Genomic DNA, 56,504 nt, shown 5'->3' on the forward strand with positions numbered 1-56,504 from the left:
GTGGAGGCGTCGTCGATCACGATGATGCGATGAGGCGCCAGGGTCTGCGCGGCCATCGAGGAGAGCGAATCCGCCGCCCCGGCGGCGTTGTTCCGGGTGACCATCAGGACGGACACCCGCGAGACGTGCTCGGTGGCCGCCACTGCCCGGCGGCTCGCGAGCCGCTGCGATGCGGCGGCGAGATAGCGGCGCATCGCGGCGTCCAGGATCGTGTGCTGTGGCGGCAGGCTTTCCAGCGCACGCGGACCTGCCCTTTCCAGTTCGCGCCGTCTCGGGACATCGGCCACCAGCGCGCGCACCCGATCGACGAGCTCTTCCTTCGCGCAGCCCTCGACGGCATCCCTGAGCACAGCCGGTATCTCCGAATGGGGGTACAGCTCCGACACCACCGCCTTGCGATGGCGAAGCAGTATCGACAGGCGCGGCAGCTCAGCGGTGGCCGTGCTGTCGTCCTTGCGCATGTTCAGGCCGACCTTGGCTCGTGGCAGTAGGGCATCGCGCTGCGCGGGCGTCCACGGCTTGCCGAAGGGATGGACCACGCGCAGTCCGGCGGCCTTCAGCGCTTCCAGCACCTGCAGGCGCCGGGGCGTCGTCTCGCCGAAGAAGATGACATCGATGTCCTGTTGCGCGTCGTCCAGCACCTGCGCCTCTGGCACCACCGGCGTGGCCAGGGGCTCGAAGCTCAGCGGCACGTAGTCGGACCTGAAGATGCCCAGCGCCTGTTGATGCGCCATGTTCTCCAGGCTGTATTCCCACACGTAGGCGCGTTCGAGCAGGCGCCGGTAGCCGGGCATGCGCTCCAGCAGCTCGGGCAACGCAGGCTCGAAGTTGACGACGATGGCGTTGGGCGGCAGGTCTTCGTCGGATGGCAGCGAGAGCCCCATCGCGAAGAAGAACAGGTTGATGTCGGCGTTATCCACGCTCGGCACCGCCTCGACGCTGGTGGTGTAGCCGAGCCGCTCGCACGCGAGGCGGAAGCTCTGCATCACCTCCGCGACGTTCTCGTTACCCAGCGAGCAGAAGCGAAGGTGCGGTCGGTAAGGGAAATCTTCAGGCCAGCCGACGACGCCGGCACCGGTCACAGCCGCCCTTCTTCCACCGCATGGCAAGCCACCTGCACGCCCCCGATGCTCGACAGCTTCGGCCGCTCCGCCGAGCAGCGCGCGTTCGCATGCGGGCAGCGCGGATGAAAGGCGCAGCCCGCGGGCGGGTTCAGCGGGTTCGGCACCTCGCCCTGCACCGGGGTGCGGGCGCGGCCGGTCTGCTTCATCTGCGGGATGGCGTCCAGCAGCATGCGGGTGTACGGGTGACGCGGCGTCGAGAACAGGTCCCGCTTGTCCGCCACCTCGACCAGCCGTCCCAGGTACATCACGCCGACCTGGTCGGCCACGTGGCGCACCACGGCGAGGTTGTGCGAGATGAAGAGGTAGGTCAGGCCCTGCTCGCGCTGCAGGTCCTTCATGATGTTGAGCACCTGCGCCTGCACGCTCACGTCGAGCGCGGAGGTGGGCTCGTCGCACACCAGGAACTCGGGTTGCGTGGCGAGCGCGCGCGCGATGGAGATGCGCTGGCGCTGGCCGCCCGAGAACTGGTGCGGGTACTTGCTCATGTCCAGCGGCGAGAGGCCTACCGACTTCAGCAGCTCGCCCACGCGCTCGCGCAGCGCGGCCTTGTCGCTCAGGATGTCGTGCTCTCGCAGCGGCTCGCCGATGATGTCTTCCACGATCCAGCGCGGGTTGAGACTCGCGTAGGGGTCCTGGAAGATCATCTGGATCCGGCGGCGCAGCTTGCGGCCTTCGGCGGTCTTGAAGGCGGCGTGCGCGTCCTGCCCGTCGAACTTCAGGCCGCCGCGCGTGGGCGCGTAGAGCCCCACCAGCAGGCGCGCCACGGTGCTCTTGCCGCAGCCCGACTCGCCCACCAGCGCCAGCGTCTTGCCGCGCTCGATGGAGAAGCTCACGCCGTCGACCGCATGCAGCAGGACGCGCGGCTTGCGTTCGAGCACGCGGTTGAGCCAGGGCGGAGAGACGTCGAAGGTACGCGCGAGGTCGTGGGCGACGACGAGCGGTTCGCTCGCCACGGTGCTTGCTGCGGCGCTCATCGCGTCACCTCCACGATGCTCTCCGCCGCCTCGGGCGTGGCGCGCTCGCCGGCCGCCATCGCGTCGTGGTGCTTCGCGGCGATCTCGGCCTGGCCCGCATGCGGATCGGCCGCATCGTGCAGCCAGCAGGCGGCGCGCGTGGCGCCGGCATGCATGAGCTCGGGCCGTTCGACCAGGCAGCGCGCGAAGGTGCGCGGGCAGCGCGGGTTGTAGGCGCAGCCGGTGGGAATGGCATTGAGCCGCGGCATCGCGCCATCGATCTGGTTGAGCCGCTCGCGGTCGCTGGTCATGTCGGGAATCGAGGCCATCAGTCCCGAGGTGTAGGGATGCGCGGGCTGGTGGATGACTTCGTGCACCGGGCCGATCTCGGCGATGCGGCCCGCATACATCACGGCCACGCGGTCGCAGGTCTCGGCGATCACGCCCATGTCGTGCGTGATCAGCATCACCGCCGCGCCACGTTCCTTGCAGACCTGCTTGAGCAACTGGATGATCTGCGCCTGGATCGACACGTCGAGCGCCGTGGTCGGCTCGTCGGCCACGATGAGCTTGGGCTCGGCCGCGAGCGCGAGCGCGATCACCACGCGCTGGCGCATGCCGCCGGAGAACTGGTGCGGGAAGTGATCGATGCGCTGCTCGGCGGCCGGGATGCCGGTGTCCTGCAGCAGGCCGATGGCGCGCTTGCGCGCCTCGGCCTCGTTCACCGGCAGGTGCGCGCGAATGGTTTCCACCAGCTGGCGGCCCACGGTGTAGAGCGGGTTCAGCGAGGTCAGCGGATCCTGGAAGATCGCGCCGATCTTGCGGCCGCGAATGGGGCGCATCGCCTCGAAGCCGAGGTTGTCGATGCGCTGGCCCTCAAGCAGTATCTCGCCGCCGGCCACCCGGCCCGGCGGCTCCAGCAGGCCGATGATGGCCGCGCCGGTGAGCGACTTGCCGGCGCCCGATTCGCCCACCACGCCGAGGATTTCTCCGGGTGCGATGTCGAAGGAAATGCGGTCGAGCGCGCGCAGCGTGCCGCGGCGATGGGGAAATTCGACGACGAGGTCTTTGACTTGCAACAGGCTCATGACGCTACCTCTTTCATCGCAGCCGGGGGTTCAGCGCGTCGCGCAGCCAGTCGCCCAGCAGGTTCACGCTGAGCGCGATAAGCACCAGCATCAGGCCCGGGAACACCGTGATCCACCATTCGCCCGAGAACAGGTACTGGTTGCCGATGCTGATGAGCGTGCCCAGCGAAGGCGAAGTGGGCGGCACGCCGACGCCGAGGAACGACAGCGTGGCCTCGGTGATGATCGCCGTCGCCACCTGGATCGTGGCCAGCACCATCACAGGCCCCATCACGTTGGGCAGCACGTGGCGCAGCATGATGCGCAGCGGCGCCACGCCGGTGACGCGCGCGGCCTGCACGTATTCCTTGTTGCGCTCCACCAGCGTGGAGCCGCGCACCGTGCGCGCGTACTGCACCCAGCCGGTCAGCGAGATGGAGATGATCAGCACGCCGAAGGCGAGCGACTCGTGCGCACCCGGAAAGAGCGCACGGCCGACGCCCGCGATGAGCAGCGCGACCAGGATGGGCGGGAACGACAGCATCACGTCGCACACGCGCATGAGGAAGGAGTCGAGCCAGCCGCCGAAGAAGCCGGCGAGCAGCCCCAGCACCACGCCGACGGCCACCGACAGCACCACCGAAACGAGGCCGACGATCAGCGAGATGCGCGCGCCGTAGATCACGGCCGAGAGGATGTCGCGGCCCTGGTCGTCGGTACCCAATAGATATTTGGAAGAGCCTTCGGCGCTCCATGCCGGCGGCAGGCGCGCGTCACCGAGTTCGAGGGTCGCGAGGTCGAAGGGGTTGTGCGGCGAGACCCATCCTGCGAACACCGCGCAGAACACGCAGACGAGCGCGATCACCGCCGCAGCCATGGCCACGGGCGATGTACGGAAGCTGTAGCCGACATCGCTGTCGAGCCAACGGGCAAGTGTTTTTTTCATCGCCGGGCCGCCCCAAGAGGAAAAGCGGCCCTCCCGGGGGGCAGCGGACCTTGCGCAGCAAGGGGAGCGTGGGGGTTATTTTTCATCGTGAGGCAAAAGGAATGGGCCCGCAAGAAGCGGGCCCATGGTCAGGCCGCCCTGGTCAGTCCGCAGGCGGCCGGCTGGATCAGGGCTTGATGCTCATCCACTTGAAGTACATGAAGTTGTCGGCCAGTTGCACCAGCTCGACCTTCTTGCTCACGCCCCAGGCCAGCGACTGCTGATGCAGCGGCAGGTGGCCGATGTCGTCGGCGTGGATCTTGAACGCCTCCTTGATCATCTCGTTGCGCTTGGTCTTGTCGGTTTCCGACTGGATCTTCTTGGTCAGCTCGTCGAGCTTGGGGTTGCAATACGCGCCCAGGTTGAACTGGCCGGTGCCCTTGTCGTCGGGGCAGGCGGTGAGCGAGCTCAGCGCGTTGTGCGCGTCATAGGTGGTCGGGGTCCAGCCCAGCATGTAGAAGCTGGTGTCGCGGCGCAGCACCTTCGGGAAGTAGGTGCCCTTGGTCTCGGCCACGAGGTTGATCTTGACGCCGATCTTCGCGAGGTTGGAGGCCACGCTCTGGCAGACCTGGCCGTCGTTCACGTAGCGGTCGTTCGGGCAGTTCAGCGACACCTCGAAGCCGTTGGGGTAGCCAGCCTCGGTCAGCAGCTTCTTGGCGGCTTCGACGTCGAAGGGCAGGCGCTTGTCCTGCTCGGCGCTCCAGCCGTTGATGCCGGGGCCGACCAGCAGGCCGGTGGGACGCGAGGCGCCGCGCATCACGGTGCGCTGGATGCCGGCGATGTCGATGGCCTGGTAGAAGGCCTGGCGCACGCGCTTGTCCTTGAACGGGTTCTTGCCCTTGATGTTCGAGTACTGCAGCTCGTCGCGCTTCTGGTCCATGCCCAGGAAGATGGTGCGCAGCTCGGGGCCGGTGATGACGCGGGCGTTGGGCGCGGCGTTGATGCGGGCGATGTCCTGCACCGGCACGGGCTCCATCACGTCGACTTCGCCGGAGACCAGCGCGGCCACGCGGGTGGCGGGGTTGGCGATGGGCGTGAAGACGATCTCCTGCGCGTTGCCTTCGATCTTGCCCCAGTAGGTGCCGTTGCGCGTGAACACGGTGCGCACGTTCGGCTGGCGCTCGCGCACGCGGAACGGGCCGGTGCCGTTGGCCTTGAAAGAAGCCGTGTTCTCGATGCCCTTGCGGCGGTCGACGGGCTTGGTGGCCTGGTTCTCCTCGCACCATTTCTTGCTCATGATCATCGTCAGCGAGATCACGTCGGGCAGGATCGGGAAGGGGCCGTTGGTCTCGATCTCGACGGCGAGGTCGCCGACCTTGCGCACGGCCTTGATGTCGCTGAGCGTGGCGCGCAGGTCGGAGCCGTCGCCCTGGGCGCGCGCGAAGCTGAAGACCACGTCGTCGGCGGTGAACGGCGTGCCGTCATGGAACACCACGCCCTTGCGCAGTTCGAAGCGCCAGACGTTGGGCGAGGTCTGCTTCCAGCTGGTGGCCAGCAGCGGCGCCAGGGTCAGGTCCTTGTTGCGTCCCACGAGGGTTTCATAGACGTTGGCGGTGACGCTCAGCTGCAGCGACTCGTTGAGCGAGTGCGGGTCCAGCGATAGCGCGTCCCCCTGGTTCGCGATGCGGATGGTCTGCGCGCCGGCGACCATGCTGACGGCGCTCAGGGCGCACAAAACGGCGGCCGCGGCCACATTCTTCTTGATGAAACTCATGGGAACACTCCTCGGGTTGGAATCGAACAAATCACGTCGCCGCGGTGGCGGCTGCTTTCCCTGGCTGCGCACCGCGGGTAGCGGCAAGCGGCATGCCCTGCTCGATCAGGCCGGCATGCAGCGCGGCCCCGAGCGGCAGGATCTCGTCGTTGAAGTCGTAGCGGCTGTTGTGCAGGTAGGCGCCGTTGCGCACGTCCTGGCCGATGCGCAGGTAGGCGCCGGCCTTCTTCTGCAGCATGAAGGAGAAGTCTTCGGCGCCCATGCTGGGCTCCATGCTGCGCTCGACATTGCGCGCGCCGACCAGCGACTCGGCCACGTCGGCCGCGAACATGGCCTCGGGCGAAGTATTGATGGTGGCCGGGTAGATGCGCTCGTACTTGACGCTGGCGGTCGCGCCGAAGCCGGAGGCGATGGCCGAGCACAGCTCGTTCAGGCGCTGCTCGACCTGCGCCTGCACGCGCGAGCTGAAGGTGCGCACGGTGCCGACCAGCGTGGCCTCGCCGGGCACCACGCTCATCGCGCCGAGGTCGCCGGCCTGCATCGCGCAGATGCTGATGACCGCGGCGTCGATGGGGCGCACGTTGCGCGAGATGATGGACTGGGCCGCAGTGATGATGTGGGCCGCGACGATCACAGGGTCGATGGTCTGGTAGGCATGCGCACCATGGCCGCCCTTGCCCTTGATCTCGATGGTGATGCGGTCGGCCGCGGCCATCATCGCGCCGCGGTTGATGCCGACGGTGCCGGCCGGCATGGCGGGCCAGTTGTGCATCGCGTAGACGGCGTCGACCGGGAAGCGGTCGAACAGGCCGTCCTCGATCATCACGCGCGCGCCGGCGAAGCCTTCCTCGCCGGGTTGGAAGATGAGCACCGCGGTGCCGTCGAAGTCGCGCGTCTCGGCGAGGTAGCGCGCGGCGCCGACCAGCATCGCGGTGTGGCCGTCGTGGCCGCAGCCGTGCATCAGGCCGTCGCAGGCTGAGCGCCAGGCGAAGTCGTTGTCCTCGCGCATGGGCAGCGCATCCATGTCGGCGCGCAGGCCGATCATGCGGCCGCTGGCCGTCGAGCGGCCGCGGATGATGCCGACCACGCCGGTCTTGCCGATGCCTTCGTGGATCTCGTCGACGCCGCAGGCGCGCAGGGCCTCGCGCACGCGGCCGGAGGTGTAGACCTCCTCGAAGCCGAGCTCGGGGTGGGCGTGCAGGTCGCGGCGGAAGGCGGTGATCTCGGGGTAGTAGCTGGCGATGTGCGCGAACGCGCGGCCGGAAGCCTTGAGGCGCGGAGCCACAGCTGCTGTCGTCGTCATCTCAGTGGCCTCCCGCCTTGCCGACGCGCAGGCGCGGATCGACCACGAAATACAGCAGGTCGACCACGAGGTTGATCACCACGAAGATCAGCGCGATGAGGCACAGGTAGGCGGCCATCACCGGGATGTCGGCGAAGGTCACGGCCTGGATGAAGAGCAGGCCCATGCCGGGCCACTGGAACACCGACTCGGTGATGATCGCGAAGGCGATGAGGCCACCGAGCTGCAAGCCGGTGATGGTCATCACGGGCACCAGCGTGTTCTTGAGCGCATGGCCGAAATGGATCGCGCGGTTCGACAGGCCGCGTGCGCGCGCGAACTTGATGTAGTCGGTGCGCAGCACCTCCAGCATCTCGGCGCGCACCAGCCGCATGATCAGCGTGAGCTGGAAGATCGCCAGCGTCACCGCTGGCAACACGATGTGCTGCCAGCCGTCGGCGCTGAAGAGGCCGCTGGTCCACCAGCCGAACTTCACGGTGTCGCCCCGGCCGAAGCTCGGGAACCAGCCCAGCGTGACCGCGAAGACGAGGATCAGCAGGATGCCGATGAGGAAGGTCGGCAGCGACACGCCGAGCAGCGACACGGTCATGAATACCTGGCTCATGAAGGTGCCCCGGCGCAGCGCGGTGTACACGCCCATCGGAATGCCGATGAAGAGCGCCAGCACGGCGGCCACGAGCGCGAGCTCGAGCGTGGCCGGGAAGCGTTCGCCGATCAGGCGCGAGACTTTGGCGCCCTGGCGCAGGCTCAGGCCGAACTCGCCCTGGGCAGCATTCACGAGAAAGTGCCAGAACTGCACGAAGAAGGGTTGGTCGAGCCCCAATGCGGCGCGCAGTTCGCGGATCTGCTCGGGCTTGGCGTCCTGTCCCAGAAGGAACACGACGGGGTCGCCGACGTATTGGAAAAGAAGGAAGGCGATGAACGCGACCGCGATCATCACGATCACGGCCTGGATCAGGCGGCGCAGTACAAAGGCGATCATTCAGCAAGCAAAGTGAACGGGCATGCTAGCAGTGCAAGGTGCGTGCCCGCACGGTGATTCCCCGGGGGTGCGGCTTGTGGTTTTACCAAGGGTGCCCGGACGAAAAAAAGCCACTCGACTTTCGTCGAGTGGCTTTTGACTTTTCAATCGAAGCTGGCTTGCGCCAGCGTCAGATTAGAAAGCGTGACGGATACCGAAGTCGTAGCCGGTGGAGCTCTTCGGGGTGAAGGCGCCAGCTGCGTTGTTGTAGAAGGCCGGGCCGCCAACCGTCAGGCCAGCACCGTTCTTGTTGCTGACGCGAGCGATCGTTGCGTACAGAGCCGTGCGCTTCGACAGGTTGTGCACGTAGCCCAGAGCGATCTTGTTGGCCTTGGGATCAGGCGTGTTCACAGCGAACAGCGTGGCAGGCGTGTTCGTGTCGTACTTGACGTGCGACCACGAAGCGCGGATCAGGCCAGCGCCGACCGGCACGGTCACGCCGAGCAGGTAGCCGGTCAGATCGATGTCAGGACGGCCGCCCAGGAGAGGCGTCACTTCGTAGTCGATCTTGTTCTTGGCCTTCGACAGTTCACCGAACAGCTTCACGGGACCGAAGTCATACGAAGCGCCCAGGTTCAGGGTGTTGACCTTGGTGGTCGTGCCAGCGTAGTAGTTGTCGCCAACCGTGCTGCTGCCGTAAGCCAGTGCAACGTCCAGAGGACCGTTTGCGTAGCCGAAGCGGCCGCCGATGTAACGGCCTTGACGCTGGCTGTTGGCAACGTCAGGCGTGAAGATGCCCGAGTTGTACTTGGTCTTCTCGGCGAAGCCGTACTGGAACTGGCCATAGAAGCCACCCAGGTTCGGCGGCAGGAAGTAGCCGACGGTGTTGCTGGCGCGAACGTAGTTGCTCGAACCAACGTTAGCGAACGAGCCAACGGAGGCTGCGGGCGTACCGAAGCCGCCGAAGCCGGTGTTTGCCGTCGAGATCAGGTTGGTACCAACGCCGTTGGTGCCGAACGGGTCGAACACGGTGTCGTTCCAGAACGTCGGGGTGTAGTCACGACCCAGACGGATTTCACCGAAACCACCCGACAGGCTCACGGTCGAACGACGAGCGAACGTTGCAACACCTTGGCTGCCGTCGTCGTTGTTGATCGGGGCTTCGAGCCAGAAGCTGGCTGCCAGGCCACCACCCAGGTCTTCCGTACCACGGAAGCCCAGACGGCTGGAGTTGTAAGCCGAGTTAGCCAGTTCACGACGGCTGGTCTTGACCGAACCTTGGTTCAGGTAGACGGGAATGCCGAAAGCGTTGGGGAAAACGGTCGCGCGGTTGTCGCGCGCGGTGTTCGAGTAGCCGCTGATCGACGCGTCGACCACACCAAACAGCGTGACGGACGACTGAGCCGAGGCAACACCGGCAACAGCCAGGGCAGCCAGAGCAACTAGAGATTTTTTCATTGCAAGTTTCTCCAAGGTTAAACATAGGGCTCCGGTGCGAAGGGCTCACCGTGACTGGCACTTTTGTGCTCCCACCGGACCCCGGGCCAACCTCCTTTTGGGAAGTTGATGCTATTGCACCAGAGCCGCTGCGGCAGGGCAAAACAAATCGCCCGAAATCTTGGATGGCCCGCGCGTTTCGTTGCACGCTTGCAACAAAGAACTTAGGCCCCTCAAAACACCACGATGTGAAAATCATGAGGACCAGACAGGGGCATTTCGCATGTGCGTTCAAATAGGCACATGACGTTCATGATCGACCCCGTTCTGACCGCAGCAGACGCCGCTTTGCGTACGCTTTTTGCCCGCCCCCATGCTACAAGGGCGACCCCGGCCTCATCGCAGGCACAAGGAGAAATGAGCGAGGCAGAACGCCGGGAGGCCGGCGCGCTGATGCGGGTGAACCATGTCGGCGAGGTTTGTGCACAGGCTCTTTACACGGCCCAGGCGGCTGTGGCGCGTGATCCGGCATTGCGCGCGCACTTCATCGAGGCGGCGCATGAAGAAACCGATCATCTGGCATGGACCCGGCAGCGGCTGGACGAACTGGGCGCACGCCCCTCGATCCTGAATCCGCTCTGGTACGCGGGAGCGTTCAGCCTGGGCATTGTTGCGGGCCGCCTCGGCGATCCCCTGAGCCTGGGATTCGTCGCGGAAACCGAGCGTCAGGTGGAAGCCCACCTGGACAGCCACCTCGATCGCCTCCCGTCAGGCGACAGCGCATCCAGGGCAGTGGTGGAGCAGATGAAGATCGACGAAGCTCGCCACGCCTCGCAGGCTGTCGATGCGGGCGCGGCAGAGCTTCCGGCACCGGCCAAGGCGCTGATGCGCGTGGCTTCCCGCGTGATGACCACGCTGGCGCACCGCATCTAGACCGCTCCGGGCTCAGGTTTCGATCAGGTCGAAACTTGTTGTGATCTCGGCCGTTTTCGCCAGCATGATGCTGGCGGAGCAATAGGTGTCGTGGCTCAGCGCGATCGCCCGCTCCACGGCGGAGGCCGGAATTCCCTTGCCCGCCACGGTGAAATGCATATGGATCTTGGTGAAGACCTTGGGATCCTGCTCGGCGCGCTCGCTGGTCAGCTTGACGCTGCAGCGCTCGACGCGGTGCCGCCCGCGCTTCAGGATCAGCACCACGTCATAGGCGGTGCAGCCGCCGGTGCCGGCCAGAACGGTCTCCATCGGCCGTGCCGCCAGGTTCTGGCCACCGTTCTCGGGCTTCGCGGCGTCGGGGGCGCCATCCATCATCAGGACGTGGCCGCTGCCCGTCTCGGCAACGAAGCCCATGGCCGATCGCATGCCGGCGTCGCCGGTCCAACTTACTGTGCATTCCATGGTTTTCGGGTTTCCAGGTCTGGGATGCCGGGCAAAATGCACGCCAGCATCCATTTATGTGTGGGAAAAGCGTCACTCGCTTGTTGCAACGCAACAAACAGTCGATATACTTTATTTCATTGCGCAAACGTATGCGCACCCAGTTGTCTCCTCCACCCTTCCAATTGGTGGATTTAGCCCCGAGCTGCAAAGCTCGGGGCTTTTTCTTGCCCGAACCACCCCGCCGGCCCCGTCACCACTCTAGTTTTCGCTCGAAAAGGGCAGTTGCTCTGGCTGCCCTGGCTGTTGCCGGTGTTGCCTCGGCTCAGTCGTCCGTCACGCTGTTTGGTGTGGTCGACGCGTCGATCAGCGGTTACTCGTCCAGTTCGCGTGACCTGAAGCCCACCGTTCTGGCCAACAGCTTCGGCGCTCCCACCTACACGAACCGGGGCAGCGTCAAGGTCAGCCGTACGGCCCTGGCCCACTCGGGCTACAACACCAGCCGGCTGGGTTTCCGCGGAACGGAAGACCTGGGCGGCGGACTTGCCGCCAGCTTCTGGCTCGAAGCCCCGATCACCAATGACGACGGCGCCTCCGGCGTTTCGACCTTCGCCCGTCGCTCGACCGTGAGCCTGTCGGGTGGTTTCGGCGAAATCCGCCTGGGCCGCGACTACACCCCGACGTTCTGGAACGACACGGTGTTCGATCCGTTCGGCACCAACGGCGTCGGCGCCAACCTGATCAACACTGCCAATGGCTACAACGCCGAGACCTATGGTGCCAAGGATACCGGCGGTTTCGGGGGCAACCAGAACTATGCCCGCGCCAGCAACTCGATCGGCTACTTCCTGCCGCCGAACCTGGGTGGCTTCTATGGTCAGGTGATGTACGCGTTCCACGAGAACGACAAGTACAGCAACGGCGGATTCACGCCAAAGGACAGCAATACCTCGAAGAGCCGCGCCGGACGCTACATCGGTGGTCGCTTCGGCTATGCGAACGGCCCGCTGGACCTGGCGGTGTCCTATGGCAACAGCACGGTCGCCGATCAGTACTACGCAGGCACCACGGACTACGTGAAGACGTTCAACCTGGGCGCTTCGTATGACTTCGGTCCCGTGAAGCTGTTCGGCGAACTGTCGCGCGCCAAGAACTCGCGGGACTATGCAATCACGCCCATCATCGGAGCCCGCGCGGACGTGGATCTGAACGGCTACCTGCTCGGCGTGACCGTGCCCGTCGGCCCGGGGCTCATCCGTGCTGCTTACTCGGCCGTCAAGTACGACTACAACCAGCCGTTCAATCCGTTTGGCTTGAACAACCCCGATCCAAAGGCGAACAAGCTCGCGCTGGGTTATGTGCACAACCTATCGAAGCGAACGGCTCTGTACGCGACCATCGCTCGTGTCAGCAACAAGAACGGCGCATCGCTGACGGTAGGCGGCCCCGGCTTCTACAAGGTCTCCGAGAACGTGTTCAAGCCGAAGACGTCGACGGGCTACGACTTCGGCATTCGCCACGCATTCTGAGCGTCGAACTCTTCAAGTTCTTTGCCTGACCCCGATGCTGGCTCCTGCCAGTTCGAAGCGGCAACCAAGCCTCAAGTCGCCCGGCTCGCGCCGGGCGGCTTTTTGCCGTTCTGCCCGTTCCGTTTCAGTTCGTCCGGCTTCGCCGGCTCTGCAGCAATCCCACATTCATTTCTCCGCTCAGTACCGACGCGTAGAAACGCTCGACCATGTTGACGCTCGTGCGCGCGTTGCGCGCCAAGGTCAGCATGTCGATTCCCTGCCCATACAGCAGCCGCAACGTGATCGCGGTGTGGCGCAGGCAATACAGGGTTCTCGATTGACCCAGCGGTCCCTTCTCGAGCCTCGCCTTTTCGAGCACCCAGTGAAAGAAGAAGTTGAGCACCGCCAGCGCGTGCTCGCGGTTCTTCAACTGCGGCATGAAGACATAGTCTTCCGCGCCGCCATGTCCATGCTCCTCGCGATAGGCGAGCAGGCATTCATAAACCCGCACGGCGGGACACAAGCTCACGATGGGCTGGCTGTGCCGCTTGGTCTCCGGCAGGTTCATCCGCAGATAGACGTGCTTGCCGCGCACGATCTCGATGTGCTTGTGCTTCATGAGCTTGATGTCACTCGGGCGCACGAAGGTGTTCACCATCCAGCGGACCAGCCATGGCAGCTCATCCGGCATCACAAGCAACTCGCGCGCAATCCAGAAGCGCTCGCCCGCCGCGAGTTGATCGAGCACCGGGTGCGAGTGCCCGCGCAAACTGCGCGCGGTCTTGATGATCGTGCGGTACTCCCCAACGCTGAAGCTGCCACGCGGCTGGCTGCGCACCTTGACCTTCGGAAATGCAGGCGCATCGCGAAGCACGCCGATGTGAACGCCATGCATCACGACCTTGCGCAGCAGTACCAGGTACTGGGCGATGGTCGTGCTGGTGAAGCCCTGCTCTCCAAGGTGATCGATCAAGCGTTGCGCATCGGCAGTCGCAAACGACAGCGCGGGCACCTCACCCAGCAACGGAACGATGTGCGCACGCAATCTGTTGCCCATTACCTGCCACGTGGCACGCCCAATTTCCTTTCGCTGAACGCGCGCGGCTTCCGCTTGCATCAGCCCCTTCGAAAGGTCGCTGACAGAAATTGATAACAGATTTTGCTCATTTGTAATTTGATTGGCGGTCGTATGAATCGCGGGATAGGTGCGTCCAAAAAATCCCGAATCATTTGCAGCTGGGGCCTTGTTGAAGAGGTTTATGACATTTGTGTCCATGCCATAACTCGCATGCAATCCCGATGCCTCTTATCATCGACGGTTAGCAAATGAAAACTCCCATGAAAAAAATCGTGCGAAATGCACCCGCGAATCAGGCACTGACGCCCGCCGACTATCTCAGAAAAATTCTCAACGCCCGTGTCTACGACGTTGCGGTCGAGTCCGCACTCGAAAAGGCTCGCGCACTCAGCGAACGGCTCGGCAATACCGTGCTGCTCAAGCGCGAAGACCAGCAACCGGTTTTCAGCTTCAAGCTACGTGGCGCCTATAACAAGATGGCGCATCTGAGTGCTGAGCAATTGGCAAGCGGCGTGATTTGCGCATCAGCCGGCAATCACGCACAAGGTGTTGCATTGGGTGCGCGCAAGCTCGGCACTCGCGCCGTGATCGTGATGCCGGTCACCACGCCAAAACTCAAAATCGATGCAGTGCGTGGTTTCGGCGGAGAAATCGTGCTGCACGGCGACAGCTATTCGGATGCTTATCTGTACGCGCTCGAATTGCAGACAAAGCAAAACCTGACCTTCGTGCATCCCTTCGACGATCCCGATGTCATCGCCGGCCAGGGCACCATCGCCATGGAAATCCTGCGGCAGCACCAGGGCCCGCTCGATGCGGTGTTCGTCGCGATCGGCGGCGGCGGTCTCATCTCCGGCGTGGCCAACTACATCAAGGCCGTGCGTCCCGAGATCAAGGTGATCGGCGTGCAGATGAACGACTCCGACGCGATGATGCAATCGGTCGCAGCCCACCAGCGCGTGAACCTTCCCGACGTCGGCCTGTTCTCGGACGGCACGGCCGTCAAGCTCGTCGGCGAGGAAACCTTCCGCATCGCCAGCGACCTGGTCGACGACTACATCGCCGTCGACACCGATGCCGTGTGCGCCGCCATCAAGGACATCTTCGTGGACACGCGCAGCATCGTCGAGCCGGCGGGCGCGCTGGCGGTCGCGGCCATCAAGGAGTACGTCGCGCAGCACGGCCGCCACGGTGAAACCTATGCGGCAATCCTCTGCGGCGCGAACATGAATTTCGACCGGCTGCGTTTCGTCGCCGAACGCGCCGAGGTCGGCGAGGAGCGCGAGGCATTGTTCGCCGTCACCATGCCCGAGGAGCGCGGCAGCTTCCGCCGCTTCTGCGAACTGATCGGCGAGATGCCGGCAAGCGATTCGGAAGCCCCGGGCACCGGCGGCGGCGCGCTGCGCAACGTGACCGAGTTCAACTACCGCATAAGCGACGCCGCCAAGGCGCATGTGTTCGTCGGCCTCACGACCTCGACGCGCGGCGAATCGGCGGTCATCGCACGCGCCTTCGACGCGCACGGCTTCGATGCGCTCGACCTCACGCACGACGAACTCGCCAAGGAGCATCTGCGGCATCTGGTGGGTGGACGCACCGGCCTCGCGCACGACGAGCGCCTGCTGCGCTTCGTGTTCCCCGAGCGCCCGGGCGCTCTGCTCAAGTTCCTGAGCCTGATGCAGCCGAGCTGGAACATCAGCCTGTTCCACTACCGCAACCAGGGCGCGGACTACGGCCGCATCCTCGTCGGCCTGCAGGTGCCCGCCGACGAATCCGCAGAGTTCGACGCCTTCCTCAAGACGCTGGGCTATCCCTACGTCGAGGAAACGGCCAACCCGGCGTACCGGCTCTTCCTGCAGGCCTGAAAAAGCAGAAGCCGGCGCAAGGCCGGCTTCGCTTCAGCGATCCGAAACTCCGAAGAGGCTACTGCGCAGCCGCCTGTTGCTGTTGCGGCGGCGCAGCCATGGCGCCCGGTTGTTGCTGTTGCAACAGCGAGCCACCGGGCGGTGGAGGCGGAGGCTGCATCTGCTGTTGCGGCGGTATCTGCGGAGGAGCAGCCATGGCGGGCATCGTCGCGGGCGGAACGGCGGTCACCGGAGTTGCCGCCAACACAGGGCTGGAAACACTGATCGGCGCACGCACCGGCAATTGCAGCGTGAACGCCGCCGGTCCATCGGCATGCATGCCGATGGTCGCCGAGCGCAGCCCCACCGACTGCAGCACATAGCTCTCGCCGACGGTCGAGCCGACGCGGAACGGCCGCGGCGGCTTGCCGTCGATGGAAATCAGCGCCGCCCCTTGCCTGGAAGGATCGGCCACCACGCCGGACAGCGCAAAGCGGCTGGCGGCCTCAGGGGCCACAGGCGCCGTGCGGGACTCGGGCAGCACACCCAGGAGGCGCGCCACCGAGTCGGAGTCCGCCGCCACCGAGGGCCGGGGCATCGTCGCGGCAGCCGCGACGGCATCGGTCGGCGACGCAAGCCGAAGCGCCCAGAACACCGCGGCACCGGCCGCCAGCGCCCAAAGCCCCGTCGTTGCAAGTGGGGCATGCCAGCGGGCGGCGGAGTAAGGACTTGTCATGGCCGCGGATTATCATGCAGCGCGCCTTCCGAATCATGTCTGCCCAAGCTATGAACAAATTCCTCCGTGCCGCTACCCGTACCGCCCAACGCGGCTTCACGCTGATCGAATTGATGGTGGTGCTGGTCATCATCGGCGTGCTGGCGGCACTCATCGTCCCGAACGTGATCGAGCGGGCCGACGACGCCCGCGTGACGGCCGCCCGGACCGACATCAACAACCTGATGCAGGCGCTCAAGCTCTACCGCCTGGACAACCAGCGCTACCCCACCGCCGAACAGGGACTGCAGGCGCTGCTCACGCGCCCGACCACCGGCCCGGCCGCCCCCAACTGGAAGCCCTACGTCGAGAAGCTGCCCAACGACCCCTGGGGCCATCCCTACCAGTACCTGAACCCGGGCATCAAGGGCGAGATCGACGTGCTCTCGTTCGGCGCCGACGGCCAGAGCGGCGGCGAGGGCAAGAATGCCGACATCGGCAGCTGGCAGTAGCAGCGGCGGCACGGGTTCCCAGCAGCCCCGCAACCCGCACCCACGCCTTCGCCCACCCCGTTCCGGCGGCTTCACGCTGCTGGAGCTGATCGTGGTGATCGCCATCATCGCGATCGCCACCGCTGCCGTGAGCTTCGCCATCCGCGACACCAACGCCGCCAACCTCGACCGCGAAGCCGACCGCCTCGCGGCACTGCTCGAATCGGCCCGCGCCCAGTCGCGCGCCAGCGGCATCGTGGTGCGGTGGCGGCCGGTCGAAGGCAGCTTCAGGTTCGACGGACTGCTACCTGGCTCGCTGCCCGACGGCTGGGCCGCCGAAGGCATCACCGCCCAGGTCTCGCTCGCCAATGGCACGCTGATTCCCGCGCTGCAGCTCGGACCCGACCCGATCATCGCGGCGCAGCAGGTCATGCTCTATTCCGCCGGCCCGCCAGCGCGCGCCCTGCGCATCTCTACCGACGGGGTGCGCCCCTTCACCGTCTCGGCGGTTCAATGAGAAAAACGCGGCGCCCTCCCGCATCGCGCTCGCTCTCTCGCATCGGCGGCTTCACGCTGATCGAGGTGCTGATCGCGCTCGGCATCGTCGCGATCGCACTGGCTGCAGGCTCGCAGGCCACCATGTCGCTCACCCGCAATGCGCAGCGCCAGTCCGATCTGGTGCTGGCCGACCTGTGCGCCGAGAACGAACTCACCAAGGCCCGCCTCTCGCGCCAGATGCCGGCGGTGGGCGACTCGGGCTCGATCTGCCTGCAGGCCGGCATCTCGTTCAACGTGACCACCTCGACCATCCCGACGCTGAACCCGAACTTCCGGCGCGTCGACGTGCAGGTGCGCGACGAGGCCAATGCCCCCATCCTGCGCATCTCCACCGTGGTGGGGAGGTACTGAGCGATGCTGATGCGGCAACACGCTGGCACCCGCACCGCGCGCGGCTTCACGCTCATCGAACTGCTCGTGGCCATCGCAGTGATGGCGCTGCTCTCGCTCGTGAGCTGGCGCGGGCTCGACAGCATGTCGCGCGCCACCACGCAGAACCAGCAACGCGCCGATGCCGTGCTCACGCTGCAGGCCACGCTGGCGCAATGGGGCGCCGACCTCGACGCCGTGACCACGCTCGCGCAGACGCGGCCCATCGACTGGGATGGCCGGGTGCTGCGGCTCACGCGCCGCGGCAGCGACGACACGGCCCCCTCGGTGCAGGTGGTGGCGTGGACACTGAAATCAGGCCCCGACGGCGTGCGCTGGCGGCGCTGGCAATCGCTGCCCTTCACCACGCGCGGTGAATGGCAGCAGGCCTGGAACCTCGCGGCCGCCTGGGCGCAGGACGGCGGCGCCGGCTCGAACGGCGGCTACAGCGACGTTGCGCTGGTGCCAGCCAACAGCTGGCAGATCTTCTTCTTCCGCGACAACAGCTGGGTGCCTGCCAGCCAGCTGCCCGTCACCCAGCCCAACCCCAACAACCCCTCGGGCCCCGTCGTCGCCATGCCGGACGGCGTACGCCTCGTCATCACGCTGCCGCCCGGCGAAGGCCTCTCGGGCACGCTCACGCGCGACTGGGTCAAGCCGACCGTCGGAGCGCCGAAATCGTCATGACGCCGACGCCCGCAAGAAAAACCAGGCGGCTGCGCCAGCGCGGCGCCGCCCTGCTAGCCGCGATGCTGACCGTGATGCTCGTGGCCACCTTCGCCGCCGCCGCACTGTGGCAGCAATGGCGCTCTGCCGAAGTCGAAGGCGCCGAGCGAGCGCGCGTGCAGGCGGCCTGGGTGCTGATCGGCGCGCTCGACTGGTCGCGCCTCATCCTCGGCGAAGACGGCCGCGCAGGCGGCCCCGACCACCTGGGCGAGCCCTGGGCCGTTCCGCTGGAAGAGGCTCGGCTCACCAGCTTCCTCTCAGCCGAGAAGAACGTGGCGAGCGACAACCTCGAAGGGCTGCCCGACGCATTTCTCTCTGGCCGCATCGTCGATGCGCAGTCCAAGCTCAACGTGCTCTCGCTGGTCGACAACGGCAAGCCGGTGCCGGCGGCCGTCGCCACTTTCACCCGACTGTTCAACCTGCTGGGCCTGCCCGTGTCGGAGCTCAGCCTGATGACCACCGGCCTCACCGCCGCGCTTGCCACCGGCACTTCGGCCGATGGCAGCAGCAGCGGCGGCGATTCCAGCGCCGCGCCGCTGATGCCGCAGCAGGTCTCACAGCTGGTGTGGCTGGGCCTGTCGGCCTCGACGGCCGCGGCGCTCGAACCCTACGTGACGATCCTGCCGGTGAAGACCACGCTCAACCTCAACACGGCGAGCGCCGAGGCCATCAGCGCCAGCATGGAATCGCTCAACATCGCCAGCGCGCGCCAGCTGGTGGACCGCCGCTCGCGCGCCTTCTTCAAGGACATTGCCGCCGCCAACGCCGCCCTGCCCAGCGGCAGCGCCCCCTTCAACGCAGCCCAGCACGGCGTGGGCACCCAGTTCTTCGAGGTCTACGGCAAGCTGCGGCTCGATCGCACCTATGTGGAGGAACGTTCGTTGCTACAACGAAGCGGTGTCACGGTGACGACGATCTGGCGCACGCGCGGCGCCGGCGCAACGAACTCTCCGGTCAAACCCTGATTTCGATGCATTATTTGTAGCCAAAAAGCCCTCTAATGCGCGTCACATCTGCGTGATACGCTATTAAAAACAGAGCGCCACCGTGTCAGACGCGCACCTACAATCACCGGCTTTTCCAAGATCCACATGACTCCCCTGCTGCTCATTGCCCCCCTCCCTCCGGCCGATGCCGCGGGCGAGTACGACTGGGCCCAGGCAGGCGACGACGGCATTGCATTGCGCAACCAGGGCCGGGCGTTGCTGGCGCTGCTGCCCTCGAGCACGGAGGTCATGCTCGGCATTCCGTCGGCAGCGCTCTCCTGGCATCGCGTCACACTGCCCAAGGGCAGCATGGGCAGCGCCTCCAAGCTGCGCGCCGTGCTCGACGGCCTGCTCGAAGAACACCTGCTCGACGAGCCCGAGGCCCTGCACTTCGCGCTCGAACCCGATGCCAAGGCCGGCGCGCCGGTGTGGGTCGCGGCCTGCAACCGTATCTGGCTGCGCAGCGTCGTGCAGGGGCTCGAAGCGGCCGGCCGGCGCGTGGTGCGCATCGTTCCCGAATTCACGCCGCAGCCCGCCGACGGCCCGCCGATGCTGCTGGTCACCGGCGAACCCGAGACGCCACAGCTCACGGTGTGCGACGCCGACGGCGTGGTCTCGCTGCCGCTTGCCGGCGCGGGGCTGGCGCTGTCGGACGGCCTGCCGATGGACACCGCCGTCATCTCCACCGAGCCCGCCGTGGCCGAGGCCGCCGAATATGTTCTGCAGCGCCGCGTGCCCATCGTGCAGTCGCCGCAGCGCTGGCTGCAGGCCGCTCGCACGCCTTGGGAACTCGCGCAGTTCGACCTCGCCGTCACCGGCCGCGCGCGCGCCGGCAAGAAGTTCGCCTCGGTGGTGCAGACGCTGCGCTATGCACCCGAGTGGCGCGCCGCACGATGGGGCGTGGTCGCATTGCTGCTGACCCAGCTCATTGGCCTCAATGCCTGGGCCTGGAAAGAGCGCAACGCGCTCGAATCGAAACGCCAGGCCGCCAAGGCGATGCTGACCCAGACCTTCCCCTCCGTGAAGATCGTGGTCGACGCGCCGGTGCAGATGCAGCGCGAGGTTGCCTCGCTGCAGCAGGCCGTGGGCGACGTGGCGAACAGCGACTTCGAACCCATGGTCGGCGCGCTCGCCGCCGTCCTGCCGCCCGGCAAGGTGCCGAGCGCCGTCGACTACAGCGCCGGCCAGTTGCGCCTGCGCGGCCTCGGGCTGCAGCCATCGGAGGTCTCACAGATCACCGGCGCGATGGCGCCACGCGGCTACAACGTGCGCACCGAGGGCGACCTCCTGCTGGTACAGGCCGAGGCCAACCGATGAATTTCAGCGAACAGCTCAAGGCCCGGTGGGCCACCCTGGAAGTGCGCGAGCGCCGCATGGTCTACGCCGCCGCGCCCCTCGTGGCGCTGGCCCTGCTCTGGTGGATCGCGCTCGCTCCCGCACTGCGTACCCTGTCGGCGGCTCCGGCCGAACACGCACAGCTCGATGCGCAGCTGCAGCAGATGGCCACCCTCCAGGCCCGCGCGAAGGCCCTGCAGTCGCAGCCCCGGCTGAACCGCGACGACGCGATGCGCGCGCTCGAAACCTCCGTGCGCGAGAGCCTGGGCACGAGCAACGCGCAGCTCATGGCATCGGGCGGCGACGGCGCCGCCACCGTGTCGCTGCGCGCCGCGCCCGCCGCCACCGTCGCCCAATGGCTGGGCCAGGCCCGGGGCAATGCCCATGCGGTGCCGCGCGAAGTCCACCTGACCCGCGCGCCGGCCTCGACGCCGGCACCATCGTCGTCGTCCGGCGCCAAGGACGCGCCGAAGACGCCGCAGGTCCGCTGGGACGGCACCGTCGTCATGGCGCTGCCGGCAGCGCGATGAGGAACAGCAGACGACCCGCATGCTGAGCCGCCCTCCGATCCCCGAAACCCGACCACGCCGCGGCTGGCGCTGGGCCCTGCTCGGCGCCGCCGCCGGCGTGCTGCTGGCGGTGGTGATGTTCGCGCCGGCGCGCTGGCTGTCGGCGGCGCTGTCGAGCTGGAGCCAGGGCCGCCTCGTGCTGGCCAACCCTCGCGGCACCGTCTGGAACGGCACGGCCGCCGTGGTGCTCGCCAGCGGCGCGGGCGGCATGCAGGCGGTGTCGCTGCCCGGCCTGCTGCACTGGCGCATGCGCCCGAGCTGGAACGGCATCGCCGCCAGCCTCGACCTTCCGTGCTGCGCCGCGCAGCCGCTCGAACTCAAGGCCAGCCCGCGTGCCGGCGGCATGCAGCTCACCTGGCAGGACAGCCGCTCGCGCTGGCCCGCCACCCTGCTCATGGGGCTGGGCGCGCCGTGGAACACGCTCAAGCTCGAGGGCGCGCTCGACCTGAACACCAAGGCCTTCTCGATGCAGTGGGACGGCCCCGCACTGCGCATCGCCGGCCAGGCCACGCTCGACGCCACCGACGTTTCCTCCAGCCTGTCGACCCTGCGGCCCATGGGCAGCTACCGGCTCACGCTCGAAGGCGGCAGCCGCCCCACGCTGCTGCTGAGCACGCGCGAGGGCAGCCTCGAGCTGAACGGCAGCGGCAGCTGGACCGGCACTTCCTTCCGCTTCAATGGCGAAGCCAGTGCGGCGCCCGGCCGCGAAGACGCTCTTTCCAATTTGTTGAACATCATCGGACGACGCGAGAACGCGCGTTCGATCATCACCCTGGGTTGATCCTCATGATGAAGCCACTGTTTTCGACCGGCACCGTCGCGCTCGCCGTGCGCGTGCTGATCGCCGCCACGTTCCTGCAGGCCGCGCCCGCCGCGTTCGCGCAGACCGGCGACGCGCCGCGCCGCGGCGAGCCGATCACGCTGAACTTCTCCAACGCCGACATCGAGGCCGTGGCCCGCACCATGGCGGTGGTCACCGGCCGCGACGTGGTGGTCGACCCGCGCGTGAAGGGCACGATGAACCTCGTCACCGACCGCGCGATCCAGCCGGCGGCGGCATTCAACCAGTTCGCCTCGGCGCTGCGCCTGCAGGGCTTCGCGGTGGTGGAGGCCGACGGCCTCTACAAGGTAGTGCCCGAGGCCGACGCCAAGCTGCAGAGCAGCACCGTCAACACCTCCATCAGCGCCACGGCGTCCAGCGGCAGCAACCAGATCGTCACGCAGATCTTCAGGCTCAACTACGAATCGCCGAACAACCTGCTGCCGGTGCTGCGCCCGCTGATCCCGCCGAACAACACCATCAACGTGAACCCGGGCAACAACTCGCTCGTGATCACCGACTACGCCGACAACATGCGCCGGCTGGCACGCATCATCGCGTCGCTCGACGTGCCGAACGCCTCCGACATCGAGATCATCCAGCTCAAGCACTCGGTCGCCACCGACATGGTGCCGCTGGTGCAGAGGCTGGTCGACGGCGGCGGCTCGGGCGCGCCAGGCGCGGCGGCTGCCCCGGGCGGGGCCGATGCGTCGTTCCGCACCACCCTCATGGCCGACCCGCGCAGCAACTCGCTGATCATCCGCGCGGCCAACCCGGCGCGCGTGGCGCTGATCCGCACGCTGGTCGACAAGCTCGACCGCCCCGCCGCCGAGAGCAGCAACGGCGCGGCCGGCAACATCTACGTGGTCTACCTGAAGAATGCCGACGCAGTGCGCCTCGCGGCCACGCTGCGCGCGGCGATGGCAGCCAACCAGCTGAACACCACGCCGGGCACGCCAGGCGCCACGGCCAGCGCCGTGCCGCAGCAGAGCGCGCCGCAGGCCATGCAGGTGAACCTGAACAGCGGCAGCCAGTCCGGGTCCTCGGCCGCCGCGAGCGCGCCGCTCAACAACGCCAACCAGCCTTCCACCGGCGGCCAGATCCAGGCCGACCCGTCGACCAACTCGCTGATCATTACCGCGCCCGAGCCGCAATACCGCCAGATGCGCGCGGTGATCGACAGGCTCGACGGCCGGCGCGCGCAGGTCATGATCGAGGCGCTGATCGTCGAGGTGAGCGACACGGCCGCCGCCAAGTTCGGCGTGCAGTGGCAAAGCGCGCTGGGCGGCAATGCGGTGATCGGCACCAATTCTTCCGTGGCGGGCGCCAACCTGCTGACGCTGACCCAGGCGCTGGCCACGCGCAATGCCTCAGGCCTGGCAGGCGCGATCACGCCTGGCATGAACCTCGGCATCGCCGGCAAGATCGGCGGCCAGTACATCCTGGGCGCGATCGCCAGCTTCTTCGACAGCGACAAGGACGCCAACGTGCTGTCCAAGCCCAACCTGCTGACGCTGGACAACGAGGAAGCCAAGATCGTCATCGGCCAGAACGTGCCCTTCGTGACCGGCCAGTACGCCAGCACCTCGGGCTCGGTCGGCGTCAACCCGTTCACCACCGTCGAGCGCAAGGACGTGGGCCTCACGCTGCGCGTGCGCCCGACCATCAACGAGAACGGCACGGTGAAGCTGACGATCTTCCAGGAGACTTCCACGGTCGACGCGAACACGGTCAACAACCAGAACGGCCCCACCACCAACAAGCGCTCGATCGAATCCAGCGTGCTGGTGGAAGACGGCGGCCTCGTGATGCTCGGCGGCCTGCTGTCGGACACCTACAACAACACGGTCGAGAAGGTGCCGCTCGCGGGCGACATTCCCGTGCTCGGAAACCTGTTCAAGAGCCAGGCCCGCTCGCGCGAGAAGATCAACCTCATGATGTTCCTGCGCCCTGCCGTGATGCGCGACGCTACCGCCACCGAGGCCTTCTCGTTCGACCGCTACGACGAGATCCGCGGCATGCAGCAACGCTCGCAGCCCGACACTTCCAACGTGATGCTGCGCGGCGTGAGCGGCTCGAACATCCTGCCCGAACTGGCGCCGCCGTCGCGCCCTCTGGCGCCCACCTCGGCGGCCCCGTCGGCCTCATCGGCCTCCACCGCCGCGCGCGGCGGTTCGCGCCTCGAAGGCACTCAGCTGATTCCGCCGCCGCAGCCGGCAGCCGATACCCGCAAGCTGGCGCCCAGCCCCCTGCGCGGCGCCCTGCCTCCCACCGCCGACCCGGTGAGCTCGCGGGAAATGCCTTGATACTGACCTGATGTCCATGCGCTATCCCCTGCCCTACGCCTTCGCACGCAGCCAGCAGTTGCTGCTCGAGGAGACCGACGACGGCCGCTACACACTGTGGATGTCGAGCCACCCGGCGCGCAGCGCGGTCGGCGAGGTCTCGCGCAAGTACGGCGTTCAGGCCTTCGAGGTGCTCGCCGACGGCCCTCTGGCGCAGCGCATCAGCGCGGCCTACGCGCAGGGCGAGTCGAGCGCCGCCGCGGTGGTGAGCGAGGTGCAGAACGACGCCGACCTCTCGCGCATGATGCAGGAGCTGCCCGCGGTCGAAGACTTGCTGGCAAGCGCTGGCGACGCGCCCATCATCCGCATGCTGAACGCGCTGCTCACGCAGGCCGCGCGCGACGGTGCGAGCGACATCCACATCGAGCCCTACGAGCGCACCTCGTCCGTGCGCTTTCGCATCGACGGCACACTGCGCGAGGTGGTGCAGCCGAACCGCGCGCTGCACGCGGCGCTGATCTCGCGCCTGAAGATCATGGCCGACCTCGACATTTCCGAGAAGCGGCTGCCGCAGGACGGGCGCATCTCGCTGCGCATCGGCACGCGCGCAGTCGACGTGCGGGTGTCGACGCTGCCGAGCGCGCACGGCGAACGCGCGGTGCTGCGCCTCCTGGACAAGAGCGAATCGAAGCTCACGCTCGAATCCGTGGGCATGCAGGGCGACACGCTGGAGCGCTTCGAGAAGCTGATCGCGCAGCCGCACGGCATCATCCTCGTGACCGGCCCGACCGGCTCGGGCAAGACCACCACGCTGTATGCCGCGCTGGCCCGGCTCGACGCCACCCGCAGCAACATCATGACGGTGGAAGACCCGATCGAGTACGAGCTGCCGGGCGTAGGCCAGACGCAAATCAACGCCAAGATCGAACTCACCTTCGCCAAGGCCCTGCGCGCCATACTGCGGCAGGACCCGGACGTGATCATGATCGGCGAAATCCGCGACTTCGAAACCGCGCAGATCGCCATTCAGGCCTCGCTGACCGGCCACCTCGTGCTGGCCACGCTGCACACCAACGACTCCGTCAGCGCCGTCACCCGCCTCACCGACATGGGCGTGGAGCCCTTCCTGCTGAGCTCGTCGCTCCTGGGCGTGCTCGCGCAGCGCCTCGTGCGCAAGGTCTGCACCTCGTGCGGCGGCGCGGGCTGCGACGCCTGCGGCCAGACCGGCTACCAGGGCCGCACCGGCATCTTCGAACTGCTGGTGGCGGACGACGAAGTGCAGGCGCTCATCCACAGCAAGGCGGCCGAGAGCCAGCTCTTCGCGGCCGGCGAACGCGGCGGCCTGCGCTCGATGCGCGAGGATGGCGAACGGCTGGTGCAGGCCGGCATCACCTCGCGCGCCGAGCTGCTGCGCGTCACGCGCGAGTAGCGAAGAACCGAGATGCCCGCCTACGCATTCGAAGCCATCGACGCCAGCGGCCAGTCGCGTGAAGGCGTGCTGGAGGCCGACACCGCCCGCAGCGCGCGCAGCCTGCTGCGAGCGCAGGCGCTCATTCCGCTGTCGGTCAAGCCGGTTGGCAGCGAGCATGCCAGCGGCGGCGGCCAGCGCAGCGGCCTCGGCCGCTGGCTGGGCGGCGGCAAGCGCGTGTTCAACTCGACCGGGCTCGCCGTGTGGACGCGGCAACTCGCGGGCCTCGTCTCGTCGGGCCTGCCGCTGGAGCGTGCGCTCACGGCGCTGACCGACGAAGCCGAATCCGAGCCTCAGCGCAACCTCGTCGCGTCGTTGCGCGCCGAGGTCAACGCGGGCTCGCCGTTCGCGCGTGCTCTCTCGGCGCATCCGCGCGAGTTCTCGCCCATCTACACGGCCGTGATCGGCGCCGGCGAGCAGAGCGGCAACCTCGGCCTCGTGCTCGACCGCCTCGCCGACGACCTGGAAGAGCGCCAGGCACTGCAGCAGAAGCTGATCGGCGCTGCTCTCTATCCGGCCATCGTCACGCTGGTGGCGATCGTGATCGTGATCTTCCTCGTGAGCTACGTGGTGCCGCAGGTGGCGCAGGTCTTCGCGGGCACCAAGCGCTCGCTGCCTTTCCTCACCACCGTGATGCTGTCGCTGAGCGCCGGCGTGCGCAACTACGGCTGGTGGATGCTGGCCGCCGTGGTGCTCGCGGCCATCGGCACGCGGCTCGCGCTGGCGCAGGAGGCGCTGCGCCTGAAATTCGACGCCGCATGGCTCAAGCTGCCGCTGGTGGGCAAGCTCGCGCGCGGCTACAACGCGGCACGCTTCGCGAGCACGCTCGCCATGCTGGCCACGGCCGGCGTGCCGATCCTGCGCGCGCTGCAGGCCGCTTCCGAAACGCTGGGCAACCGCGCGATGCGCGCCGACGCGCTCGACGCGCTGGTGCTGGTACGCGAAGGCGCGCCGCTGGCCTCGGCACTCGCGCAGAAGAAACGCTTTCCGGGCCTGGTGTCGATGTTCGCGCGCCTGGGCGAACAGACCGGCACCCTGCCGCTGATGCTGCAGCGCGCTGCCAACCAGCTCGGCGCCGAAGTGCAGCGCCGCGCAATGCACCTCGCCACCATCCTCGAGCCGCTGCTGATCGTGGCGATGGGCGGGGTGGTGATGCTGATCGTGCTGGCGGTGATGCTGCCGATCATCCAGCTCAACCAGTTCGTCAAGTGACGACGGCAGCAAGCCCGCAGAGCAGGACGCACGCACCATGCCCGTAACCCTCGAAGACAAGCTCGTGGTCGCGATCTCCTCGCGCGCCCTGTTCAACCTCGAAGAAGAGAACAAGGTCTTCGAGGCCGGCGACAACGAGGGCTACATGAAGCTGCAGCTCGACCGCATCGACGTGCCGGCAGCACCGGGCATCGCCTACTCGCTGATCCGCAAGCTGCTGCGCTTCAACGAAGACGGCGTGCAGCGCGTCGAAGTGGTGATCCTGTCGCGCAACGACCCGGTCTCGGGCATGCGCATCTTCAAGTCGAGCGCTGCAGCCGACATCCGGCTGCAGCGCGGCGTGTTCACACAGGGCCGCCCGCCCTTCGGCTACCTGCGCCCGCTGCGCGCGCACCTGTTCCTGTCGGTCAATGCGCAGGACGTGCGCGAGGCGCTCAACGCCGGGTTTCCCGCCGCGCGCGTACTGGTCGAGTCGGTGAAAGCCAGCGACGCATGGCCGAACGAAGTGCGCATCGCCTTCGACGGCGACGCCGTGCTGTTCTCCGACGAGGCCGAGCGCGTGTTCCAGGCCCAGGGCCTCGACGCATTCCAGGCCCACGAGCTCAGCAAGGCCGACCTGCCCCTGCCCGAAGGCCCGTTCAAGCCGCTGCTGATGGCGCTGCACCGCCTGCAGATGGCCGGCAACGCGAAGATGCGCATCCGCACCGCGCTGGTCACCGCGCGCAGCGCACCCGCGCACGAGCGCGCCATCCGCACGCTGATGAAGTGGAACATCCGCGTCGACGAGGCGATGTTCCTCGGTGGCCTGCCCAAGGGCGAGTTCCTGCGCGAGTTCGAGCCCGATTTCTTCTTCGATGACCAGACGGGGCATGTGGATGCGGCCTCGCGGCATGTGCCGGCGGGGCATGTGTCGAGCGGGATCAGCAACGAGTCCTGAGCGGCCGCCTCGCGACGCGCTTGCCTCGGCCCCGAGCGGGGGCAAGAATGCCGCCATGCTGATCCTCCGACACGCCGACATCCTCGTCACCATGGACGCCACCCGGCGCGAGATCGCCGACGGCGCCGTGGTGTGCGATGGCCCCGCGATCGCCTGGGCAGGCCCGACGGCCGAGCTGCCCATCGCGTACCTCGAAGCCCTGCGCGACGGCAAGGCCGAGGCCATCGACATGCGTGGCCACGTGGTGATGCCCGGCCTGGTCAACACGCACCACCACATGTACCAGAGCCTCACGCGCGCGGTACCCGAGGCGCAGGACGCCGAGCTCTTCGGCTGGCTCACCAGCCTGTACCTGCTGTGGGCGCGCATCACGCCCGAGATGATCCGCGTGTCGACGCAGACCGCGATGGCCGAGCTGATGCTCTCGGGCTGCACCACCACCAGCGACCATCTCTACCTGTTTCCCAACGGCTCGCGGCTCGACGATTCGATCGAGGCGGCCGACACGATGGGCATGCGCTTCCACGCGGCGCGCGGGAGCATGAGCGTGGGCCGCAGCGCCGGTGGCCTGCCGCCCGACGAGGTGGTCGAGACCGAGGAAGCGATCCTGCGCGACAGCGAACGGCTCATCGGCCGCTGGCACGACGCGTCGCGCCACTCGATGCGCCGCATCGTGCTCGCGCCCTGCTCGCCTTTCTCCGTGTCGCGCGACCTGATGCGCCTGTCGGCCGAACTCGCGCGCGAGCGCGGCGTGTCGCTGCACACGCACCTGGCCGAGAACGACAACGACGTGGCCTACTCGCGCGAGAAGTTCGGCATGACGCCGGCCGAGTACGCCGAGGACCTGGGCTGGGTCGGCCGCGACGTGTGGCATGCGCACTGCGTGAAGCTCGACGAAGCCGGCATCGCGCTCTTCGGCCGTACCGGCACGGGCGTGGCGCACTGCCCGTGCTCCAACATGCGGCTGGCCTCTGGCATCGCGCCCATCGGGGCGATGCGCCGCGCGGGCGTGCCAGTGGGGCTGGGCGTGGATGGCAGCGCGTCGAACGACGGCGCCCACATGCTGGGCGAGGCGCGCCAGGCCATGCTGCTGCAGCGCGTGGGCTATGGACCGGCGGCGATGACGGCACGCGAGGCATTGGAGATCGCCACGCTGGGCGGCGCGCGGGTGCTGGGCCGTGACGACATCGGCGCCATCGCGCCCGGCATGTCGGCGGACATCGTGGCCTTCGACATGCGCGGCGTCGCGCACGCGGGCGCGGGGCACGACCCGGTGGCGGCACTGGTGTTCTGCACGCCGGGCCCGGTGTCGCTGAGCATGATCGGCGGCGTGGTGCGCATCCGCGGCGGTGCATTCACTGGACTCGAGCTGGCACCGCTGCTGGCAAGGCATCGCGACCTGGCGCACACGCTGTACGAAGCCGCGCGTCACCCACATACGGCCTGACGGTGCCCTGACCAGGCGTTGCGGGGCACGCGCCTCGGGATAGGCAGCAACCCTGATTGCCAACGCCTGAGCCTCTCCTCAGAATCCGCCCACCGAATAGAACGACCGTTCGATTCGGCGGCCGAGCCTTCCGTCGGCCTTCCCCAGACTCACAACAACAGGGAACTCCCGATGAAGCGCAGAGACATCCTCAAATGGTCCGCCTCGGCGGGCGGCCTGGCCCTGCTGGCCGGCAATACATCCACCGCATCGGCAGCCCTGCCGGTGCCAAAGCCCACGTTGCCGCAGAAGATCGACCCGATCAGCGCCACGCTGCGGCGGCTCGAACTCGTGGGGCGGCAGGCGACCTATCTCTGGACCGAATCGCACATCAACCTGGCCGGCGTGCCGATGGGCGCGGTGGTCCCTGCCACCGAACTGCCGGCGCTGGAGCATCAGCTCAAGACGATCTCGAAGGCGCTGGAAGCCGTCACCAACTTCACCGCTTCCTTCGCCACCAGCGCGCTGGCCTCGGGCAGCCTGCAGTCGCTGGACAACCTGCGCGCGCGGCTTGCCAGCCTGCAGGCCAGCTTCGACCAGCTGCTGGCCGCCAACGGCGGACTGACGACGCTGCCTGCCGCCGTGCTGACGCTGCTCGGCACGCTCACGGGCACCGCGGGCGACATCGCGACACAGCTCAAGCAGATTCACCACGACCTACTCTCGCAAGGCCCGCTGGGCGCGCTGAACGGGCCGAAGACGGTGGCGCAGTACGACGCGCTGTTCGTCACCATCGAGAAGCCGGCCATCGCGCAACTGCTGCACGACAACGACCTGTTCGCCTCGATGCGCGTGTCCGGCCCCAACCCGATGCTGATCCAGCGCGCGACCGCGCTGCCGGCCAAGTTCCCGCTGAGCGACGCGCAGTACCGGCAGGTGATGGGCGTGAGCGACAGCCTTGCCGACGCGGCCTCGTCGGGCCGGCTCTACATCCTCGACTACGAGGGCCTGGGCGACATGGCGCCGGCCGGAGCGCAGGTCAAGCCGCTCACGGGCACGGGCTACATTCATGCGCCCATCGCGCTGTTCGCGCGGCCGAAGACCGGCCGTTCGCTGGTGCCGGTCGCCATCCAGTGCGGGCAGGACCCGGCGGCGAGCGCGATCTTCCTGCGTGTGGACGACACCGCCAACACCGAAGCCTACTGGGCCTGGCAGTCGGCCAAGACCGTGGTGCAGGTGGCCGACTTCAACTACCACGAGATGTTCGTGCACCTGGGCCGCACGCACCTGATGTCGGAAGCCTTCGCGATGGCCACGCAGCGCCAGCTCGCGACCGCGCATCCGCTGAGCCGGCTGCTGTCGCCGCACCTGGAAGGCGCGATGTTCATCAACGAGGCCGCGACGCTGATCATCATGGCGCCGCTGACCACGGGCGACGTGATCCTCGCCGCGCCCATCGAGACGCTGCAGCAGCAGTGCGGACGCGACCGGCTGGCCTACGACTTCTACGACCGCATGATGCTGCCCAACGACCTGCGCACGCGCGGCGTGGACGACGCGACGGCGCTGCCCGACTACCCGTACCGCGACGACGCGCTGCTGGTGTGGAATGCGATCGCGCAATGGGTCGGCGACTACGTGGCCACCTACTATCTGAGCGACGCCGACGTGACGGGCGACTACGAACTCAAGGCCTGGGCCACCGAACTGGCGACCAGCGGCAAGGTGCACGGCTTCCGAGCGATCACCACGCGCGCTCAGCTCATCGACGTGCTCACCGCCATCATCTTCAACGCCAGCGCGCAGCACGCGGCGGTGAACTTCCCGCAGTATTCGGTGATGACCTATGCGCCCTTCAGCGCGGGCACCGAAGGCACGCCGGCGCCGACGAGCAGCGCAGCCCAGAACGAGGCGAGCTGGTCGCAGATGCTGCCCTCGCGGCTGGCGGCGCAGGAGCAGATCCTGCTGTTCCACATCCTCGGTGGGGTGTACTACCGACCGCTTGGCGAGTACAAGGACAACGTCTTTCCACACCTGCCGGTGCTGCTGGACCCGGCCATCGTCGGGCAAGGCGGGCCGCTGGAGCGCTTCCGCAATGCGCTCGCCGGCATCGAAGCAACCATCGGCCAGCGCAACGCCACGCGCGCGCGGCCTTACGAGCACCTGCTGCCGAGCCGGATTCCATCCAGCACGAACATCTGACCGAACGACCGCTCGATCAGCGCCGCATGGTGTCGAGCTGCGTGACCGGCGGGCTGTCGTTGCCCCACGAGCCGCGCACGTAGGTGAGCACGGCCGCGACCTCGGCAGCGTCCAGCGTCTGGCCGAAGGGCGGCATGCCATAAGGGCGCGGATTGCCCGAGGTCGAGGGAAGGAACCCGCCGTGCGCGATCACCTGGATCAGGTTGGTCGGCCGCGCCATGTTCACCGCGCGATTGCCCGCCAGCGGCGGATAGGCACCCGCCGCGCCCTGCCCCTGGTCGCCGTGGCAGTAGGCGCAGCGCTGGTCGTAGATCTTCGCGCCGCGTGCCATGGTGCCGGCGTCGCGGCGGATCGGAGCTTTCGTCGCGGCGGTAGCCGGGGCTTCGGCCTTCGCTGCATCGGGCAAGTCCTTGAGGTAGCTCGCCATGGCCGTCAGGTCGGCCTCGCTCAGATATTGCGTGCTGCTGAACACCACGTCGGCCATCGGCCCCATCACCGAGCCGCGCGGCGCCACGCCGTTCTTGAGCAGCGCCACCACATCGGCCGCGGGCCAGTCGGCCACGCCGGCCTCGTGCGGATCAGTGAGCGAGGGTGCATACCAGTTCTCGACGGCGATCAGGCCGCCCGAGAGCCCCAGCTTCGTCTCGGTCGCGCCCAGCGAATTGCGGCTGCCGTGGCAGGCGATGCAGTGGCCCAGGCCGTTGACCAGGTAGGCGCCCCGGTTCCATTCGGCGGGCTTGCCGGCATTGGCCACGAACGGCTCGGGCTTGAACGAGAGCGCGCGCCACACGGCCAGCGCGGCCTGCGTGTCGTAGGGGAATCTCAGCCTGTGTTCCCTGTTGGCCACCGCCGAGGGCGGCACGGTGCGCAGGTAGGCGTAGATCGCGTCGGAGTCCTCGCGTGTCACCTGCGTGAAGCTGGGGTACGGGAAGGCGGGGTACAGCAGCCGGCCGTCCTTGCTGCGGCCGTTGTGCATCGCGCGCCAGAAATGCGCGCTGCTCCAGCCGCCGATGCCGGCCTTGTCGTCGGGCGTGAGGTTGCTCGAATAGACGGTGCCGAAAGGCGTCTCGATGGGCATCCCGCCCGCGTAGGGCTCGCCGCCGCGCGTGGTGTGGCAGCCTGCGCAGTTGCCGGCCAGCGCGAGGTAGCGCCCGCGCTCGACCAGTTGCGGCGAGGACTGGAAGGCTTCGGCCTGCGCGGGCAGCGGGTCCTCGCTGCGCAGGTTCATCGCCACGATGGTGCCGGCGGCTGCGGCGCCGAGCACGATGAGCGCAAGCAGCAGCCAGCCGAGGTGTCGCAGTTTCATGGGCTCCGCTCCCTCACTTCGCGGGCATGCCGCCGCATTTCACGGGCAGCGGTGCGGGCAGCGAGGCTGCGGGCCTGGTGTCGGCCGGCATCGGCTGCACGGCGAGCCAGCTCGCGACGGCGTTGATGTCGGCGGTGCTCATGCGCCGGCCGATGTCGGCCATGCAGTCGGGCGCCATCGCGTGGCGCTCGTTGGTGAGCCAGGCGCCGAGCTGCGACGACACGTAGAGCCGCGGCAGCCCCAGCAGCCCCGGAATGGCCGGCTGCACGCCCGTGAGCGCCGCGCCGTGGCATTGCACGCAGGCCGGAATGCCACGTGCCGCATCGCCTTCGCGCACGAGCTGGCGGCCGCGCTGCAGCTGCTCTGGCGTCGCGTCGCTCACGGAGGAAACGGGCGGGTAAGGCAGCTGCAGCCCGGCGAAATACTCGGCCATCTCGCGCAGGTAGGCGTCCGACAGGTGCTGCACCATGTAGGCCATGTCGCTGTTGAAGCGGCGGCCGTCGCGGAAGCTCACGAGCTGGTTGAACAGGTAGCCGGCCGGCTTGCCCGCCAGGCGCGGAAAGTAGCCGGCGTTGGTGGTCGCGCCCTCCCGGCCGTGGCAGGCGATGCAGGCGGCCACGCGCTGCTCGATGGTGTCGGGCACGGTGGCCGGCGCGGCCGCGTTCGCCACGGCCTGCACGGCGAGCAGCAGGCCGAGTCCGAGGAGTTTGAGCGCTCGCCTCATGTGCCGGCAGCGAAATGCGCCAGCGTGATCAGCCCCGCGATCAGCAGCAGCACCATCACCACCGCGACGCCGATCAGCGGCAGGATGCCGACCTGCGAGGTGCGCCGCTCAGCGTCGGCGCGGCGGCCACCCAGCCCGATGAAACTCCAGAGAACGGCGCGCAGCGCGCGCAAGAGATTCGACATGGGGTCGAGTGTGGACCAGGCCGACCGGAAAAAACAGATGCAGATCCGCACCAATTGACCGGTGCAGATAAAGTGCCTCCGAAAGAACCCCACCCAGCGATGAAGCCGATGAAAAGGTACGAAGCCCTGGCCGCCGACATCGAGGCCTCGATCCGCAACGGCACCCTGAAGACCGGCGACCGCCTGCCCTCGGTACGCCACACCGGCAGCAGCCGCGGCGTGAGCGCCTCCACCGTGTTCCAGGCCTACTACCTGCTCGAAGCACGAGGCCTGGTGCGGGCGCGCGACCGCTCGGGCTACTACGTGGCTGGCGGCGGGTTGCGCGACGCACCGCCCGAATCCACCCTCACCTCGCGCCCCGCGGGCGAGCCCAAGTCGCTCGACGTGAGCGACCAGGTGTTCGACATCCTCGAAGCCAGCATGTCGCGCAAGGTCGTGCCCTTCGGCTCGGCCTTTCCGAGCCCGCTGCTGTTTCCGCTGGCGCGGCTGGGGCAGTTCATGGCCGCCAGCGCGAGGTCGCTCGACCCGTGGAGCACGGTGGACGACCTCACGCCCGGCAGCGCGGCGCTGCGCCGGCAGATCGCGCTGCGCTACCTGGCCGACGGCATGCAGGTGCCGGCCGACGAGATCGTCGTCACCAACGGCGCGCTGGAGGCGCTGAACCTCTGCCTCTCGGCGGTGACGCGGCCGGGCGACACGGTGATCGTCGAGTCGCCCACCTTCTACGCCGCGCTGCAGGCGCTGGAACGCATGGGCCTGCGCGCCGTCGAAGTGCCGACGCATCCCGGCGACGGCATCGACCTGGAGGCGCTGGAGCTGGCCATCGCGGCGCACAAGCCGGCCGCCTGCTGGCTCATGACCACCTTCCAGAACCCGCTGGGCAGCCTGATGCCCGACGCGAAGAAGAAGGCGCTGGTGGAACTGCTCGCGCGGCACGGGCTGCCGCTGATCGAGGACGACGTGTACGCCGAGCTGTACTTCGGCGAACGGCGCCCGCCGCCGGCCAAGGCCTTCGACACGCAGGGGCTGGTTCTGCACTGCTCGTCGTTCTCGAAGTGCCTCGCGCCGGGCTATCGCATCGGCTGGACTTCGGCCGGCCGCTTCGCGCGCAAGGTCGCACGACAGAAGCTCACGAGCACGCTGAGCACCTCGGCGCCGGCGCAGCTGGCGCTTGCGAGCTATCTGGAGAAAGGCGGCCTCGACAGGCACCTGCGCAAGCTGCGCCAGACGCTGGCGATGCAGCAGGCCACCTTCGCGCAGGCCGTGGGGCACTACTTTCCGGAGGGCACGCGCGCCACGCGGCCGCTGGGCGGCTACTTCCTCTGGGTCGAACTACCGGCGGGCGCGGACGCGCTGGAGATACACCGCAAGGCGCTGGAACTCGGCATCAGCGTCGCGCCGGGGCCGATCTTCTCGGCCACGCGCGCCTTCGCCAACTGCCTGCGGCTGAACTACGGCCACCCGTGGGACGCGGTCAGCGAGCGGGCAATGCGAACACTCGGCCGCCTGATCGCCGAAGCGTCCTGAACAGCAGGAAGGACGCGATGCTCACGTTCACCAGGTTCCAGCCGATGCCGTTGATGAAGGCCGCGTGGTAGCTGCCCGTGAGGTCGAACACCTTGCCCGACATCCAGCCGCCCAGCGCCATGCCGAAGAGCGTGAACATCAGCACCGTGCCCACGCGTCCGCCCGCTTCCTTCGGCGGAAAGTGCTCGCGAACGATGATCGCGTAGGAAGGCACGATGCCGCCCTGGAACAGCCCGAACAGCGCCGAGATCACGTAGAGCGGCACCAGCCCGTCGAAGGGCAGGAACAAAAGCAGCGCCACGCACTGCAGCACGCCGCCCAGCAGCAGCGTGCGCAGCCCGCCGATGCGGTCGCAGATGGCGCCCGACACCAGCCGGCTGACTATGCCGAAGCCCAGCATCAGCGACAGCATGATCGCGCCCTGCGCCGGTCCGTAGCCCAAGTCGCCGCAGTAGGCCACGATGTGCACCTGCGGCATCGCCATGGCCACGCAGCAGGCCACGCCGGCCACGCACAGCAGGCCCTGTGCGGTGCCGATGCTCAGGCCGAAGGGGCGGGTCATGTCGCGCACTGCAGCCGCGCCCGCTGCCGTGTTGGCCGGCGGTGCAACGACCAATGCCGGCGGCCGCGCGCGGAAGAACATCGCCAGCAGCGCCATGGTCACGCCGCAGAAGATGCCCATGCCGATGTAGGTCTGGCGCCAGCCGACGGTCTCCACGAAGTGCTGCGCGATCGGCGGCCACACCGCGCCCGCCAGGTAGTTGCCGCTGGCGCACACCGCCACCGCGATGCCGCGCCGCTTGACGAACCACAGCGAGGTGTCGGCCACCAGCGGCGCGAAGGCTACCGAGCTGCCGAGCAGGCCGACAAGCAGTGCCTGCGCGACGGTGAAGCCGACGATGCCGCCCGACAAGCCCGTGGCGATATAGCCCGCGCCCAGGAACACAGCCCCCATGAGCAGCGGCTTCATCACGCCGATGCGGTCGGCGAGCTTGCCCATCAGCACGCCGCCGAAACCGAAACCCAGCATCAGCAGCGTGTAGGGCAGCGAGGCATCGGCGCGCGCGATGCCGAACTCGGTCTCGACCGCCGGCAACATCACCGACACCACGTACATGCCGCTGCTGCCGACGGTCATGATCAGCAGCGTGAGGCCCAGGCGGACCATGGCATAGCGGGAGTCGGGCTGGTGGATGGTTGTCTCGCTTGTCTTCATTTTTCTCTCCGCGGCGAGGATACCCCGCAACGCGAAAACACGAGACATGCGAAGAACCTGGTGGCGCGGTGGGCCACCTTGGACACTGCTTCGGCTCAGTGTCAGCGCGTGTACGTCGCAGATGCGACGAGGCTCGCCAAAGCCTTCGGCGTGGGCACGCCCGGCTTCGTCGGCTTGTCGTCGCACGCGGCCGTCAGCAGGCCGAGGCAGAAGAGAAGGACAAAGGCAGCGCTTCGCATGCGGGCCATGCTAGGCCCGCGCTGGGGCGCGTCAAGTCGGACGCTGCCGCTTTCTTTCCGGTGTTCAGGCAGTGAGAGTGATGGGCCGCTCGCCGCGCTGCAGACGATGCTCGATGTCTTCCAGCACCCGCGGCAGGTCGGCCACGCTGTCGATCACGTAGTGCGCGCCAGCGGCTTCGAGGTCGGCGGTGGCGCGTACGCGGCGCTCCTGCTGCTGGCCTTCGTCGAGCGCCTGCCATTCGGCCAGCGTGAGGCCGTTGGCGTTGCCGCTGACCGCGAGGCCCACGGCCCAGGTGCCGGCGTTGAGGCCTTCCTGCAGGCCGACGCCGGTGTCGTCGACCTTCACCACGGTGTGCGGCGGCCACACGCCCAGGTCGGCGAAGCAGCGGTACATCATGAGCGGCGACGGGCGGCCTTCGGCGAGATCGCCGGCGCACACGAGGTTGTCGGGCGCGTAGCCGCCGGCTGCCGCGATGGGCACGACCACTTCCATGATCGGGCGGTTGTAGCCGGTGGTGGAGCCGATCTTCAGGCCGCGGTCGCGCGCCGCCTTCACGGCGTCGAGCGCACCGGGGATGAAGTCGGCATGGTCGCGTGCACTGGCGGCGTTCATCGGCGTGAACACTTCATAGAGCCTGTCGACGTCGGCGTCGTTGAAGGCATGACCGTGCCTCGCTTCCCACTGCGCAGCGATGCGCGGCAGCGTGCCCAGTGCCTTGATGTGGTCCCACTTCGCCATGCCCATCGGACCGCGTGCCTCGGCGATGGTGATGTCGACGCCGAACTGCTCGAACAGTTTCACGAAGGCGCCCATGGGTGCGCAGGAGCCGAAATCGAGGATGGTGCCGGCCCAGTCGAAGACGACGGCCTTGAGTTGGGAGTGGTTGTGGGCGTTCATGGCGGCAAGGATCGAAAGAGTGGAAAGAAAGACAACGGCTGCGCAACCGTCACCATGCGCTGAAGACGTCGTGCGCGATGCCGAAGCCAGTGCTCGCGCCACTGCCGCTGGTGACCAGCACCAGCCGCGTGGCATCGTCGGGCGCGTCGATCAGGCAGGGCGTGGTCTTCGACGACGGGTACACGCCGGTCCAGCGCTCGGTGACCTGCGCGGTTTCGAGGTTCAGCGTGCTGCGCAGGTGGCGCAGGATGAGCTGGTCGACCTCCTCCATCGCGAAGGGCTCGGGCGCGTCGGCGTAGTGATGCGAGTCGCCGACCACCAGCGAGCCGTCGGCGCTCTGCACCACGATCAGGTGGATGCCATGCGCGAGCGACGCGGTCTCTTCCTGCTCGAGGCGCGCGCGCAGCGCGGCGGCTTTGGGCAGCGTGCTGTAGCCCTCGTAGCGCACGAGGCTCAGGTCCATCATCACCGAGCCCGGCAGGCGGAACCCTGCCTCGGGCTTCACGCGCAGCATCTGCAGGCGGCACAGCGTGAGCTCTTGCGCGGCGATGCGATCGGCGAAGAGGCCGTGCAGGTCGGTGTTGGTGCAGACCACCACGCGCTCGGCGTGCAGCGTGCCGCGCGAGGTACGCACGCGTGGAGCTTCGACTTCGTGCACGGCTTCGCCGAAGCGGAAGGTCACGCCGTGCGCCTCGGCCAGCCACTTCGTGAGCAGGCCGATGGCGGTGCGCGACTCGACGCGCAACTCGTGCGGGCTGAAAAGCACGGAGTGCGCATCGGCGAGGCTCAATGCGGGCGCCTTGGCCTGTGCGTCGGCGGCATAGAGCAGCTCGCAGCCCTTGCCCATCGGCGTGCGCATGAAGGCTTCGAGCACGTCGTGCGCCTCGGGGCGATAGGCCGCGAGCCACAGGTTGCGGTGCACGATCTCGATGCCGGCCTGCGGCGCGACTTCGTTCCACACGCCGCGCGCATGCATGGCGCGGCGCCACATGTCGCCCGGTGCCTGGCCGGTGATGGTGATGAAGCCGAAGTTGCGGATCGACGCGCCGATGGCAGCGGTGTCGCGTTCGATCACGCAGACCTTGAGGCCGCGCTGCGCGGCGGTGTAGGCATGGGCCAGGCCGACGATGCCGGCGCCGACCACGATGAGGTCGAAGCTGTCGGAGTTCTTTGCTCGCGGGGTTGCGCTTGTCAACGATGTCTCCAGGCCTGGGTGCGCTTTATTGCCCAATGCCCCGCCAGCGCGAACAGGCCCCGGCCGATGGCGGCGGTGAGCATGATCAGCGAGGCCATGGCGGCGGCGGGTGCGACGTCGCCGGCGTCGTCCATGTTGAGCACGGCGATGGCGGCGAGCGTGGTCTGCGGTGAATAGAGGAACACGACGGCAGACACCGTGGTCATCGCGTTCACGAAGAAGTAGCCGCCCACGTTGAGCACGGTGGGCAGCGCCACCGGCAGGTGAACGCGCCACAGCGTGCGCCAGAACGGCACGCCCATCGACTCCGACACCAGTTCGTACTCGCGGTCGAGCTGGCGCAGCGCCGTGAGCGAAGTCAGGTGCGCCACCGAGAAGAAGTGCGCCACCGTGCACACCACGAGGATGGTCATGCTGCCGTAGATGGCACGCAGCGGGTTCGACGGCGAGATGAAGAAGAAGATGTAGCCCACCCCCAACACCAGCCCCGGCACCGCGAGCGGCAGGTTGGCCAGCAGGTTGAGCAGCTCGCGCAGCAGGCCGAAATGGCGCGGCTTCTCGACGAAGTAGGCCGACACGAAGGTGACGAGCGCGCCCGCCACCGCCGCGCACACGGCCATGCGCAACGAGTTGAAGTAGCTGCCCCAGCCGCCGCCGTCCATGTTGCTGAAGTCGTAGTTCTTGAACGACGGCACGAGGTTGTACGGCCAGTAGGTGGCCAGCGATGCGAACACCGCCATGCCGATCATCACGAGGATGGCGAGGGCCGTCAGCACACAGAACGCCAGCAGCGCGCGGTCGCGCGACTTCACGGGCTCGGGCTGGTAGGGCGTGGCGCGCGCCGAGAGCGCCGCCGCCTGCTTGCCGCGCACGTGGCGCTCCACGATGAAGGACAGCACGGCGGGTATCAGCAGCACGAGGCCGACCACCGCGCCCATCTGGAAGTTCTGCTGGCCAACCACCTGCTTGTAGATGTCGGTGGCGAGCACGCCCGTCTGGCCGCCCACCACCTTCGGCACGCCGAAGTCGGTGACCACCAGCACGAACACCACCATCGCCGCCACGATGAGGCCGTAGCGCGAGGACGGCACCGTCACCGTGCGGAAGATGCGCCAGCGCGAGGCGCCCAGCGTCTGCGCCGCCTCGTAGAGCCGGCCGTCGGAGGTGGCCATGGCGGTGGTGAGGATCAGCAGCGCATGCGGCAGCGTCCAGAACACCGAGCCGAGCACGATGCCCAGCGGGCCGTAGATGGAAAGGTCGCCCAGCAGCCCCTTGAACAGGCCCTGGTTGCCGAACAGGTAGACGAGGCTGATCGCAGGCAGCAGCGAGGGTGCGAGCAGCGGCATCAGCGCCACCGCGCGCAGCAGGCCCTTGGCCGGCATGCACGACAACGTAAGCCCGTAGGCATAGACATAGGCGATGCCGGTGCAGATCACGGCGCTGATCGCCGCGAGCCCCACGCTGTTGAATGCGGACTGCACCAGCGCGGGGTTCTCGAAGTAGCGAGCGAAGTTGGCGAGGCCCACGAAGGCGCCCTCGCGGTCGAAGAAGCTCTGGCCGACCAGCGCGCCGACCGGCAGCGCGACGATCACCACCAGCAGCAGCACGACCAGCAGCACGGCCGCGCCGGTCAGCCAGCGCTCGCGGTCGAACCCGGTACGGCGCGTCGCCATCACCGGCGCTGCGGCGATGGCGTCGGGAGAACTGCTCATGCTCAATGCGCCAGGACTGAAAGCGCGTCCAATGGCAGCTGGATGTGCACCATGCTGCTTGGCACCAGCGGCTCGTCGCCGCCGCTGCGGGCGTCGGCGGGCAGCTCTGCTTCGATCTCGATGCCCAGCGGCTCGCAGGCCAGCCGGGCGGAGGTACGGTTGCCGAAGAACTCGGTGTCGAGCAGGCGCGCAACGAAGCTGTTGGCGCCGAGCTCGGTGCCGAAGCGCTTCACCACCACGTGCTCGGGGCGGATGCCCACCGTGGCCTGCGAGCCGATGCTGAGGTTGCCGGGCGCGCACAGCAGCTCGCTGTCGCGCACGCGCACCTTGCCGTCGGCCAGCACGGTGGCGGGCAGCATGTTCATGCGGCCCACGAAGCCCGCCACGAAGCGGGTGCGCGGCTGGCGATAGAGCTCGTCGGGCGTGCCGGCCTGCTCGATGCGGCCGTTGTGCATGAGCACCACGCGGTCGGCCATCGAGAGGGCTTCTTCCTGGTCGTGCGTGACCATGATGGTGACGATGCCCAGGCGCTTCTGCAGCGCGCGGATTTCGCTGCGCAGCGTGGCGCGCACCTGCGCGTCGAGCGCGGAGAGCGGCTCGTCCAGCAGCAGCAGGCGCGGGTTGGGCGCCAGCGCGCGCGCCAGTGCGATGCGCTGCTGCTGGCCGCCCGAGAGCTGCACCGGGTACTTGTCGGCATGCGCGGCCAGCCCGACGAGGTCGAGCATCTCGCGCGAGCGCTTGGCCATCTCGCGGGCCAGCGCGCCGGTCGGATGCAGGCCGTAGGCGATGTTCTGCGCGGCCGTCAGGTTGGGAAACAGCGCGTACGACTGGAACACCACCCCGAAGCCGCGCGCCGCGGGCGGCAGGCCCGCGATGTCCTGGCCGCCGAGCAGGATCTGGCCGCTGTCGGCACGCTCGATGCCGCAGACGATGCGCAGCAGCGTGGTCTTGCCGCAGCCCGAGGGGCCGAGCAGGCACACGAACTCGCCGGGCTCGATGTCGAGATCGATGCCGTCGAGCACGCGTGTGGCGCCAAAGGACTTGCCGATGCCGCGAAGGGAAAGAAAGCTGCTGCTCGTCATGACCGGGTACTGCTTGGCTTCAACGACAGGATCAAAGCGGCTTCTTTTCCGACTTCGATTCGTAGCGCTTCGACCATTCCGTCAGGATGCGCTCGCGGTTGGCGGCAGCCCAGTTGAAGTCGTTCTTGGCCAGCAGCTTTTCGACGTCGCCCGGCACGAACTCGAGCTTCTCCTGCACGCCCGGCAGCGCGAGCACGGCGAAGTTCTTGGCATACAGCTCGTTGGCCTGCTTGGTCACGGCCCAGTCGGCGAGCGCCTTGGCGGCGTCCTGCTTCTTGCTGGTCTTCATGATGCCGGTGGCTTCCATGTCCCAGCCCAGGCCTTCCTTGGGCAGCACGATGTCGATGGGAGCGCCGTCGCGCTTGGTCTTGTTGGCGCGGTATTCGAAGGACATGCCCAGCGCGAACTCGCCGGCGCCGGCCTGGCGGCAGGGCTTGCTGCCCGACTGGCTGTAGATGCCGATGTTCTGGTGCAGCGCGTCCATGTACTTCCACGCCTTCTCCTCACCCATCATCTGGATCCAGCCCGACACCATCAGGTAGCCCGTGCCCGAGGCGGCCGGGTTGGGCATGGTGATCTGGCCCTTGTAGACGGGGTTGGTCAGGTCGGCCCAGCTGGTGGGCTTGGGCAGGCTCTTCTTCTGGGCTTCGGCGGTGTTGAAGCAGATGGCCGACGACCACACGTCCATGCCCACCCACTTGGGCGGGTTGGCCGGATCGCGCATGTTGGCCTTGATGGCGTCCAGGCCCTTGGGCGCGTAGGGCTGGAGCATGCCTTCCTTGTCGAGCAGCATCAGCGAGGTGGCGGCCAGGCCCCACACCACGTCGGCCTGCGGGTTGGCCTTTTCGGCGAGCAGCTTGGCGGTGACGATACCGGTCGAGTCGCGCACGAACTTCAGTTCGATGCTCGGGTTCTCCTTTTCGAACGCGGCCTTGTAGGCCTGCACCTGGTCGGCTTCGAGCGCGGTGTAGACCAGCAGTTCGGTGCGGCCCTGGGCCGATGCGGCGAAGGCCAGCGAGAGCAGGGCGGCGGGCATGGCGGCCCAGCGGATGGAACGAAGCAGCATGGGGAGGTTCCTTGGGAAAAGAAAGTGGAGGGAAAGAAGGGAGGCCAGGCGGAACCACGAACGGGCAAGCGAAAGTACGCAAACTCCACTCGGCGACGAATGGGGGCGATGCTGGCAGCGGCATGTGACAGTGATTTGTCAGATGCCTCAAAAAAACCCAAATCCCCAAAAACGGGCTAGAGATCGACAACCGCAGGCCGCCTTGCAACGGCCTCGTCATCCACCTGTCACCGCGCCACGGCAGACTCGCGGACTTATTGCCCTGTGTTTTCGCGTCGCTCGTTCCGCTTCACTTCCATGACACTCGACCTCGCCGAGATCGCCCGCCTGTTCGCCGAACGCGGCGGAATCGCGTACGCGGGCGAGCCCGTGTCGCAGCTGGAACATGCGCTGCAATGCGCCTGGCTCGCCGAGCAGGCCGGCGCGAGCGATTCGCTGGTCACGGCCGCGCTGCTGCATGACCTGGGCCACCTGCTGATCGCCGAGCACCAGACGCTTTCGCACTCTCCTACCCAGCTGGGCATCGACGACCGGCACCAGTACATCGCCCTGCCCTTGCTGCGCGGCGCCTTCGACGTCGAAGTGCGCGAGCCGATCCGGCTGCATGTGGACGCCAAGCGCTACCTGTGTGCCACACAGCCCGACTATTTCTCCAGGCTTTCTCCCGATTCCGTGCGCAGCCTTGCTCTGCAGGGCGGCGCGATGGACGCCGAAGCCGCCGAGCGCTTCGCCACCCACCAGTGGGCCGGCGACGCGGTGCGGCTGCGGCTATGGGACGAGGAAGCGAAGATCAAGGGCCTGCAGACGCCGCCGCTGGCCCACTTCCTGACGACAGCCGCGCGGGTGCTGTTGCGCTGACGGGCCCTTTTCGAGGGCCGGAGCCGGTTTCAGGCCGGTTTAAGAAACATTTGTCTACGATGGTCTCCTCACTATGACCGGCGCGCGAGCGCCTGCGAGGAAACCCGAATGTCTCTAACAGTCACAGCTCGCGCTGGCTCGTTCATCGAGGTTCTGCACCGCGTTTTCAGGCTCGCGGCGCCTTATTTCAAATCAGAGGAGAAATGGCGGGCCCGCGCGATGCTGATTGCGATCGTTGCCCTCAATCTCTTCTATGTATATGTGGCCGTGCTCGGCAACCAGTGGTACGGGCGTTTCTACGACGCGCTGCAGAACAAGGACGTGGTGGCCTTCTGGCGCGAGGTGCGGGTGTTCGGCTGGATCGCCTTCTTCAACATCGCGGTGCAGGTGCTCAAGTTCTACATCACGCAGCTGCTGCAGCTGCGCTGGCGCACATGGATGACGCGCAGCTACATGTCGCGCTGGATGGCGGACCGCACCTTCTATCACCTGGAACTCGCGCGCTACACCAACAAGGACGGCCACGCGCCGGACAACCCCGACCAGCGTATCCAGGAAGACATGCAGCTCTTCACCAGCGCCACGATGACGCTGTCGATGGGCCTGCTGAACGCGGTCGTCACGCTCATGAGCTTCATCGGACTGCTCTGGACGCTGTCGGGCAACTTCTCGTTCACCGCCGGCGGCACGACCTACCAGATCGTCGGCGCGATGGTCTGGCTGGCGCTTGGGTACTCCATCGTGGGCACCGTCGTCACGCATTTCATCGGCCGCCCGCTGATCGGGCTCAACTTCAAGCAGCAGCGCTACGAGGCCGATTTCCGGCACCACCTTGTGCGAGTGCGCGAGTACAGCGAAGCCATCGCGCTGGACCATGGCGAGAAGGTCGAGCGCGGCCAACTCGACCTGCGCTTCGGCGACGTGCTGCGCAACTATCTGCTGCTGATCAAGCAGCAGAAGAACCTCGTCACCTTCACCTCGTTCTTCGGGCAGGCGGCGGTGATCTTTCCGTTCATCGTCGCGGCGCAGCAGTACTTCGGCGGTGCATTCCAGCTCGGGCACCTGATGCAGATCGGCTCCGCCTTCGGCAAGGTGCAGGAATCGCTCAGCTGGTTCGTCGACAACTACAACGGCGTGGCCGAATGGCGCGCCACCACCGACCGTCTGACCAGCTTCGACGACGGCATGGTTGCCCACGCGGCCCGCAGCGACGCACTAGAGCGTGCGCCATCGGAGAACCTGCACACCGACGACCTCGCCGTCGCCCTCCCCAACGGCATCCCTCTCCTCGCAGCCGCAGCGCTCTCCGTGAAGCCCGGCGACAGCGTCCTGCTGCAAGGTCCTTCCGGCAGCGGCAAGTCGACCCTCTTCCGCTCCTTCGCCGGCATCTGGCCCTTCTCCAAGGGCAAGCTGGAGATGCCCGAGAACGTCGCGTTCATGCCGCAGCGTCCCTACGTACCCGACGGCAAGCTGCGCGACGCGCTGACCTATCCCAACCCGGCCGCGAACTTCAGCGACGACCAGTTGCGCCAGGCCCTGGACGACGCCCTGCTCCCCGAGCTGGTGAACCGTCTCGACGACAGCGACGCCTGGAGCCAGAAGCTTTCGGGCGGCGAGCAGCAGCGGCTGGCCATCGCCCGGGTGCTGCTGAAGAAACCGGCGTGGCTCTTCGCCGACGAGGTCACGAGCGCGCTCGACGCGCACGCCGAGAGCGTGCTCTACAAGCGCCTCGCGGACACGGTGAAGGCGGCGGGCGGCGCGATGGTTTCGATAGCGCACCGCGCGGCGGTGGGCGACTTCCACAACCAGCGCTGGACGCTGGTGCCGCAGGAAGAAGGAAAGGAAGGCGGCGCGCGCTACCGCCTGAACACCTCGGCGGTTCAGCCCGCCGCGGCGTAGCGCTCCCAGCCCTTCCTGCGCAGCTCGCAGGCGGGGCATTCGCCGCAGCCGTAGCCCCAGTCCTGGCGGTGCACGCGGTCGCCCAGGTAGCAAGTGTGCGTCTCGTCGACGATCAGGTCGACCAGCGGCTTGCCGCCCAGGCGGTGCGCCAGCTGCCAGGTCTCGGCCTTGTCGATCCACATGAGCGGCGTCTCGATGACGAGGCGGCGCTCCAGCCCGAGCGACAGCGCGAGCTGCATGGCCTTCATGGTGTCGTCGCGGCAGTCCGGGTAGCCCGAGAAGTCGGTTTCGCAGACGCCGGTGACGATCACCTGCAGCCCGCGCCTGTAGGCCAGCGCGCCCGCGAGCGTGAGAAACAGCAGGTTGCGCCCGGGTACGAAGGTGTTGGGCAGGCCGTCGGCCTGCATCGCGAAGGCGACCTCCTCGGTCAGCGACGAGCCCCCGAGCTGCGCCAGCGCTGCGAGCGTGAGCACGTGGTCTTCGCCCAGGCGCGGCGCCCAGTCGGGAAAGCGCTCGCGCATCTTCGCGAGGATGGTGCCGCGCACGTCGAGCTCGACGCGGTGGCGCTGCCCGTAGTCGAAGCCCAGGGTTTCGACGCGCTGGTACTTCGAGAGCGCATCGGCGAGGCAGGTGGTCGAATCCTGGCCGCCGGAGAACAGAACGAGGGCGGTGGTGTGCAGGGGCATATCCGTCGGCGGCGGTGCATGCCGCCGTAGTCCAAATAGGCGATTTTCCGTCAGCTTCGCGCAACTGCCGTAGTTCGCCGCGCCGCCTGCCCGACGCACATGAAATGCCGAAGACAGTCCGGGCATTTATTTCCGAGGGATCAGCGAACTTTCATTCGGCTTTCAACTCGTCACGGCCGGGTCATCTGACGTCTTTAGATTTCACCTCCAGAAATGGTGCACGCCCGGTGCACCGGTCAAACAACCACCCGAGGGAATCATGACCCAACGCTTCATTGCCCCAGCGCTGCTGGGCGTCTCGCTTTTGCTGTCCGCTTGCGGCGGCAGCAACAACAACGGCATCGTGCTGCCGTTCATTCCACCCTCGACCACCACGCCCCCGCCGACGGCGCAGGCACCCAGGAACGTCCTGTTCTTCCTGGGCGACGGCATGGGCATCACCACCATGACCGCCGCGCGCATCTACAAGGTCGGCGAAGACGGTGACCTCACGATGGACACGCTGCCCGAAACGGCCTTCGTCCACACCTATTCGAACGACGCCCAGGTCACCGACAGCGCGCCCTCCATGTCGGCCTACATGACCGGCGTGAAGATGAACAACGAAGTCATCTCGATGAGCGCCGAGACCAAGGCCACCGACGCCTCGGGCAAGGTCTACCACGTCAACTTCGACAGCACCTGCCCCTCGGGCAACGGCCAGGCCGTTGAAACACTGCTGGAGCAGAGCAAGGCCAAGGGCTACGCAACCGGCGTGGTCACCACCACCCGCATCACCCACGCCACGCCCGCCGCCACGTACTCGCACGTGTGTCACCGCGACGCCGAGAACACCATCGCCGCCGCGCTCGTGCCGGGCGGCGCCGGCTACAACGGCAAGCTGGGCGACGGCGTCGACGTGTTCTTCGGCGGCGGCACCGACTACTTCACCGCCAAGGAAGACGGCGGCAAGCGCAACGACAAGCGCAACCTCATCGCCGAGCTGAAGGCCGCGAAGTACAGCTTCGCCGCGAACAAGACCGAGTTCGACAAGCTGCCGGCCGACGGCGCCACCAAGATCGCCGGCCTCTTCACCAAGAGCCACATGGCGTACGACCTCGACCGCGACGCCACCAAGGAGCCGAGCCTGGCCGAGATGACCGGCAAGGCCATCGACGCGCTGGCCGCGCGCAAGAAGGGCTTCTTCCTGATGGTGGAAGGCGGGCGCATCGACCACGCCCTGCACGCCACCAACGCCCGCCGCGCGCTGCAAGACACTGGTGCCTTCGACGACGCCATCAAGCTCGCGCTCGACAAGATGCAGGCCATCGACCCGGGCCTGAAGAACACGCTGGTGGTGGTCACGGCCGACCACGACCACACGCTGCAGCTCAACGGCTACGCCGCGCGTACCGGCAAGACCGAAGCCGGCAAGCCCGGCGTGCTGGGCCTCGTGAAGGACTACGTCGACACCAGCAAGACCAGCAAGGACGTGGACGGCAACCCCTACACCATCATCGGTTTCGGCAACGGCCCGCGCCGCCTCGCCACCCGCGGCCCGATCTCCGACGCCGAGCTGGAGAGCAAGGACTACAGGCAGGAAGCCGTGGTGCCGATGGATGCGGCCAGCGATTCCGAAACCCACGGCGGCGCCGACGTGTTCCTCGGTGCCCAGGGCCTGGGCGCCGACAACTTCTCCGGCGTGATCACCAACACCGACGTGTTCGGCCTCATCAAGAAGGCGGTCGGCCTGTGAAGGGCAGCGAGCGCTCATCGACGAACACAACCATGAACACGACCATGAACCGCATCACCCGCAACACCCGCCTGGCCGCCGCCCTCGTCTGCACCGCCGCCGGCACCCTGGCCGGCACCGCGCACGCCGCCGGCGAAGCCAAGAACGTCATCTTCTTCCTCGGCGACGGCATGGGCCCGGTCACCGTGACCGCCGCGCGCATCTACAAGGGCGAGAAGCAGCTGGCCGCCCAGCCCGGCTCGCTGGTGAGCCCCGAGCGCGCCAACCTCGTCATGCAGTCGCTGCCCTACGCCGCGCGCGTGAAGACCTTCTCGCTCGACGGCCAGACCACCGACAGCGCGCCCTCGATGGCCGCCTACATGACCGGCGTGAAGATGCGCAACGAAGTCATCTCGATGTCCAGCGACACCACTGCGGTGGATAGCACCGGCAAGCAGTACATCAACGGCAACAGCGACGACACGACCTGCCCGCCCACCAACGGCAAGGCCGTCGACACGCTGCTTGAACTCGCCAAGGCCAAGGGCCGCTCGGTGGGCGCGGTATCGACCACGCGCGTCGGCCATGCCACGCCGGCAACGACCTATGCGCACATCTGCAACCGCAATGGCTACAACACCATTGCCGAGCAGAGCGTGCCGGGCCATGCCAACTACAACCCCAAGCTGCTCGACGGCGTGGACGTGCTGCTCGGCGGCGGCCAGCGCAATTACCTGCCGGTCTCTGTCTTGTCGAGCAGCAAGCGCACCGACGGCGTGAACCTCGTGACCGCAATGACGGCCAAGGGTTACACATATGTAGACACCGGCACCAAGCTTAAGGCGGTCGACACGGCTGCCACGGGCAAGCTGCTGGGCTTGTTCTCGTCGAGCGAGATGGCCTACGAGCTCGACCGCGTCAAGCAGCCGCTCCTCGACCAGCCCAGCCTGTCGGACATGACCGAGAAGGCGCTCGGCGTGCTCAGCAAGAACGACAAGGGCTTCTTCCTGATGGTGGAAGGCGGCCGCATCGACCACGCGCTGCACGGCACCAACGCCAAGCGCGCGCTGGAAGACACGCTGGCCTTCGACACGGCCATCCAGACCGCGCTCGACTTCATGAACAAGAAGGACCCGGGCCTGAAGAACACTCTGGTGGTGGTCACCGCCGACCATGACCACGCGATCGCCTTCAACGGCTATCCGAAGATCGGCAATCCGATCCTCGGCAAGGTCAACAGCTACGCCGACGGCAAGCTCGCGAAGGCTGCGGATGGCAACCCCTACACCACGCTGGTGTTCGGCAACGGTGGCCGGCCCGGTTCGATCTCCTACGGAGAAGCGAACGACCCCACCGCGACGCCGGACAGCATTGCCAAGAAGATCAATGACAGCAAGGTGAACTCAGAAGACTCCAAGAAACCGTGGATCGCCCCCGCGCGCGGACCCGTTCGCGACGACCAGACCGCGATGGACACCACCGACGACAACTTCCTGCAGGAAGTCGGCATCAACCTCGGTTCGCCCGGAGCCGAGACGCACGGCGGCGGCGACGTGATGCTGTTCGCGGGCGGCGCCGGTTCCAAGATCTTCAAGGGCACCGTGGAGAACACCAAGGTGTTCAACAAGGTCAAGGAAGCGGCGGGCCTGTGATCGCATCCTTGGCACTCAAGAGGCTGCTTGCGGCAACGGCCCTCGCGGTCCTTCCGCTGGCAGCCAGCGCCGCCGGCGATGCCGAAGCACCCGACCAGAACCTGCGCATCCAGCACCATGTGATGACGATCGGCAAGGACGGCGTGCAGCGCGAAAGCCGCTATGCCGACCTGATGTTCCGCCGCGCCGACACGGTGTGGATCGAACGCGAGCTGCCGCCCGCGCTGCGCGCCGACCACGACCACGAGGCCAGCGAGGCCAAGGTGCACATCGGCCATTCGCACGCCGACAACACGGCCGCGCCGCTGTGGCTGAGCCGCGATCCGGCAGGCAAGGTGCTGGTGAACATGGTGCTTCGCCAGCAGCGCAAGCTGATCGAAGTCGACAAGGCCAACTACGGGAACGTGGGCTACGGCGGCTCGTGGGCTAATGCCTACTGGCTCATCGACCCCGCCAGCCTGCCGCGCATGAAGTCGCTTGGCACTGCAGGCAAGGGCGTGCAGCGCTACGAGCTGCAGCAGGGCGAAAGTACGCTGCGCATCGAGTGGGACACGGTCGGCCGCTATGCCCGCAAGATCGAGCAGCGCAACGCGCACGGCACGTCGCTCAACGTGATGACCGCCTCGTCCATCCCGGCGCCGAAGACGCTGCCGTGGAAGACTGCCGACTCCTACGAGCGCGGCGAGTATTCCGACCTGCTGGATTGACCGGCTTCCCCGGTGCTCCACGCAAAGAGGCCTTCGGGCCTCTTTTTCTTTGGGCTAGATGGGCTAGACCGGGCTAGAGGAAGCGCTCCAGCAGCTTCCGAGATGCCCGGTCCAGCGTCTTCACATCGGGAATGCGGAACTGCACGCCGTGCGCGCTTGCGATCAGCAGCGCGCCGCCTTCGAGCCGGCGGATGTCCTCCTCGGCCTTGAGCACGAAGCTGGTTTCACCCCGGTCGGTGCTGATGGTCCAGGTGCTGGGCACGCCGAAGCTCGATACACCGTGCAGCTTCAGCAGCGTGGGCGCGAAGTCGCGCACTGCCAAGTCTTCTTCGAGCAGCGTGCGGGCCTGCGCCGGCAGCTGGTCGACGCTGTCGATCCAGACCAGCTCGCGCCCTTCACTGCCGACCAGCGAGATGCCGTGGCCGGGCGCGCTCAGCGGAAAGGCCCGCACGGGCACGATGCCGACGTGGCGCTCGCCCTGCGCATTGATCAGCACGAGGTGGCCGAAAGCGTCGCGCTCAAGTTGAAAGTCGTTGTTGTTGGTGTTGCTGGTCATGCGTCCCCCGCGGGATGGGCTGCGTGGGCGATGGCCACCGGGGCCTGCGCGTTGGCGCGCTCGTCGGCGGCACCTTCGCTCGCGTCGTCGTCGCCCTGGCGCAGCTGCGCCTGGTAGAGCCGCCAGTAGGCGCCCTGCTTCGCCATCAGGGCGTCGTGCGGGCCGACTTCGACGACCTCGCCGCGGTCCATGACCACAAGCCGGTCGGCCTTGCGCAGCGTCGACAGGCGGTGCGCGATGGCGATGGTGGTGCGGCCCTGCACGAGGTTGTCGAGCGCTTTCTGGATTTCCTTCTCGGTCTCGGTGTCCACGGCCGAGGTCGCCTCGTCGAGGATCAGGATGCGCGGGTCGATGAGCAGCGCGCGCGCGATGCTGATGCGCTGGCGCTCGCCGCCCGACAGGCCCTGCCCGCGCTCGCCCACCAGCGAGTCGTAGCCATGCGGCAGGCGCAGGATGAAGTCGTGCGCATGCGCGGCGCGCGCGGCGGCCACGATTTCCTCGCGCGTGGCGTCGGGCTTGCCGTAGGCGATGTTCTGCGCGATGGTGCCGAAGAACAGGAACGGCTCCTGCAGTACCAGCCCCACGTGGCGGCGGTAGTCGGCCACGGCGAAGCGGCGGATGTCGGTGCCGTCGACCTTGATGGCGCCGTCGGTCACGTCGTAGAAGCGGCAGATCAGGTTGACCAGCGTGCTCTTGCCCGAGCCGCTGTGGCCCACGAGGCCGATCATCTCGCCGGGCTCGATGGTCAGGTCGAGGTCGTGGATGACCGCGCGCGAGCCGTAGCGGAAGCCCAGCCCGCTCATCTCGATGCGGCCCTGCACGCGCTCCACCTTCACCGGGTTCGCAGGTTCGGGCACGTTGCTCACGTGATCGAGGATGTCGAAGATGCGCTTGGCGCCCGCCGCGGCCTTCTGCGTGACCGAGACGATGCGGCTCATGGAGTCGAGCCGGGTGTAGAAGCGCCCGATGTAGGCGATGAATGCGGTGAGCACACCCACCGTGATGCTGCCGCGCGCCACCTGCCAGATGCCGAAGGCCCAGACCACGAGCAGGCCGATTTCGGTGAGCAGCGACACGGTCGGCGTGAACAGCGACCAGGTGCGGTTGAGCTTGTCGTTGACCTGCAGGTTGTAGACGTTGGCGACGCGGAAGCGCTCGGCCTCGCGGCGCTCCTGCGCGAAGGCCTTCACCACGCGGATGCCGGGGATGGTGTCGGCCAGCACGTTGGTCACTTCGGACCAGACGCGGTCGATCTTCTCGAAGCCGGTGCGCAGGCGGTCGCGCACGACGTGGATCATCCAGGCGATGAAGGGCAGCGGCACCAGAGTGACCACGGCCAGCAGCGGGTTGATGGAGATCAGAATGACCGCGGTCATCACGATCATCAGCACGTCGTTGGCAAAATCGAGCGCGTGCAAAGACAGGAAAACGTTGATGCGGTCGGTTTCGGAGCCGATGCGCGCCATCAGGTCGCCGGTGCGCTTGCCGCCGAAATAGTCCAGCGGCAGGGTCAGCAGGTGCTCGTAGGTGGTGGTGCGCAGGTCCGCGCCGATGCGCTCGGACACCAGCGCCAGCAGGTAGGTGCGCGCCCAGCCCAGCCCCCAGCCGACCAGCGCCGCGATCAGCAGGCCGCCGAGGTACAGGCCGACGCGCATGGTGTCGATCTTCTGCCCGTTCTGGAACGGGATCAGGATGTCGTCCATCAGCGGGATGGTCAGGTACGGCGGCACCAGCGTGGCGGCGGTGGAAATCAGGGTCAGCAGAAACCCTGCGATCAGCTGCTTGCGGTAGGGCTTGGCGAAGCGGCCGAGGCGCAGCAGCACCCAGGTGGAGGGCGGGGTCTGGAGTTCGGTGTCGGCGGACTCCTCGCCGTCGGCGGTCTCGACGGCCTCGGGTGTCTCCTTGGCGACACCACCCGCCATGCGCTGGCCGAACAGCTTCATCAGCCGCAGCGCCGCGACCTGACCGGCCAGGGTGTAGCGCCAGCGGCCCAGCCGGCCCGAGGCGCCCACGAGGTCGAGGGTGCCGACGCCGGCGTGGTCGGAAACGCGCAGTTCCAGGGCCTCGTCGGTTAGCGGCCACTCACGCCACTGCCCTTCGGACTGGGCGTTCGGGTCGACGGCAATCAGCCTCCGGTCAGTCAAGGCGACTAATGCGGAGGCGAAGCGAAGTTGGTCGTCGAGGTCAACCGTCAGTGTTACCAGAACGTTTTCCGCGACTGCGAGGCGGTTTTTCAGTGCTTGTGCTGATGCCGCTTCTGTTTCGCCCTCCCGGGTGCCGACTGGATCGTGATGTTGCATTGTGTTTCTTTGACTCTTGCCCGTCGCGGGCCTCTTGGACCGCGTCATGGCGCCCCAGGTCGGGCGCCGATTCTGACCGATAGCCATGGGCGCGCTTGAAGGCGCCGTGGTGCTCGGCCAAAGCACATCGAACGTTTGCATGACCCGTTTCGACGACATCCGACTGCTGCGCATCAATTATTTGCGCGGCCCCAACCTCTGGACCTACCGTCCCGTACTCGAAGTCTGGCTCGACCTGGGCCAGCTCGAGGACTTCCCCTCCAACAAGATCGACGGCTTCACCGACCGCCTGACCACCCTGCTGCCGGCGCTCATCGAGCACCACTGCGGCGTCGGCGAGCGCGGCGGCTTCATCCAGCGCCTGACCGAAGGCACCTGGTCGGGCCACGTGCTGGAGCACGTCGTCATCGAACTCCTGAACCTGGCGGGCATGCCGACCGGCTTCGGGCAGACCCGCAGCACCTCGGAGCACGGCGTCTACCGCATGGTGTTCCGCGCGCGTGACGAGCAGGTCGCCCGCGTGGCGCTGGCCGAGGGCCACCGCCTGCTGATGGCGGCCATCAACAACGACCCGTTCACCGCCGCCGACGTGCAGAAGGCCGTCGATGCGGTCAAGGCCAAGGTGGAAGACTGCTACCTCGGCCCGAGCACCGCCGCCATCGTGGCCGCCGCCACCGACCGCGGCATTCCCCACATGCGGCTTAACAGCGGCAACCTGGTGCAGCTGGGCTACGGCGCCAACCAGCAGCGCATCTGGACCGCCGAGACCGACTACACCAGCGCCATCGGCGAATCGATCGCCAGCGACAAGGAGCTGACCAAGTCCCTGCTCGCGAGTTGCGGCGTGCCCGTGCCCGAGGGCCAGGTGGTCGCCAATGCCGAAGAGGCCTGGGAAGCCGCCGAGGACATCGGCCTGCCCGTGGTCGTGAAGCCGTCGGACGCCAACCACGGCCGCGGCGTTTCGCTCGAGCTGACGACCCGCGAGGAAGTCCTGGCCGCCTTCGCGGTCGCCGAGCCCGAGGGCAGCGACGTGATGGTCGAGCGCTTCATCCGCGGCCACGAGCACCGCCTGCTGGTGGTGGGCGGCGAGGTGGTGGCGGCCGCGCGCGGCGAGATCATCACCGTGACCGGCGACGGCCAGGCCAGCGTGCGCGAGCTCATCGACAAGCAGCTCAACAGCGACCCGCGCCGCGGCGCCGAGGAAGAGTTCCCGCTCGACGTGATCCTGATCGACACCGACGCCAAGCTGCAGCTCGAGCTCAAGCGCCAGGACCTGAGCGCCGACGCCGTGCCGGCCGCCGGCCGCGTGGTCACGATCCAGCGCAACGGCAACATGGCCAACGACTGCACCGACCTGGTGCATCCCGAGGTGGCGCATGCCGCCGTGCTGGCCGCCCGCGTGGTGGGCCTGGACATCGCCGGCATCGACCTCGTGGCGCAGGATATTTCCCGGCCGCTCGGCCCGCAGGGCGGTGCGATCGTCGAAGTCAACGCCGGCCCCGGCCTGCTGATGCACCTGAAGCCGGCCGTCGGCTCGCCGCGCCCGGTGGGCCGCGCGATCTGCGACCACCTGTTCCCCAACGACGCGCCCGGGCGCATTCCCGTGGTCGGCGTGGCCGGCTCGCGCGACACCGCCGTGCTGGCGCGCCTGGTGGCCTGGCTCATCAACCTGGGCGGGCGCCACACCGGCCTGGCTTGCCGCGACGGACTGTTCCTCGAACGCCGCCGCGTCGACGCGCGCGACAGCGCCAACTGGGAAGCCGGCCACCGCCTGCTGGTGAACCGCGCCGTACAGGCCGTGGTGATCGAGAACGGCGCCGGGACCATCCTGCGCGACGGCCTCTCGTACGACCGCTGCGAAGTCGGCATCGTCACCGACCTCGAAGGCTGCGAAGCGCTGGCCGACTACGACATCACCGAGAGCGACCAGATGGTCAAGGTGCTGCGCACCCAGGTCGACGTGGTGCTGCCCGAGGGCACGGCCGTGCTGAATGCCGCCGACCCGCGCGTGGCCGGCCTCGCGCCGCTGTGCGACGGTGCCGTCATCCTCTATTCGGCCGACGCGCAGGCGGCCGATCTCACCGCGCACCAGGCCGCCGGCGGCAAGGCGGTGCTGGTCCGTCAGGATCGCGTGGTGCTGGCCAACGGCAGCAGCGAATCGTTCCTGCCGGGCCTCGGCCGGCTGACCGTGTGGCGCGCCACCCATGCCGGCGTGAGCCTCGAAAGCCTGCTGGCCGCCGTGGCCGCGGCCTGGGCCATGGGCATTCCGCTGAACCTGATCGGCGCCGGCGTCGAAGCCTTCGAGGCCGACCTGCAGGCCGCGCTGGCCTCGCTGCAGCTCTCGCAGACCCAGCCCCTCCAACCCCAAACTCAATTTGCCTGAGGCTTCCGCCTCGCCAGACAGCAGCCAGCTCTCGCAGCCCATGAAAGTCACCCGCACCCGAGCCCTTCGCGGGCCCAATCTCTGGAGCCGCCATACCGCCATCGAGGCGGTCGTGGCCTGCCAGGGCGACGAGAACGCCATCAGCAAGCTGAGCGGTTTCGAAGACCGCCTGCGCGCCCGCTTCCCGACCATCGGCGAACTGCACCCGATGGTGCTGGGCCAGCCGCTGGCGCTGGCCCACGTGCTGGAAAACGCCGCCGTCGCGCTGCAGGCCCAGGCCGGCTGCGCCGTCAACTTCGGCCACACCTCGCCCACCGTGGAAGAAGGCGTCTACCAGGTCGTGTTCCAGTACAGCGAGGAGGCCGTGGGCCGCCGCGCCGCCGAGCTGGCCGAAGAGCTGATCGTCGCCGCCCAGAACGACACGCCCTTCGACGCCGAAGCCGCCATCACCGAACTGCGCGACCTCGACGAATCCGAGCGCCTGGGCCCGAGCACCGGCTCCATCGTCGATGCCGCCGTGGCACGCGGCATTCCGTTTCGCCGCCTCACGCGCGGCAGCCTGGTGCAGTTCGGCTGGGGTTCCAAGCAGCGCCGCATCCAGGCCGCCGAGGTCGACAGCACCAGCGGCGTGGCCGAATCGATCGCACAGGACAAGGAACTGACCAAGCAGCTGCTCAACGCCGCCGGCGTGCCGGTGCCGCTGGGCCGCCCCGTGACCAGCGCAGAAGACGGCTGGGCCGCCGCCAACGAAATCGGCCTGCCGGTCGTGGTGAAGCCGCAGGATGGCAACCAGGGCAAGGGCGTCACAGTCAACATCAACTCGCGCGATGAGCTGTTCGCGGCCTACGACTCGGCCGCCGTCTACGGCGAGGTGATGGTCGAGAAATTCCTGCCTGGCTTCGACTTCCGCCTGCTGGTGGTGGGCGACCGCCTCGTGGCCGCCGCGCGCCGCGATCCGCCGCAAGTCATCGGCGACGGCAGCTCCACGGTGCGCCAGCTGGTCGACACCGTGAACCTCGACCCGCGCCGCGGCGAGGGCCACGCCACCTCGCTCACCAAGATCCGCCTGGACGACATCGCCATCGGCCGGCTCGAATCGCAGGGCCTCACGCCCGACAGCATGCCCGCGCGCGGCCAGCGCGTGGTGCTGCG

49 protein-coding genes (2 of these 49 cut by a window edge) are annotated in these 56,504 nt (G+C 67.6%); 25 read left to right on the forward strand and 24 right to left on the reverse strand.

Annotated elements, in window-relative coordinates; all coding sequences use genetic code 11:
• The 8 genes from AC1VNX_RS28725 to AC1VNX_RS28760 form a co-directional block, all read right to left on the reverse strand.
• Positions 1–1,082, reverse strand: partial view of a glycosyltransferase gene (locus AC1VNX_RS28725; protein WP_483160949.1) — the 5' portion only. Its footprint begins 889 nt before the window's first position; only the first 1,082 of its 1,971 coding nucleotides appear in the window; the start codon lies at positions 1,080–1,082; its stop codon lies off the left edge, out of view.
• A complete protein-coding gene (locus AC1VNX_RS28730) occupies positions 1,079–2,098 on the reverse strand; it encodes an ABC transporter ATP-binding protein (RefSeq protein ID WP_483160950.1) in 1,020 nt (339 codons plus the stop codon). Before AC1VNX_RS28730 ends, AC1VNX_RS28725 begins: the two co-directional genes overlap by 4 nt.
• Positions 2,095–3,165: an ABC transporter ATP-binding protein gene (locus AC1VNX_RS28735; protein WP_483160951.1), complete on the reverse strand. Its 1,071-nt coding sequence runs from the start codon at positions 3,163–3,165 to the stop codon at positions 2,095–2,097. The genes AC1VNX_RS28730 and AC1VNX_RS28735 overlap by 4 nt, the downstream gene beginning before the upstream one ends.
• Positions 3,166–3,178: 13 nt before the next feature.
• Positions 3,179–4,090, reverse strand: coding sequence for an ABC transporter permease (locus tag AC1VNX_RS28740; RefSeq protein ID WP_483160952.1), 912 nt, complete (start codon positions 4,088–4,090; stop codon positions 3,179–3,181).
• A 166-nt stretch (positions 4,091–4,256) separates the two neighbouring features.
• Positions 4,257–5,843 carry an ABC transporter substrate-binding protein gene (locus AC1VNX_RS28745; protein ID WP_483160953.1) on the reverse strand — a complete coding sequence of 529 codons (1,587 nt, stop codon included), beginning with the start codon at positions 5,841–5,843 and terminating at the stop codon, positions 4,257–4,259.
• A 31-nt stretch (positions 5,844–5,874) separates the two neighbouring features.
• A complete protein-coding gene (locus AC1VNX_RS28750) occupies positions 5,875–7,146 on the reverse strand; it encodes a M20 aminoacylase family protein (RefSeq protein ID WP_483160954.1) in 1,272 nt (423 codons plus the stop codon).
• Between the two features lies 1 nt (position 7,147).
• Positions 7,148–8,128 carry an ABC transporter permease gene (locus AC1VNX_RS28755; RefSeq protein WP_176668580.1) on the reverse strand — a complete coding sequence of 327 codons (981 nt, stop codon included), beginning with the start codon at positions 8,126–8,128 and terminating at the stop codon, positions 7,148–7,150.
• 174 nt (positions 8,129–8,302) lie between these two features.
• A complete protein-coding gene (locus AC1VNX_RS28760) occupies positions 8,303–9,565 on the reverse strand; it encodes a porin (RefSeq protein ID WP_483160955.1) in 1,263 nt (420 codons plus the stop codon).
• Positions 9,566–9,847: 282 nt separating this feature from the next.
• On the opposite strand from AC1VNX_RS28760, the gene coq7 reads away from it, so the two are divergent.
• Positions 9,848–10,477 carry a 2-polyprenyl-3-methyl-6-methoxy-1,4-benzoquinone monooxygenase gene (gene coq7, locus AC1VNX_RS28765; protein WP_483160956.1) on the forward strand — a complete coding sequence of 210 codons (630 nt, stop codon included), beginning with the start codon at positions 9,848–9,850 and terminating at the stop codon, positions 10,475–10,477.
• Positions 10,478–10,489: 12 nt separating this feature from the next.
• Here coq7 and AC1VNX_RS28770 read toward each other — a convergent pair whose 3' ends face one another.
• Entirely contained in the window at positions 10,490–10,939 is a 450-nt protein-coding gene (locus tag AC1VNX_RS28770) for an OsmC family protein (RefSeq protein WP_483162031.1), read from the reverse strand.
• A 269-nt stretch (positions 10,940–11,208) separates the two neighbouring features.
• Here AC1VNX_RS28770 and AC1VNX_RS28775 point away from each other — a divergent pair, with 269 nt between their 5' ends.
• Positions 11,209–12,447 carry a porin gene (locus AC1VNX_RS28775; protein WP_483162032.1) on the forward strand — a complete coding sequence of 413 codons (1,239 nt, stop codon included), beginning with the start codon at positions 11,209–11,211 and terminating at the stop codon, positions 12,445–12,447.
• Between the two features lie 124 nt (positions 12,448–12,571).
• Here AC1VNX_RS28775 and AC1VNX_RS28780 read toward each other — a convergent pair whose 3' ends face one another.
• Positions 12,572–13,702 (reverse strand): hypothetical protein, encoded by a 1,131-nt coding sequence (locus AC1VNX_RS28780; RefSeq protein ID WP_483160957.1) that lies wholly within the window; start codon positions 13,700–13,702, stop codon positions 12,572–12,574.
• Positions 13,703–13,752: 50 nt separating this feature from the next.
• Between AC1VNX_RS28780 and ilvA the strand changes: the two genes are divergently transcribed.
• The gene (gene ilvA / locus AC1VNX_RS28785; protein WP_483160958.1) at positions 13,753–15,369 is read left to right on the forward strand and encodes a threonine ammonia-lyase, biosynthetic; all 1,617 of its coding nucleotides are present in this window, start codon (positions 13,753–13,755) and stop codon (positions 15,367–15,369) included.
• 58 nt (positions 15,370–15,427) lie between these two features.
• On the opposite strand, the gene AC1VNX_RS28790 is transcribed toward ilvA, so the two are convergent.
• A complete protein-coding gene (locus tag AC1VNX_RS28790) occupies positions 15,428–16,084 on the reverse strand; it encodes a type II secretion system protein N (RefSeq protein ID WP_483160959.1) in 657 nt (218 codons plus the stop codon).
• A 50-nt stretch (positions 16,085–16,134) separates the two neighbouring features.
• On the opposite strand from AC1VNX_RS28790, the gene gspG reads away from it, so the two are divergent.
• The 14 genes from gspG to AC1VNX_RS28860 all read left to right on the forward strand — a co-directional run bounded on the left by gspG (position 16,135) and on the right by AC1VNX_RS28860 (position 31,447).
• Complete coding sequence (gspG, locus tag AC1VNX_RS28795; protein ID WP_184634988.1) at positions 16,135–16,575, forward strand: type II secretion system major pseudopilin GspG; 441 nt, start codon at positions 16,135–16,137, stop codon at positions 16,573–16,575.
• Positions 16,550–17,071 carry a prepilin-type N-terminal cleavage/methylation domain-containing protein gene (locus tag AC1VNX_RS28800; RefSeq protein ID WP_483160960.1) on the forward strand — a complete coding sequence of 174 codons (522 nt, stop codon included), beginning with the start codon at positions 16,550–16,552 and terminating at the stop codon, positions 17,069–17,071. The genes gspG and AC1VNX_RS28800 overlap by 26 nt, the downstream gene beginning before the upstream one ends.
• Positions 17,068–17,463 carry a type II secretion system minor pseudopilin GspI gene (gene gspI, locus AC1VNX_RS28805; RefSeq protein WP_483160961.1) on the forward strand — a complete coding sequence of 132 codons (396 nt, stop codon included), beginning with the start codon at positions 17,068–17,070 and terminating at the stop codon, positions 17,461–17,463. The genes AC1VNX_RS28800 and gspI overlap by 4 nt, the downstream gene beginning before the upstream one ends.
• A 9-nt stretch (positions 17,464–17,472) precedes the next feature.
• Complete coding sequence (locus AC1VNX_RS28810; protein WP_483160962.1) at positions 17,473–18,168, forward strand: PulJ/GspJ family protein; 696 nt, start codon at positions 17,473–17,475, stop codon at positions 18,166–18,168.
• Entirely contained in the window at positions 18,165–19,172 is a 1,008-nt protein-coding gene (gspK, locus tag AC1VNX_RS28815; RefSeq protein ID WP_483160963.1) for a type II secretion system minor pseudopilin GspK, read from the forward strand. Before AC1VNX_RS28810 ends, gspK begins: the two co-directional genes overlap by 4 nt.
• A 126-nt stretch (positions 19,173–19,298) precedes the next feature.
• Positions 19,299–20,510 (forward strand): type II secretion system protein GspL, encoded by a 1,212-nt coding sequence (gene gspL, locus AC1VNX_RS28820; protein ID WP_483160964.1) that lies wholly within the window; start codon positions 19,299–19,301, stop codon positions 20,508–20,510.
• Positions 20,507–21,058, forward strand: coding sequence for a type II secretion system protein GspM (gene gspM / locus AC1VNX_RS28825; RefSeq protein ID WP_483160965.1), 552 nt, complete (start codon positions 20,507–20,509; stop codon positions 21,056–21,058). The genes gspL and gspM overlap by 4 nt, the downstream gene beginning before the upstream one ends.
• A 19-nt stretch (positions 21,059–21,077) precedes the next feature.
• A complete protein-coding gene (gspN, locus tag AC1VNX_RS28830; RefSeq protein WP_483160966.1) occupies positions 21,078–21,878 on the forward strand; it encodes a type II secretion system protein N in 801 nt (266 codons plus the stop codon).
• A gap of 5 nt (positions 21,879–21,883) precedes the next feature.
• On the forward strand, positions 21,884–24,223 hold the full coding sequence (gene gspD / locus AC1VNX_RS28835) for a type II secretion system secretin GspD (protein ID WP_483160967.1): 2,340 nt from the start codon (positions 21,884–21,886) through the stop codon (positions 24,221–24,223).
• Positions 24,224–24,239: 16 nt separating this feature from the next.
• On the forward strand, positions 24,240–25,631 hold the full coding sequence (locus AC1VNX_RS28840) for a GspE/PulE family protein (protein ID WP_483162033.1): 1,392 nt from the start codon (positions 24,240–24,242) through the stop codon (positions 25,629–25,631).
• Between the two features lie 12 nt (positions 25,632–25,643).
• The gene (gspF, locus tag AC1VNX_RS28845) at positions 25,644–26,882 is read left to right on the forward strand and encodes a type II secretion system inner membrane protein GspF (protein ID WP_483160968.1); all 1,239 of its coding nucleotides are present in this window, start codon (positions 25,644–25,646) and stop codon (positions 26,880–26,882) included.
• 37 nt (positions 26,883–26,919) lie between these two features.
• Entirely contained in the window at positions 26,920–27,819 is a 900-nt protein-coding gene (locus tag AC1VNX_RS28850) for a 5'-nucleotidase (RefSeq protein ID WP_483160969.1), read from the forward strand.
• A gap of 55 nt (positions 27,820–27,874) precedes the next feature.
• Positions 27,875–29,266: an 8-oxoguanine deaminase gene (locus AC1VNX_RS28855; protein WP_483160970.1), complete on the forward strand. Its 1,392-nt coding sequence runs from the start codon at positions 27,875–27,877 to the stop codon at positions 29,264–29,266.
• Between the two features lie 171 nt (positions 29,267–29,437).
• Positions 29,438–31,447, forward strand: coding sequence for a lipoxygenase family protein (locus AC1VNX_RS28860; RefSeq protein ID WP_483160971.1), 2,010 nt, complete (start codon positions 29,438–29,440; stop codon positions 31,445–31,447).
• Positions 31,448–31,463: 16 nt separating this feature from the next.
• Here AC1VNX_RS28860 and AC1VNX_RS28865 read toward each other — a convergent pair whose 3' ends face one another.
• The 3 genes from AC1VNX_RS28865 to AC1VNX_RS28875 are packed head-to-tail and all read right to left on the reverse strand — an operon-like array spanning position 31,464 to position 33,662.
• On the reverse strand, positions 31,464–32,753 hold the full coding sequence (locus tag AC1VNX_RS28865) for a c-type cytochrome (protein ID WP_483160972.1): 1,290 nt from the start codon (positions 32,751–32,753) through the stop codon (positions 31,464–31,466).
• Positions 32,754–32,766: 13 nt separating this feature from the next.
• Positions 32,767–33,477: a c-type cytochrome gene (locus AC1VNX_RS28870; protein WP_483160973.1), complete on the reverse strand. Its 711-nt coding sequence runs from the start codon at positions 33,475–33,477 to the stop codon at positions 32,767–32,769.
• A complete protein-coding gene (locus tag AC1VNX_RS28875) occupies positions 33,474–33,662 on the reverse strand; it encodes a DUF2970 domain-containing protein (protein WP_184634972.1) in 189 nt (62 codons plus the stop codon). The genes AC1VNX_RS28870 and AC1VNX_RS28875 overlap by 4 nt, the downstream gene beginning before the upstream one ends.
• A gap of 108 nt (positions 33,663–33,770) precedes the next feature.
• Between AC1VNX_RS28875 and AC1VNX_RS28880 the strand changes: the two genes are divergently transcribed.
• Positions 33,771–35,189: an aminotransferase-like domain-containing protein gene (locus tag AC1VNX_RS28880; protein WP_483160974.1), complete on the forward strand. Its 1,419-nt coding sequence runs from the start codon at positions 33,771–33,773 to the stop codon at positions 35,187–35,189.
• Here AC1VNX_RS28880 and AC1VNX_RS28885 read toward each other — a convergent pair.
• The 7 genes from AC1VNX_RS28885 to AC1VNX_RS28915 all read right to left on the reverse strand — a co-directional run bounded on the left by AC1VNX_RS28885 (position 35,137) and on the right by AC1VNX_RS28915 (position 42,597).
• Entirely contained in the window at positions 35,137–36,405 is a 1,269-nt protein-coding gene (locus AC1VNX_RS28885) for an MFS transporter (protein ID WP_483160976.1), read from the reverse strand. The two genes, AC1VNX_RS28880 and AC1VNX_RS28885, sit on opposite strands and share 53 nt — an antisense overlap.
• 101 nt (positions 36,406–36,506) lie before the next feature.
• Complete coding sequence (locus AC1VNX_RS28890; RefSeq protein ID WP_483160977.1) at positions 36,507–36,644, reverse strand: hypothetical protein; 138 nt, start codon at positions 36,642–36,644, stop codon at positions 36,507–36,509.
• Positions 36,645–36,708: 64 nt separating this feature from the next.
• Positions 36,709–37,542, reverse strand: coding sequence for a phosphonoacetaldehyde hydrolase (phnX, locus tag AC1VNX_RS28895; RefSeq protein WP_483160978.1), 834 nt, complete (start codon positions 37,540–37,542; stop codon positions 36,709–36,711).
• Positions 37,543–37,591: 49 nt separating this feature from the next.
• The gene (locus tag AC1VNX_RS28900; protein ID WP_483160979.1) at positions 37,592–38,737 is read right to left on the reverse strand and encodes a TIGR03364 family FAD-dependent oxidoreductase; all 1,146 of its coding nucleotides are present in this window, start codon (positions 38,735–38,737) and stop codon (positions 37,592–37,594) included.
• Positions 38,734–40,449 (reverse strand): putative 2-aminoethylphosphonate ABC transporter permease subunit, encoded by a 1,716-nt coding sequence (locus AC1VNX_RS28905; protein ID WP_483160980.1) that lies wholly within the window; start codon positions 40,447–40,449, stop codon positions 38,734–38,736. The genes AC1VNX_RS28900 and AC1VNX_RS28905 overlap by 4 nt, the downstream gene beginning before the upstream one ends.
• Positions 40,450–40,451: 2 nt before the next feature.
• Entirely contained in the window at positions 40,452–41,531 is a 1,080-nt protein-coding gene (locus AC1VNX_RS28910; protein WP_483160981.1) for an ABC transporter ATP-binding protein, read from the reverse strand.
• A 31-nt stretch (positions 41,532–41,562) separates the two neighbouring features.
• Positions 41,563–42,597, reverse strand: coding sequence for a putative 2-aminoethylphosphonate ABC transporter substrate-binding protein (locus AC1VNX_RS28915; protein ID WP_483160982.1), 1,035 nt, complete (start codon positions 42,595–42,597; stop codon positions 41,563–41,565).
• 297 nt (positions 42,598–42,894) lie between these two features.
• Here AC1VNX_RS28915 and AC1VNX_RS28920 point away from each other — a divergent pair, with 297 nt between their 5' ends.
• On the forward strand, positions 42,895–43,455 hold the full coding sequence (locus AC1VNX_RS28920) for a phosphonate degradation HD-domain oxygenase (protein WP_483160983.1): 561 nt from the start codon (positions 42,895–42,897) through the stop codon (positions 43,453–43,455).
• A gap of 108 nt (positions 43,456–43,563) precedes the next feature.
• Positions 43,564–45,354, forward strand: a complete 1,791-nt coding sequence (locus AC1VNX_RS28925) for an ABC transporter ATP-binding protein/permease (protein ID WP_483160985.1) — start codon at positions 43,564–43,566, stop codon at positions 45,352–45,354.
• Here the strand turns inward: AC1VNX_RS28925 and queC are convergent.
• Positions 45,336–46,040, reverse strand: coding sequence for a 7-cyano-7-deazaguanine synthase QueC (gene queC / locus AC1VNX_RS28930; protein WP_483160986.1), 705 nt, complete (start codon positions 46,038–46,040; stop codon positions 45,336–45,338). The genes AC1VNX_RS28925 and queC overlap by 19 nt on opposite strands.
• Positions 46,041–46,299: 259 nt before the next feature.
• On the opposite strand from queC, the gene AC1VNX_RS28935 reads away from it, so the two are divergent.
• The 3 genes from AC1VNX_RS28935 to AC1VNX_RS28945 are packed head-to-tail and all read left to right on the forward strand — an operon-like array spanning position 46,300 to position 50,113.
• Entirely contained in the window at positions 46,300–47,775 is a 1,476-nt protein-coding gene (locus tag AC1VNX_RS28935) for an alkaline phosphatase (RefSeq protein WP_483160987.1), read from the forward strand.
• Positions 47,776–47,807: 32 nt separating this feature from the next.
• On the forward strand, positions 47,808–49,406 hold the full coding sequence (locus AC1VNX_RS28940; RefSeq protein WP_483160988.1) for an alkaline phosphatase: 1,599 nt from the start codon (positions 47,808–47,810) through the stop codon (positions 49,404–49,406).
• Entirely contained in the window at positions 49,403–50,113 is a 711-nt protein-coding gene (locus tag AC1VNX_RS28945) for a hypothetical protein (protein WP_483160989.1), read from the forward strand. The genes AC1VNX_RS28940 and AC1VNX_RS28945 overlap by 4 nt, the downstream gene beginning before the upstream one ends.
• 73 nt (positions 50,114–50,186) lie before the next feature.
• Here the strand turns inward: AC1VNX_RS28945 and AC1VNX_RS28950 are convergent, their stop codons facing one another.
• Both AC1VNX_RS28950 and AC1VNX_RS28955 read right to left on the reverse strand, forming a co-directional pair.
• Positions 50,187–50,669, reverse strand: coding sequence for a cyanophycin metabolism-associated DUF1854 family protein (locus tag AC1VNX_RS28950; RefSeq protein ID WP_483160990.1), 483 nt, complete (start codon positions 50,667–50,669; stop codon positions 50,187–50,189).
• Complete coding sequence (locus tag AC1VNX_RS28955; protein ID WP_483160991.1) at positions 50,666–52,969, reverse strand: cyanophycin metabolism-associated ABC transporter; 2,304 nt, start codon at positions 52,967–52,969, stop codon at positions 50,666–50,668. The genes AC1VNX_RS28950 and AC1VNX_RS28955 overlap by 4 nt, the downstream gene beginning before the upstream one ends.
• Before the next feature lie 139 nt (positions 52,970–53,108).
• Here AC1VNX_RS28955 and AC1VNX_RS28960 point away from each other — a divergent pair, with 139 nt between their 5' ends.
• Both AC1VNX_RS28960 and cphA read left to right on the forward strand, forming a co-directional pair.
• The gene (locus AC1VNX_RS28960; RefSeq protein WP_483160992.1) at positions 53,109–55,352 is read left to right on the forward strand and encodes a cyanophycin synthetase; all 2,244 of its coding nucleotides are present in this window, start codon (positions 53,109–53,111) and stop codon (positions 55,350–55,352) included.
• Between the two features lie 40 nt (positions 55,353–55,392).
• On the forward strand, positions 55,393–56,504 hold the 5' portion of the coding sequence (cphA, locus tag AC1VNX_RS28965; protein WP_483160993.1) for a cyanophycin synthetase. It continues 1,456 nt past the right edge of the window; only the first 1,112 of its 2,568 coding nucleotides appear in the window; the start codon lies at positions 55,393–55,395; the stop codon falls past the right edge of the window.

The sequence above is a fragment of the Variovorax sp. TLI9-5A genome (genome assembly GCF_056867935.1).

What these genes read in the sequence shown, in the direction of transcription:
- AC1VNX_RS28875 (WP_184634972.1), bottom strand. Translation starts at nt 33,662, where the DNA reads ATGTCGAATCTCTTGCGCGCGCTGCGCGCCGTTCTCTGGAGTTTCATC.
- AC1VNX_RS28800 (WP_483160960.1), top strand. Translation starts at nt 16,550, where the DNA reads ATGCCGACATCGGCAGCTGGCAGTAGCAGCGGCGGCACGGGTTCCCAG.
- AC1VNX_RS28740 (WP_483160952.1), bottom strand. Translation starts at nt 4,090, where the DNA reads ATGAAAAAAACACTTGCCCGTTGGCTCGACAGCGATGTCGGCTACAGC.
- AC1VNX_RS28735 (WP_483160951.1), bottom strand. Translation starts at nt 3,165, where the DNA reads ATGAGCCTGTTGCAAGTCAAAGACCTCGTCGTCGAATTTCCCCATCGC.
- gspG (WP_184634988.1), top strand. Translation starts at nt 16,135, where the DNA reads ATGAACAAATTCCTCCGTGCCGCTACCCGTACCGCCCAACGCGGCTTC.
- AC1VNX_RS28850 (WP_483160969.1), top strand. Translation starts at nt 26,920, where the DNA reads ATGCCCGTAACCCTCGAAGACAAGCTCGTGGTCGCGATCTCCTCGCGC.
- phnX (WP_483160978.1), bottom strand. Translation starts at nt 37,542, where the DNA reads ATGAACGCCCACAACCACTCCCAACTCAAGGCCGTCGTCTTCGACTGG.
- AC1VNX_RS28730 (WP_483160950.1), bottom strand. Translation starts at nt 2,098, where the DNA reads ATGAGCGCCGCAGCAAGCACCGTGGCGAGCGAACCGCTCGTCGTCGCC.
- AC1VNX_RS28905 (WP_483160980.1), bottom strand. Translation starts at nt 40,449, where the DNA reads ATGAGCAGTTCTCCCGACGCCATCGCCGCAGCGCCGGTGATGGCGACG.
- gspM (WP_483160965.1), top strand. Translation starts at nt 20,507, where the DNA reads ATGAATTTCAGCGAACAGCTCAAGGCCCGGTGGGCCACCCTGGAAGTG.
- gspN (WP_483160966.1), top strand. Translation starts at nt 21,078, where the DNA reads ATGCTGAGCCGCCCTCCGATCCCCGAAACCCGACCACGCCGCGGCTGG.
- AC1VNX_RS28755 (WP_176668580.1), bottom strand. Translation starts at nt 8,128, where the DNA reads ATGATCGCCTTTGTACTGCGCCGCCTGATCCAGGCCGTGATCGTGATG.
- AC1VNX_RS28790 (WP_483160959.1), bottom strand. Translation starts at nt 16,084, where the DNA reads ATGACAAGTCCTTACTCCGCCGCCCGCTGGCATGCCCCACTTGCAACG.
- AC1VNX_RS28885 (WP_483160976.1), bottom strand. Translation starts at nt 36,405, where the DNA reads ATGAAGACAAGCGAGACAACCATCCACCAGCCCGACTCCCGCTATGCC.
- AC1VNX_RS28870 (WP_483160973.1), bottom strand. Translation starts at nt 33,477, where the DNA reads ATGAGGCGAGCGCTCAAACTCCTCGGACTCGGCCTGCTGCTCGCCGTG.
- AC1VNX_RS28910 (WP_483160981.1), bottom strand. Translation starts at nt 41,531, where the DNA reads ATGACGAGCAGCAGCTTTCTTTCCCTTCGCGGCATCGGCAAGTCCTTT.
- coq7 (WP_483160956.1), top strand. Translation starts at nt 9,848, where the DNA reads ATGACGTTCATGATCGACCCCGTTCTGACCGCAGCAGACGCCGCTTTG.
- gspI (WP_483160961.1), top strand. Translation starts at nt 17,068, where the DNA reads ATGAGAAAAACGCGGCGCCCTCCCGCATCGCGCTCGCTCTCTCGCATC.
- AC1VNX_RS28855 (WP_483160970.1), top strand. Translation starts at nt 27,875, where the DNA reads ATGCTGATCCTCCGACACGCCGACATCCTCGTCACCATGGACGCCACC.
- AC1VNX_RS28880 (WP_483160974.1), top strand. Translation starts at nt 33,771, where the DNA reads ATGAAAAGGTACGAAGCCCTGGCCGCCGACATCGAGGCCTCGATCCGC.
- AC1VNX_RS28950 (WP_483160990.1), bottom strand. Translation starts at nt 50,669, where the DNA reads ATGACCAGCAACACCAACAACAACGACTTTCAACTTGAGCGCGACGCT.
- AC1VNX_RS28860 (WP_483160971.1), top strand. Translation starts at nt 29,438, where the DNA reads ATGAAGCGCAGAGACATCCTCAAATGGTCCGCCTCGGCGGGCGGCCTG.
- ilvA (WP_483160958.1), top strand. Translation starts at nt 13,753, where the DNA reads ATGAAAACTCCCATGAAAAAAATCGTGCGAAATGCACCCGCGAATCAG.
- AC1VNX_RS28915 (WP_483160982.1), bottom strand. Translation starts at nt 42,597, where the DNA reads ATGCTGCTTCGTTCCATCCGCTGGGCCGCCATGCCCGCCGCCCTGCTC.
- AC1VNX_RS28760 (WP_483160955.1), bottom strand. Translation starts at nt 9,565, where the DNA reads ATGAAAAAATCTCTAGTTGCTCTGGCTGCCCTGGCTGTTGCCGGTGTT.
- AC1VNX_RS28745 (WP_483160953.1), bottom strand. Translation starts at nt 5,843, where the DNA reads ATGAGTTTCATCAAGAAGAATGTGGCCGCGGCCGCCGTTTTGTGCGCC.
- AC1VNX_RS28780 (WP_483160957.1), bottom strand. Translation starts at nt 13,702, where the DNA reads ATGGACACAAATGTCATAAACCTCTTCAACAAGGCCCCAGCTGCAAAT.
- AC1VNX_RS28920 (WP_483160983.1), top strand. Translation starts at nt 42,895, where the DNA reads ATGACACTCGACCTCGCCGAGATCGCCCGCCTGTTCGCCGAACGCGGC.
- AC1VNX_RS28955 (WP_483160991.1), bottom strand. Translation starts at nt 52,969, where the DNA reads ATGCAACATCACGATCCAGTCGGCACCCGGGAGGGCGAAACAGAAGCG.
- gspK (WP_483160963.1), top strand. Translation starts at nt 18,165, where the DNA reads ATGACGCCGACGCCCGCAAGAAAAACCAGGCGGCTGCGCCAGCGCGGC.
- queC (WP_483160986.1), bottom strand. Translation starts at nt 46,040, where the DNA reads ATGCCCCTGCACACCACCGCCCTCGTTCTGTTCTCCGGCGGCCAGGAT.
- AC1VNX_RS28890 (WP_483160977.1), bottom strand. Translation starts at nt 36,644, where the DNA reads ATGCGAAGCGCTGCCTTTGTCCTTCTCTTCTGCCTCGGCCTGCTGACG.
- AC1VNX_RS28840 (WP_483162033.1), top strand. Translation starts at nt 24,240, where the DNA reads ATGCGCTATCCCCTGCCCTACGCCTTCGCACGCAGCCAGCAGTTGCTG.
- AC1VNX_RS28810 (WP_483160962.1), top strand. Translation starts at nt 17,473, where the DNA reads ATGCGGCAACACGCTGGCACCCGCACCGCGCGCGGCTTCACGCTCATC.
- gspL (WP_483160964.1), top strand. Translation starts at nt 19,299, where the DNA reads ATGACTCCCCTGCTGCTCATTGCCCCCCTCCCTCCGGCCGATGCCGCG.
- AC1VNX_RS28960 (WP_483160992.1), top strand. Translation starts at nt 53,109, where the DNA reads ATGACCCGTTTCGACGACATCCGACTGCTGCGCATCAATTATTTGCGC.
- gspF (WP_483160968.1), top strand. Translation starts at nt 25,644, where the DNA reads ATGCCCGCCTACGCATTCGAAGCCATCGACGCCAGCGGCCAGTCGCGT.
- AC1VNX_RS28770 (WP_483162031.1), bottom strand. Translation starts at nt 10,939, where the DNA reads ATGGAATGCACAGTAAGTTGGACCGGCGACGCCGGCATGCGATCGGCC.
- gspD (WP_483160967.1), top strand. Translation starts at nt 21,884, where the DNA reads ATGATGAAGCCACTGTTTTCGACCGGCACCGTCGCGCTCGCCGTGCGC.
- AC1VNX_RS28940 (WP_483160988.1), top strand. Translation starts at nt 47,808, where the DNA reads ATGAACACGACCATGAACCGCATCACCCGCAACACCCGCCTGGCCGCC.
- AC1VNX_RS28935 (WP_483160987.1), top strand. Translation starts at nt 46,300, where the DNA reads ATGACCCAACGCTTCATTGCCCCAGCGCTGCTGGGCGTCTCGCTTTTG.
- AC1VNX_RS28865 (WP_483160972.1), bottom strand. Translation starts at nt 32,753, where the DNA reads ATGAAACTGCGACACCTCGGCTGGCTGCTGCTTGCGCTCATCGTGCTC.
- AC1VNX_RS28925 (WP_483160985.1), top strand. Translation starts at nt 43,564, where the DNA reads ATGTCTCTAACAGTCACAGCTCGCGCTGGCTCGTTCATCGAGGTTCTG.
- AC1VNX_RS28750 (WP_483160954.1), bottom strand. Translation starts at nt 7,146, where the DNA reads ATGACGACGACAGCAGCTGTGGCTCCGCGCCTCAAGGCTTCCGGCCGC.